The organism is Lysobacter sp. CA196, from assembly GCF_052078695.1.
In the GTDB taxonomy this organism is placed as follows: domain Bacteria; phylum Pseudomonadota; class Gammaproteobacteria; order Xanthomonadales; family Xanthomonadaceae; genus Lysobacter.
In genome coordinates, this window is sequence record NZ_JBQJIN010000012.1 from 56,228 (window position 1) to 112,605 (window position 56,378).

At 65.7% G+C, this 56,378-nt stretch carries 54 protein-coding genes (2 of these 54 running past the window's edge); 27 read left to right on the plus strand and 27 right to left on the minus strand.

The window, feature by feature from the left end; all coding sequences use genetic code 11:
• The 4 genes from ACTOWK_RS12675 to ACTOWK_RS12690 form a co-directional block, all read right to left on the minus strand.
• Positions 1–5, minus strand: partial view of a DUF4189 domain-containing protein gene (locus ACTOWK_RS12675; protein ID WP_441330514.1) — the beginning only. Its footprint begins 478 nt before the window's first position; 5 of the gene's 483 nt are visible here — the first part of the coding sequence; its start codon is at positions 3–5; its stop codon lies beyond the left edge, outside the window.
• A gap of 70 nt (positions 6–75) precedes the next feature.
• Positions 76–564 (minus strand): DUF4189 domain-containing protein, encoded by a 489-nt coding sequence (locus ACTOWK_RS12680; RefSeq protein ID WP_441330515.1) that lies wholly within the window; start codon positions 562–564, stop codon positions 76–78.
• A 2-nt stretch (positions 565–566) separates the two neighbouring features.
• Complete coding sequence (locus ACTOWK_RS12685; RefSeq protein ID WP_441330516.1) at positions 567–1,715, minus strand: type IV secretion system protein; 1,149 nt, start codon at positions 1,713–1,715, stop codon at positions 567–569.
• A gap of 58 nt (positions 1,716–1,773) precedes the next feature.
• The gene (locus ACTOWK_RS12690; protein WP_441330592.1) at positions 1,774–2,394 is read right to left on the minus strand and encodes a hypothetical protein; all 621 of its coding nucleotides are present in this window, start codon (positions 2,392–2,394) and stop codon (positions 1,774–1,776) included.
• Between the two features lie 642 nt (positions 2,395–3,036).
• Between ACTOWK_RS12690 and ACTOWK_RS12695 the strand changes: the two genes are divergently transcribed.
• Positions 3,037–3,660 carry a response regulator gene (locus tag ACTOWK_RS12695; RefSeq protein WP_441330517.1) on the plus strand — a complete coding sequence of 208 codons (624 nt, stop codon included), beginning with the start codon at positions 3,037–3,039 and terminating at the stop codon, positions 3,658–3,660.
• A 611-nt stretch (positions 3,661–4,271) separates the two neighbouring features.
• The gene (locus ACTOWK_RS12700) at positions 4,272–5,324 is read left to right on the plus strand and encodes an ATP-dependent DNA ligase (protein ID WP_441330518.1); all 1,053 of its coding nucleotides are present in this window, start codon (positions 4,272–4,274) and stop codon (positions 5,322–5,324) included.
• A 102-nt stretch (positions 5,325–5,426) separates the two neighbouring features.
• Here the strand turns inward: ACTOWK_RS12700 and ACTOWK_RS12705 are convergent, their stop codons facing one another.
• Positions 5,427–5,870, minus strand: a complete 444-nt coding sequence (locus ACTOWK_RS12705; protein ID WP_441330519.1) for a helix-turn-helix domain-containing protein — start codon at positions 5,868–5,870, stop codon at positions 5,427–5,429.
• A 270-nt stretch (positions 5,871–6,140) separates the two neighbouring features.
• Here ACTOWK_RS12705 and ACTOWK_RS12710 point away from each other — a divergent pair, with 270 nt between their 5' ends.
• From ACTOWK_RS12710 to ACTOWK_RS12720, 3 genes are all read left to right on the plus strand, one after another.
• On the plus strand, positions 6,141–6,548 hold the full coding sequence (locus tag ACTOWK_RS12710; protein ID WP_441330520.1) for a GNAT family N-acetyltransferase: 408 nt from the start codon (positions 6,141–6,143) through the stop codon (positions 6,546–6,548).
• A gap of 72 nt (positions 6,549–6,620) precedes the next feature.
• On the plus strand, positions 6,621–7,262 hold the full coding sequence (locus tag ACTOWK_RS12715) for a Vat family streptogramin A O-acetyltransferase (RefSeq protein WP_441330521.1): 642 nt from the start codon (positions 6,621–6,623) through the stop codon (positions 7,260–7,262).
• Between the two features lie 853 nt (positions 7,263–8,115).
• Positions 8,116–9,867 (plus strand): hypothetical protein, encoded by a 1,752-nt coding sequence (locus tag ACTOWK_RS12720; RefSeq protein WP_441330522.1) that lies wholly within the window; start codon positions 8,116–8,118, stop codon positions 9,865–9,867.
• Between the two features lie 113 nt (positions 9,868–9,980).
• Here ACTOWK_RS12720 and ACTOWK_RS12725 read toward each other — a convergent pair whose 3' ends face one another.
• Both ACTOWK_RS12725 and chrA read right to left on the minus strand, forming a co-directional pair.
• Positions 9,981–10,349: a hypothetical protein gene (locus ACTOWK_RS12725; RefSeq protein WP_441330523.1), complete on the minus strand. Its 369-nt coding sequence runs from the start codon at positions 10,347–10,349 to the stop codon at positions 9,981–9,983.
• A gap of 76 nt (positions 10,350–10,425) precedes the next feature.
• Positions 10,426–11,655 (minus strand): chromate efflux transporter, encoded by a 1,230-nt coding sequence (gene chrA, locus ACTOWK_RS12730; protein ID WP_441330524.1) that lies wholly within the window; start codon positions 11,653–11,655, stop codon positions 10,426–10,428.
• Positions 11,656–12,165: 510 nt separating this feature from the next.
• Here chrA and ACTOWK_RS12735 point away from each other — a divergent pair.
• The gene (locus tag ACTOWK_RS12735; RefSeq protein WP_441330525.1) at positions 12,166–15,054 is read left to right on the plus strand and encodes a LysM peptidoglycan-binding domain-containing protein; all 2,889 of its coding nucleotides are present in this window, start codon (positions 12,166–12,168) and stop codon (positions 15,052–15,054) included.
• A 110-nt stretch (positions 15,055–15,164) separates the two neighbouring features.
• Here ACTOWK_RS12735 and ACTOWK_RS12740 read toward each other — a convergent pair whose 3' ends face one another.
• Positions 15,165–15,806, minus strand: a complete 642-nt coding sequence (locus ACTOWK_RS12740) for a Pr6Pr family membrane protein (protein ID WP_441330526.1) — start codon at positions 15,804–15,806, stop codon at positions 15,165–15,167.
• A gap of 86 nt (positions 15,807–15,892) precedes the next feature.
• Here ACTOWK_RS12740 and ACTOWK_RS12745 point away from each other — a divergent pair, with 86 nt between their 5' ends.
• The gene (locus ACTOWK_RS12745) at positions 15,893–16,222 is read left to right on the plus strand and encodes a DUF1330 domain-containing protein (protein WP_441330527.1); all 330 of its coding nucleotides are present in this window, start codon (positions 15,893–15,895) and stop codon (positions 16,220–16,222) included.
• An 86-nt stretch (positions 16,223–16,308) separates the two neighbouring features.
• Here ACTOWK_RS12745 and ACTOWK_RS12750 read toward each other — a convergent pair whose 3' ends face one another.
• The gene (locus ACTOWK_RS12750) at positions 16,309–16,707 is read right to left on the minus strand and encodes a hypothetical protein (RefSeq protein WP_441330528.1); all 399 of its coding nucleotides are present in this window, start codon (positions 16,705–16,707) and stop codon (positions 16,309–16,311) included.
• A gap of 212 nt (positions 16,708–16,919) precedes the next feature.
• Between ACTOWK_RS12750 and ACTOWK_RS12755 the strand changes: the two genes are divergently transcribed.
• Complete coding sequence (locus tag ACTOWK_RS12755) at positions 16,920–17,594, plus strand: DUF6304 family protein (protein WP_441330529.1); 675 nt, start codon at positions 16,920–16,922, stop codon at positions 17,592–17,594.
• A 27-nt stretch (positions 17,595–17,621) separates the two neighbouring features.
• Here ACTOWK_RS12755 and ACTOWK_RS12760 read toward each other — a convergent pair whose 3' ends face one another.
• Complete coding sequence (locus ACTOWK_RS12760) at positions 17,622–19,151, minus strand: aldehyde dehydrogenase family protein (protein ID WP_441330530.1); 1,530 nt, start codon at positions 19,149–19,151, stop codon at positions 17,622–17,624.
• Between the two features lie 107 nt (positions 19,152–19,258).
• Complete coding sequence (locus ACTOWK_RS12765; protein WP_441330531.1) at positions 19,259–19,702, minus strand: MarR family winged helix-turn-helix transcriptional regulator; 444 nt, start codon at positions 19,700–19,702, stop codon at positions 19,259–19,261.
• Positions 19,703–20,503: 801 nt separating this feature from the next.
• Between ACTOWK_RS12765 and ACTOWK_RS12770 the strand changes: the two genes are divergently transcribed.
• Positions 20,504–21,880: a galactose oxidase-like domain-containing protein gene (locus tag ACTOWK_RS12770; protein WP_441330532.1), complete on the plus strand. Its 1,377-nt coding sequence runs from the start codon at positions 20,504–20,506 to the stop codon at positions 21,878–21,880.
• 138 nt (positions 21,881–22,018) lie between these two features.
• Here ACTOWK_RS12770 and ACTOWK_RS12775 read toward each other — a convergent pair whose 3' ends face one another.
• Positions 22,019–23,830: a diguanylate cyclase domain-containing protein gene (locus ACTOWK_RS12775; protein ID WP_441330533.1), complete on the minus strand. Its 1,812-nt coding sequence runs from the start codon at positions 23,828–23,830 to the stop codon at positions 22,019–22,021.
• Positions 23,831–24,755: 925 nt separating this feature from the next.
• Between ACTOWK_RS12775 and ACTOWK_RS12780 the strand changes: the two genes are divergently transcribed.
• The 3 genes from ACTOWK_RS12780 to ACTOWK_RS12790 are packed head-to-tail and all read left to right on the plus strand — an operon-like array spanning position 24,756 to position 27,365.
• Positions 24,756–26,870 (plus strand): hypothetical protein, encoded by a 2,115-nt coding sequence (locus tag ACTOWK_RS12780; protein ID WP_441330534.1) that lies wholly within the window; start codon positions 24,756–24,758, stop codon positions 26,868–26,870.
• Between the two features lie 12 nt (positions 26,871–26,882).
• A complete protein-coding gene (locus tag ACTOWK_RS12785) occupies positions 26,883–27,095 on the plus strand; it encodes a hypothetical protein (RefSeq protein ID WP_441330535.1) in 213 nt (70 codons plus the stop codon).
• Positions 27,096–27,365 (plus strand): hypothetical protein, encoded by a 270-nt coding sequence (locus tag ACTOWK_RS12790; RefSeq protein ID WP_441330536.1) that lies wholly within the window; start codon positions 27,096–27,098, stop codon positions 27,363–27,365. It begins immediately after the preceding gene.
• 55 nt (positions 27,366–27,420) lie between these two features.
• Here ACTOWK_RS12790 and ACTOWK_RS12795 read toward each other — a convergent pair whose 3' ends face one another.
• Both ACTOWK_RS12795 and ACTOWK_RS12800 read right to left on the minus strand, forming a co-directional pair.
• A complete protein-coding gene (locus ACTOWK_RS12795; protein WP_441330537.1) occupies positions 27,421–27,939 on the minus strand; it encodes a DUF2938 domain-containing protein in 519 nt (172 codons plus the stop codon).
• Positions 27,932–28,810, minus strand: coding sequence for a class I SAM-dependent methyltransferase (locus ACTOWK_RS12800; RefSeq protein ID WP_441330538.1), 879 nt, complete (start codon positions 28,808–28,810; stop codon positions 27,932–27,934). Before ACTOWK_RS12800 ends, ACTOWK_RS12795 begins: the two co-directional genes overlap by 8 nt.
• A gap of 72 nt (positions 28,811–28,882) precedes the next feature.
• Here ACTOWK_RS12800 and ACTOWK_RS12805 point away from each other — a divergent pair, with 72 nt between their 5' ends.
• On the plus strand, positions 28,883–29,320 hold the full coding sequence (locus tag ACTOWK_RS12805) for a helix-turn-helix domain-containing protein (RefSeq protein WP_441330539.1): 438 nt from the start codon (positions 28,883–28,885) through the stop codon (positions 29,318–29,320).
• A 35-nt stretch (positions 29,321–29,355) separates the two neighbouring features.
• Here ACTOWK_RS12805 and ACTOWK_RS12810 read toward each other — a convergent pair whose 3' ends face one another.
• Positions 29,356–30,261, minus strand: a complete 906-nt coding sequence (locus tag ACTOWK_RS12810) for a LysR family transcriptional regulator (protein ID WP_441330540.1) — start codon at positions 30,259–30,261, stop codon at positions 29,356–29,358.
• Positions 30,262–30,391: 130 nt separating this feature from the next.
• Between ACTOWK_RS12810 and ACTOWK_RS12815 the strand changes: the two genes are divergently transcribed.
• The 3 genes from ACTOWK_RS12815 (at position 30,392) to ACTOWK_RS12825 (ending at position 33,119) form a co-directional block, all read left to right on the plus strand.
• A complete protein-coding gene (locus ACTOWK_RS12815; RefSeq protein WP_441330541.1) occupies positions 30,392–31,258 on the plus strand; it encodes a pirin family protein in 867 nt (288 codons plus the stop codon).
• A 114-nt stretch (positions 31,259–31,372) separates the two neighbouring features.
• Entirely contained in the window at positions 31,373–32,062 is a 690-nt protein-coding gene (locus ACTOWK_RS12820) for an isochorismatase family protein (protein ID WP_441330542.1), read from the plus strand.
• 178 nt (positions 32,063–32,240) lie between these two features.
• Positions 32,241–33,119, plus strand: a complete 879-nt coding sequence (locus tag ACTOWK_RS12825) for a sensor histidine kinase (RefSeq protein WP_441330543.1) — start codon at positions 32,241–32,243, stop codon at positions 33,117–33,119.
• Between the two features lie 91 nt (positions 33,120–33,210).
• Here the strand turns inward: ACTOWK_RS12825 and ACTOWK_RS12830 are convergent, their stop codons facing one another.
• From ACTOWK_RS12830 to ACTOWK_RS12845, 4 genes are all read right to left on the minus strand, one after another.
• On the minus strand, positions 33,211–33,411 hold the full coding sequence (locus tag ACTOWK_RS12830; protein ID WP_441330544.1) for a hypothetical protein: 201 nt from the start codon (positions 33,409–33,411) through the stop codon (positions 33,211–33,213).
• 377 nt (positions 33,412–33,788) lie between these two features.
• Positions 33,789–34,361, minus strand: a complete 573-nt coding sequence (locus tag ACTOWK_RS12835) for a hypothetical protein (protein ID WP_441330545.1) — start codon at positions 34,359–34,361, stop codon at positions 33,789–33,791.
• 219 nt (positions 34,362–34,580) lie between these two features.
• The gene (locus ACTOWK_RS12840; RefSeq protein WP_441330546.1) at positions 34,581–34,949 is read right to left on the minus strand and encodes a hypothetical protein; all 369 of its coding nucleotides are present in this window, start codon (positions 34,947–34,949) and stop codon (positions 34,581–34,583) included.
• A 118-nt stretch (positions 34,950–35,067) separates the two neighbouring features.
• Entirely contained in the window at positions 35,068–36,069 is a 1,002-nt protein-coding gene (locus ACTOWK_RS12845) for a M23 family metallopeptidase (protein WP_441330547.1), read from the minus strand.
• Between the two features lie 369 nt (positions 36,070–36,438).
• Here ACTOWK_RS12845 and ACTOWK_RS12850 point away from each other — a divergent pair, with 369 nt between their 5' ends.
• The 3 genes from ACTOWK_RS12850 to ACTOWK_RS12860 all read left to right on the plus strand — a co-directional run bounded on the left by ACTOWK_RS12850 (position 36,439) and on the right by ACTOWK_RS12860 (position 38,883).
• Positions 36,439–37,092, plus strand: a complete 654-nt coding sequence (locus ACTOWK_RS12850; protein WP_441330548.1) for an energy transducer TonB — start codon at positions 36,439–36,441, stop codon at positions 37,090–37,092.
• 49 nt (positions 37,093–37,141) lie between these two features.
• Complete coding sequence (locus tag ACTOWK_RS12855) at positions 37,142–37,825, plus strand: TonB family protein (RefSeq protein WP_441330549.1); 684 nt, start codon at positions 37,142–37,144, stop codon at positions 37,823–37,825.
• Positions 37,826–37,974: 149 nt separating this feature from the next.
• Positions 37,975–38,883, plus strand: a complete 909-nt coding sequence (locus ACTOWK_RS12860; protein ID WP_441330550.1) for a sterol desaturase family protein — start codon at positions 37,975–37,977, stop codon at positions 38,881–38,883.
• On the opposite strand, the gene ACTOWK_RS12865 is transcribed toward ACTOWK_RS12860, so the two are convergent.
• The gene (locus ACTOWK_RS12865) at positions 38,871–39,578 is read right to left on the minus strand and encodes a helix-turn-helix transcriptional regulator (protein ID WP_441330551.1); all 708 of its coding nucleotides are present in this window, start codon (positions 39,576–39,578) and stop codon (positions 38,871–38,873) included. The two genes, ACTOWK_RS12860 and ACTOWK_RS12865, sit on opposite strands and share 13 nt — an antisense overlap.
• Before the next feature lie 566 nt (positions 39,579–40,144).
• Between ACTOWK_RS12865 and ACTOWK_RS12870 the strand changes: the two genes are divergently transcribed.
• The 4 genes from ACTOWK_RS12870 to ACTOWK_RS12885 all read left to right on the plus strand — a co-directional run bounded on the left by ACTOWK_RS12870 (position 40,145) and on the right by ACTOWK_RS12885 (position 47,272).
• The gene (locus ACTOWK_RS12870) at positions 40,145–43,180 is read left to right on the plus strand and encodes a TonB-dependent receptor plug domain-containing protein (protein WP_441330552.1); all 3,036 of its coding nucleotides are present in this window, start codon (positions 40,145–40,147) and stop codon (positions 43,178–43,180) included.
• Positions 43,181–43,330: 150 nt separating this feature from the next.
• Complete coding sequence (locus tag ACTOWK_RS12875) at positions 43,331–44,425, plus strand: ricin-type beta-trefoil lectin domain protein (protein ID WP_441330553.1); 1,095 nt, start codon at positions 43,331–43,333, stop codon at positions 44,423–44,425.
• Between the two features lie 172 nt (positions 44,426–44,597).
• Entirely contained in the window at positions 44,598–46,874 is a 2,277-nt protein-coding gene (locus ACTOWK_RS12880; protein WP_441330554.1) for a beta-glucosidase, read from the plus strand.
• Between the two features lie 20 nt (positions 46,875–46,894).
• Entirely contained in the window at positions 46,895–47,272 is a 378-nt protein-coding gene (locus ACTOWK_RS12885; RefSeq protein WP_441330555.1) for a helix-turn-helix domain-containing protein, read from the plus strand.
• Positions 47,273–47,433: 161 nt separating this feature from the next.
• On the opposite strand, the gene ACTOWK_RS12890 is transcribed toward ACTOWK_RS12885, so the two are convergent.
• Complete coding sequence (locus tag ACTOWK_RS12890; protein WP_441330556.1) at positions 47,434–47,880, minus strand: DUF6194 family protein; 447 nt, start codon at positions 47,878–47,880, stop codon at positions 47,434–47,436.
• 295 nt (positions 47,881–48,175) lie between these two features.
• Between ACTOWK_RS12890 and ACTOWK_RS12895 the strand changes: the two genes are divergently transcribed.
• Positions 48,176–48,481 carry a cupin domain-containing protein gene (locus ACTOWK_RS12895; protein WP_441330557.1) on the plus strand — a complete coding sequence of 102 codons (306 nt, stop codon included), beginning with the start codon at positions 48,176–48,178 and terminating at the stop codon, positions 48,479–48,481.
• An 84-nt stretch (positions 48,482–48,565) separates the two neighbouring features.
• On the opposite strand, the gene gcvA is transcribed toward ACTOWK_RS12895, so the two are convergent.
• Positions 48,566–49,492: a transcriptional regulator GcvA gene (gene gcvA, locus ACTOWK_RS12900; protein ID WP_441330558.1), complete on the minus strand. Its 927-nt coding sequence runs from the start codon at positions 49,490–49,492 to the stop codon at positions 48,566–48,568.
• 134 nt (positions 49,493–49,626) lie between these two features.
• Between gcvA and ACTOWK_RS12905 the strand changes: the two genes are divergently transcribed.
• The 3 genes from ACTOWK_RS12905 (at position 49,627) to ACTOWK_RS12915 (ending at position 52,091) form a co-directional block, all read left to right on the plus strand.
• Complete coding sequence (locus ACTOWK_RS12905; protein WP_441330559.1) at positions 49,627–50,451, plus strand: MBL fold metallo-hydrolase; 825 nt, start codon at positions 49,627–49,629, stop codon at positions 50,449–50,451.
• Positions 50,448–51,323: an MBL fold metallo-hydrolase gene (locus ACTOWK_RS12910; protein WP_441330560.1), complete on the plus strand. Its 876-nt coding sequence runs from the start codon at positions 50,448–50,450 to the stop codon at positions 51,321–51,323. Before ACTOWK_RS12905 ends, ACTOWK_RS12910 begins: the two co-directional genes overlap by 4 nt.
• Positions 51,324–51,563: 240 nt before the next feature.
• The gene (locus ACTOWK_RS12915; protein WP_441330561.1) at positions 51,564–52,091 is read left to right on the plus strand and encodes a hypothetical protein; all 528 of its coding nucleotides are present in this window, start codon (positions 51,564–51,566) and stop codon (positions 52,089–52,091) included.
• Between the two features lie 389 nt (positions 52,092–52,480).
• On the opposite strand, the gene ACTOWK_RS12920 is transcribed toward ACTOWK_RS12915, so the two are convergent.
• From ACTOWK_RS12920 to ACTOWK_RS12940, 5 genes are all read right to left on the minus strand, one after another.
• Entirely contained in the window at positions 52,481–52,711 is a 231-nt protein-coding gene (locus tag ACTOWK_RS12920) for a DUF6289 family protein (protein WP_441330562.1), read from the minus strand.
• A gap of 98 nt (positions 52,712–52,809) precedes the next feature.
• Positions 52,810–53,127 carry a hypothetical protein gene (locus ACTOWK_RS12925; RefSeq protein ID WP_441330563.1) on the minus strand — a complete coding sequence of 106 codons (318 nt, stop codon included), beginning with the start codon at positions 53,125–53,127 and terminating at the stop codon, positions 52,810–52,812.
• 524 nt (positions 53,128–53,651) lie between these two features.
• Positions 53,652–54,755 carry a terpene synthase family protein gene (locus ACTOWK_RS12930; protein WP_441330564.1) on the minus strand — a complete coding sequence of 368 codons (1,104 nt, stop codon included), beginning with the start codon at positions 54,753–54,755 and terminating at the stop codon, positions 53,652–53,654.
• 71 nt (positions 54,756–54,826) lie between these two features.
• A complete protein-coding gene (locus ACTOWK_RS12935; RefSeq protein WP_441330565.1) occupies positions 54,827–55,765 on the minus strand; it encodes an SAM-dependent methyltransferase in 939 nt (312 codons plus the stop codon).
• Between the two features lie 355 nt (positions 55,766–56,120).
• Positions 56,121–56,378, minus strand: partial view of a class I SAM-dependent methyltransferase gene (locus ACTOWK_RS12940; RefSeq protein WP_441330566.1) — the 3' portion only. 513 nt of this gene lie beyond the right edge of the window; 258 of the gene's 771 nt are visible here — the last part of the coding sequence; its start codon lies beyond the right edge, outside the window — the gene reads right to left on this strand; its stop codon occupies positions 56,121–56,123.

Genomic DNA, 56,378 nt, shown 5'->3' on the forward strand with positions numbered 1-56,378 from the left:
GTCATAGTCGGTTTCTAAGTCGATGCCCAAGCTGCCGGGTACGAGTGCTTTTGCTTGAAGGTTTCCTCTCCATTCTCAACGAACTCGCACGGGTAGGCTGCAACCCGCGTAGTAGAGCCGGCACTCGCCATCCTTCTTCTTTTCGCAGGACTTCATGCCCATTTCAGCCGCGATTTCAGCGCTTTCGGCATGGACCGCAGCGTAGCGGGTGGTGCTAGCGACGATGACGACGCATTGGTTGACGTAGGCGACGGTCAATGTGCAATCGACGCCACCACGGCTGCGACAATTGTCGATGGCGGCCTGCTTCGCCTCTCGTTTGCTCGGCAGGTCGGTCACCGCGCCGATCACGCCCCTGGCATCGTCGCCCGCCACCGCACCCCAGCGATTCTTCCATTTGGCAGTTGGTAGCCAAGAGCCGCTTGGACCCGAGGGTATCGGGCCGCATGAAGAGGTCGACGTGCCCGAGTAGGGAATCATGCCGGCGGGGCAACCGCCTTCTGCGGCCGCGTGGTCATGCATGCCAAATAGGACGATGCTAAGAACGATAAGGGAAGTCTTCATGGTCAGCCTCGTTTGATCTGATCCTGAATGCCGGTCGGACCGTCGTGGGACACGGTTGCAGCGCCCGAAACGCGAGTGCCGACGCTATTAAAAGAGCTTGTCAGGGAGGAGGCTCTTTCATCTTCGCCTCTTGGTTTGGCTATAGGCGCAGCTTGCGCAGCCCCAGCCCCAGCCCCAGCTCCAGCCATGCCAGCTTGCCCCGAAGCCCCACTCCCGAACGCCGAAAACTGCATGAAACCCCCCAGGGTGCCCTGGAAGAAGTTGGCCGCGAACGGGGGTACGGTAATGATGACCACGGTCATGATCAGGCCGAGCCCGCCCTGCTGCATGGCCTGGTTGCTGATGCCCTCGGCATCGACGCCCCAGATCGCGCCGATCTTCGCTACCCACAGGGCCGCCGACACGCGCGCCATCAGCTCCAGCAACATGCCGGTCACCACGCTCAGCATCGCCATCGAGAACAGGGTGCCGATGCCGTACATCAGCCAGCGGCGGAACAGGTCCTTGGTCTGCTCGAAGATCAGGCAGAGGATGAACAACGGCCCCAGGCCGATGAACAGCGCGATGGCGAACTTGAACATCAGCAGCATCGCGCCGGCCGACATCGCCGGGCTCGCCGCCCCGACTCCGGCAAACAACACCGCACGCGCCTTGCGGTCGTGCAGCTCGGGATCGCCGGGGACGATCTGGACCGCGTCGATCGCGCTCATCGCGAGCTGGGTGTAGGCGAGGTTTTCGTCGATGCTCTGCGCGGTGGTCTTGCCGCTGCGGCCGGAGAACAGGCCGTGGATTTCCCGGTCGAGGTCGTAGGTCAGGTAGCGGTGCAGATCGCTGCCGCCGAACGACATCGTCGTTGCCACGCCGACGATCAGGGCGATGCGCGTCGCGTTGGCGACCAGCGCCATCATCGGTTCGCGCAGCTGCCCGGTGACGATGCGATAACCCATCAGCAGGATCCACAAGGTGACCAGGACCAGGGCGATGCTACTGGCCCAGGTCATGGTCCTGCCCATCAGCTCCAGGCCGAACTCGTCGATGCGCTCGGTCAGGTAGTCGTTGACCAGCTGGAACAAGACGAAATCGCCGATGCCCGACTGGCAATGAGGGTCGATCCAATCGACCAGTCCGTTCAATCCGTTGAACCCGTGCATCGCCTTCCCCTGGAGTCGCTGCGGCCGGGTCGCGTGATCGCGAGCCGGCTTGCTAGGTTTACTTCGAGAGTGCCGCCTTGAGCGCTGCGGCCTGCACTACCTGACCGAGCAGCGAACCGCGATTGCCTTGTAGCGCGCGCTTGGCCAGGCGCGACTGGTCCCATTTCAACGATTCGATGTAGTCGTTATAGGCTTTCATGCGCGCCTGCCAGTAATCCAGGTCCATCGAGGTGCGCACCAGGAAGCGTTGCGCCTCGTTGTCGTTGGCGGCCAGGGCGCCCTGGCTGGAGCTCGCGCCGTCGCGCTGCGCTTCGATCTGCTGGAACTGTTGGTTGCGCTGGATCAACGTCTTCAACATCCGCACCGATTCGTTGTACTTGGCGTTCTCGGCCAGGACCATGCGCTGGCAGATCGCCTTCTGTTCTTCGACGATGTTGCCCTCCAGCTTCGGCGCGATCTGCCGCAGCAGGCCGGTCATACGCTCGCGCACGCCGCCTTCGCTTCCGGCCGGGCACATGTCCTGCATGCCGTAGTCGTCGGGACGCAGCGGAAACGTGTCGCTCATCTGCGGAGAACTGAAGTTCAGGCGCTGCAGTTTGATCAGCTGTTGCTGATAGTGGCTGTAGGTGTCGTTCCAGCGCTTGGCCTCCTTGCCGAACTCGACCGCGTCCTTGGCGATCTGCTGCATCTGCGCGGTGAGGTTGATCGGATCGTTGACGACCAATTGGGCGCTGGCGTCGGCGGCCGCCAAGCTGCCGACGATCAGTAACGCCACGGACCAGGGGCGCGCCCTGGCGATGCTTCCTGTGCTTGCGAACTTCATTGCGATTCCCTTCCTGCCCGATCGACTGCAAAACCTTGCCGGCGGCGCCATGCGAAACATTGTGCATCGAGTATTTGCGGCCTGCCTCCGGTCGCGTCAGCGACGCCCGATGCGGTCGCGCGGAACATTCGCATCGGCACCGCCCCAATACGCAGCCACTATCGCATACGGATGCGCGACCCAGAATGCGTTATCGATAAATCGTTGTGGACGCTAGTCCACATTTGTAGACGAACGAAGAGGTTTTGTAGCCACCGAGTCGGTTTCGAAACATATTGCGAAACCTGTGGTTGCGATCGCTGCATCGCCATCGATATCGCTGCGCTGTAATGTGTGGGATAGAACATTTTGCTTCTTGCATTCTCGTCATCCACACTTCGAGGGCTTCGGATTGAAGGACCTGTGTTGCCTATCGATGCGCAGAGCGCATCGGTCGTTCCGCAAGATCAGCACTGGAGTATCGGCGGCCCCGATCTATGGATTTGCTAGAGGATCGGAATGATTCGGATCTATGTCGTCGACGACCATCCGGTGCTCAGGACAGGCTTGCACTCGATCATCGAGCGGGAAACCGACATTCATGTCGTCGGCGAATCCGGTAACGGCGCCGAAGCGCTGGCGGCGATTCCGCAGCTCGCCGTGGATGTGGTGCTGTGCGATTTCGTCCTGCCCGATACCGACGGTCTGCGCCTGACCCGCAAGCTGCTGCACGAGAACGCCGAGCGCAAAGTCCTGATCGTGTCCGGGCTCGACGACAGTTCGATTCCGCGGCTGCTGTTCGATGCCGGCGCGCGCGGCTATCTGACCAAGGCCAGCAGCGCGCACAAACTGGTGTACGCGATCCGCCAGGTCGCGGCCGGGCACGAGTTCGTCGACGATGCCTTGCCGCGCAACGTCCTGCTCGGCCTGTCGCCGTTCCGGCGCCTGAGCGCGCGCGAGAAGGAAGTCGCCGCGCTCACCGTGCAGGAGTACACGACCCGGCAGATCGCCGAAGTGCTGCGGGTCGACGAGACCACCGTGCGCACCATCCGCTCGCGCGTCTACAAGAAGCTCGGCCTGCGCGGCGCGATTTCCTTGAGCAAGCTCGCGGCCCGGCACGGTTTCACCGACCAGAGCGTGTAGGCGGGCGCGTCCATCGCGGCGGGCCGCGGCGAACGCGATGGCAAGGGAACGTCGACTGGCCACCCGTGTCAAGAACGAGTGACGACCGCTTGTGAGCCGCACGTCGAAGTGAATGCGCTCATTAGTTTGACGCACGTCGATGTTTGCGAAGCCGTCCGCGTCGGTAGTGGTCGCGTTTCCCGGGTAAGCGTATAAGCGTAATCAGAGGCAGTGGTCGTCGATGCGGCCGATCCGAGACCCGGGCTTGCGAGGGGATCTCATGGCGACGCGATTGCAACGCAGGAGTGCGGCGACGCGTCGCCATCGGTGCGACCGACGCAGTCGCGGATCGTTCGAGTGTCGCCGCGGTGGCGACTTGCGGCGCGGTTCATTGCGGCCTCGCCGCGCCGGCTTCGCCGCCATCGTGCGGATAGCCGACATCCACGACGCGGTAACCGCGCCGACCGCAGGGAGCGAGCGCATTGGGCACTAACGAGCACGCACCTTCCCGGCCCGGCAACGATCGGGACCGCGTTCGGTCGGAATCGCATCCCGCGGAGCCGCGCTCGCTCCATAGCGGACGTTCCTCCAACCGCGGGTCGGTTACCGAAGTGCGGCGCGATCCGCGGCCGATGGCGCCGGCCATCATCGATATTTCCGGACGGATCGAGCCGGTCGTCGAGGTCGAGCGGAGCAGGATCGATTGGGCCGGCCTGGCCAGTCTGCTGCTCGGTGCGAGGCCGGCCGAATGGCCCGCCGAAGCCTTCGAGCCGCAACGCGCCGTGGCCGGGCCGTCGCCGCCGAACGACGGCAAGTGGCTGCACGAACTGCAATGGCACGGCGATCGCTTGCTCGCGGTGATCGCCGATGGTCGTGCGCGGCTATGGTCGGGCGATGGCGCGGAGTGGACCGAACGGGTTCCCGACATCGTCGACGCACTGGAGCGCCTTGGCCTGCACTCGGCCGCCTTCGACGGCGAGCTGATAGTCGGCGCCGGAGCCGAGGTCGATTACGCCGCGTTGCAGGCGGTGTTGTCGGGAGAGCGCTCCGAGCCGTTGACCTACATGCTGTTCGATCTGTTGCATATCGACGGGATCGGCATCGAACGCGCTCCCCTGGTCGATCGCAAGGCGGTGCTCGAACATCTGCTGCGGCAGGCGCCGCGGGCGTTGGGCTATAGCAGCCACATTCTCGGCAATGGCGACATCGCGCGGGCGGTAACCGTCAACCAATGCTTCGACGGCCTGATTTCCAAGCGTGCCTTCGCGTCCTATATGCGCGGATGCAGTCCGGATTGGCGCAAGACCCGTCTGCTGCAGTCGGGCCAGTTCGCCGTGGTCGGTTACACCTTGCCCGGTCTGCGCCATGCGCATCGCGGTTTCGATTCGCTGTTGCTCGCGCAACCGAAAGGCAAGGCGGCCTGGCATTACGCCGGCCAGGCGCGCGGCGATTTCGCCAGCGCGCTGGCGACGGACGTGGCGTCGCGCCTGAAAGGCGGCACAAGCAAGCCGACGGTCACAGTGAGCCCGGACGTCAAGGAGATACCCGGCGCGCTGTGGTTCAAGCCGCGCTTCGTGGTCGACGTCGACAGCCACGGCTTCGATGCCTCGGGCCTGTTGCGGCACGGCTTGCTGCGGCTGGTCAGCCATAACCGCTCGGTCGCGAGTCTCAGGCCGGGCAAATAAGCCCGTCGCGGTTCGCCGGCGCGAGCGTCGGCGTCGCGAGGGCGAGATACGCTTGATCGGAGCATCGGGGAGGATGCCCTGCATCGATCTCCCCGAACGTGCTCAGGCGGCTTCGAGCAACTTCTGCGCCTGCCGCTTGCCGACGCCGCGCAGGGCCGCGATCTGCTGGAGCAGGGCCTGGCGCGGGCGCGCTTTTTCCTGTTCCCAGTTATAGACCGACTGGCCGCTGGCGCCGATCAGCTTGCCGAATTCTTCCGCGGACACGCCCAGTTTCTTGCGCAGGGTGCGCAGGCCGGCGGCGGAGAAACGATGACGGCCTTCGCTTTCGGCTTGCGGCTTGGCCGCGACGGCCTTGTTGCCGGACTTGCCGAGTGCCTTGCTGAGCGCTGCGACCTCACGCTTGAGACTGTCGCGTTCGCGCTTGAGCGAGGCGATGTCCTGGCGCTGGGTGGCGACCTGCTTCTTCAGCGGGTCGACGAGGCGGCGGCATTCCTTGCGTGAGATACGTGCGATTTCGTCTTTGAGGATCGAAGCGAGGTTTGGCATATCGGTTCCGGGGGTGGCTGGGGCAAGAGTACCGAACGCCGGCGATTACGCCAAATACCGGAAAATCCTTGCGTCTTGGGCTCATCCGACGGTCGATTCGTGATTTTTGCGCGAAGTGGCGCGTAGGCCGGGCGCTATTTCGGTGCGCGGCGATAGCATTGGCGCCCGCGGATATCGCAACCGGATGCGTTCGCGCCGGGGCCGCCATCGAATTGCGATGCCGAGCGCGAGTCCGGTGTGCTGCGCCATTCACCCATTGTCGAGAGCCCGATGACCGTCTATACCGCGATCCACGAAACTCCGTCCGTCGAGGTGTACCGCATGCTCCGCGTCGGCTCCGGCCTGAGCGCGAAAAGCGAACTCGCTGCGGTACGCGGCCTGGCCAATAGTCTGTTCGCCGTGCAGATTCTCGGCGACGGCGCGCCGATCGGCATGGGCCGGGTGATCGGCGACGGCGGTTGTTTCTATCAGGTCGTGGATATCGCGGTGTTGCCGAGCCATCAGGGCCGGGGCCTGGGCAAGCGGATCATGCAGGACATCTCCGCCTATTTGCGCGAGCATGCGCCGGAAACCGCCTACGTCAGTTTGATCGCCGATGGCGAGGCGCGGCATCTGTACGCGCAGTACGGCTTCGAGCTCACTGCGCCGGCGTCGGTCGGTATGGCGTTCGAGCGCTGACGTCCGGCTTGCCATCGCCCAGCATGTCCGCGCGCATAGGCGCGGTGTCCAACGATCGCCAAGGAGTTCGTCTTGCAAGGTCCCAGTCCGGAACAGGCTCATCCGATGGATGGGTTTGCGCAGGTGTGTTTCATCAAGAACACCATCAAGAATCCGAACATCGTCGTCGGCGACTACACCTACTACGACGATCCGGAAGACTCGGAAAACTTCGAGCGCAACGTGCTGTACCACTTTCCGTTCATCGGCGACAAGCTGATCATCGGCAAGTTCTGCGCCATCGCGCGCGGCGTCAAGTTCATCATGAACGGCGCCAACCACAAGCTTTCGGGCATATCGACCTATCCGTTCCAGATCTTCGGACACGGTTGGGAACGCGTCATGCCCCAAGCCGACGAACTGCCGTACAAGGGCGATACCGTAATCGGCCACGACGTCTGGATCGGCTTCGAGGCCTTGATCATGCCCGGCGTCAGGATCGGCAACGGTGCGATCGTGTCGTCGCGCTCGGTCGTCGTCGCCGACGTTCCGGCCTACACCATCGTCGGCGGAAATCCGGCCAAGCCGATCCGGCAGCGTTTCGCGCCCGAGGAGATCGCCGCCCTGGAGTCGCTGGCCTGGTGGGATTGGCCGGTCGAGAAGATCACCCGGCACCTGCAGCGCATCGTCGACGGCGATATCGAAGCCTTGCGCCGTTGCGCAAGCGAGATCTGACCGCCGCCTTCTGAAGACCCGATCCAATCCAATCCAATCCGCTCCGGCTGGCGCGAAGCCCGCCGGTGGCTGACCGTCGTCGCGCGATCGCGGGTCGGACGGCGGTACCGCGCCGGCCCGACGGACCCTGCCTCGAATACTCATAGCGACGAACTCGGCGGCGCCTCGATGCGACCGGCGGCGTGCGCAGGCGGCCGGTCGGTGCCGATCGCCCTGCCGGTGCTTCATCGGCCAAGAAAGTCATGAATCTGAACGACTTACGCCTTCGAGAGCGAGGTCAGAACGTGACTTTTTTTGGATGGATTTGACGTTTTAGGGCGCTCCTCGGCCGGCGGAGTGTTCGCGATGGTTCATTCTAAAAAATGTGACTGATGGCACAAATTTTGCAAACGGTCAGTAACCCCTCGACCACGAGCCTCTCGAAAAGCACAGTCATAAAAATGAACGGGTTAGCCATCTTTGAGGGCTGCCGAGTGCTTCAGCCGGTGCCGGCTGACAGCGCCAAGCCGCCGCCGAAGCGCAGCGATTCCCGACCCTGACGTCTGCGCCGGCAAGCAGCGCGAAGCCTCAGGCGCGCGCGGCTGTGGACGGCGGCAGACCCGGCGCCAACGAACACCGATTCCGATTCGAAACAGGGCGATGGCTCGCGACCGCCATCGATCGCATGGATACCCCGGCTCGAGACTCGCGACCCGTAGAGCGGATCGCCGAGACGAAAGGCGAATGCGGCTTCGCTCGCGGGATGCCTCAAGCCATGAGCCAGGGGCCCCGCACCAGGACCACGAGTGCACGGCCCGGCGCCTGGGCGTCCGGCCCGAGCCGGCTCTCGCAAGCAATCGCAGGAGAAGCAGTAATGCCGCAAATCGAGCAGTTGGACCTCAGGCGCTATGCAGTCGCGGCAGGATTATTCCTGCTGGGAAGCTTCGGCGGCGCGCAAGCCGCTGCGGTGTCCTGTACGCCGCAGGCCGGTTACACCCATTGTCTGCGCTACACCTATTCGGGCGCTTCGCAGTCGTTTGCCGTACCCACCGGCGTCACTCAGGTCCGAACGACGATGTGGGGCGCCGGCGGCGGCGGTTCGATGGCCGCGAGCGGCAATGCCGCGGGCGGCGGTTCCGGCGGCTATGCCGACGGCACCGTTACGGTCACGCCTGGCGGTACGTTGACGGTGACCGTGGGCCAGGGCGGTGTCGCCACCGGCACCGCGCGTACCTACGGCGGCGGCGGCGCCGGTGCGCCCGGCCGCAACCACGATCCGGCCGCCAACCCGGGCAGTAACGGTTCCTCCGGCGGCGGCATGAGCGGCCTGTGGAGCGGCAGCGAATTCGTCTTGCTCAACGCCTTGATCATCGCCGGCGGCGGTGGCGGCTCGGCGTTCTGGACCGACCAACCGGCCGCGCCGAACCGGCCCCTGGCCGGCGCCGGCGGCGGCAGCAGCGGCAGCGATGGCACCTCGATCTACGGCGGCAAGGGCGGCACCCAACTCGCAGGCGGCGCGGCCGGGCCCTTGGCCTCCTGTCTCAACCCGAACGCTTCGGTGATCAGCGCCGGTCTGCAGTTCCGCGGCGGCGACGGCTGTTGGCCGGTGATCGCGAACGGTACGCCCTTCGAATACGAAGGCGGTGGCGGCGGTGGCGGCGGTGGCGGCGGCTGGTTCGGCGGCGGCGGCGGCGGCGCGCAGAACGAGAACAATCCGGTGGCGCCGACCTCGGGTTACGACGGCCCGGGCGGCGGTGGCTCCGGCTTTCTGAGCGGATCGGTCGCTGGCGGCACGCTGACCGTCGGCAGTGCGCCTACCTACACCGCGGCCTCGACCGCGGCGCCGCCGCAAACCGCGCATGCGCTGTACAGCGCCGGCATCGGTCGCGGCGGTGCGGCCGCGGCCGCTCAGGGCGCGGTCGCCGGCAACGGCGAAGTGATCATCCAGTGGGTGCAGCCGATCATTCGCCTGCAGAAGGCGCTGCCGAACGGCCGCGTCCTGGCGACCAACCAGTTCAACTTGAGCATCGCAGGTGCGGGCGGCCCGATCTCGGTCGCGACGACCGGCACCGGCAACACTGCGACCGGCACCGCGACCTTGACGGCCGGCACCGCCGGCAGCGTGTACACCTTGTCGGAAACCGCCGCCGGCACCACCGTGCTCAGCGATTACTCCACGACTTACAGCTGCACGAATGCGCGAGTGGGTGGGCAGACGCCGAGCGGATCGGCAACGAGTTTCACCCTGACGCCGGTCGCCGCCGACGACCTCACCTGCACCTTCAGCAATACCCGGTTGCCGCGTGCGGACCTGACCATCACCAAGACCAACACGCCGGGCGTCAACGGAAACGTCGACCAGAGCGGCGACACTCTGGCATCGGGGGCGACCACCCTCTACACGATCGTGGTGAGCAACGCCGGCCCGGATGCGGTGACCGGCGCGATCGTCCGCGACCCGATCGCCGGGCGCAGCCGGCTGACCTGCACTGCGCCTGCGGTGTGCACCGGCAGCGCCTGTCCTGCCGGCCCGCTGACCATGGCCGCACTGGACACCGGTATCGCCCTGGGCGCGCTGGCCAATGCCGCCACGGTGACGATCACCCTGAGCTGCACGGTCAACTGAGCAGGCGGCAAGCCGTCGCAAGCGGACGCCCGTCGCGTCGCCACGGGTGTCCGTTGTATCTGCGTCGCGCGCTGGCCGTGATCCGGCGGGGTCGAGCGCGATTCAGGTCGTGATCACTCGGCCGTCGGGTCCGGCAACGGCAGGCACTCCATGACCTCGACCGAGTCGCCGGGGAAGATCGTGAAGTGCGGATGCCGCTCGAACAGGCTCGCCGCCGCTTCATGCGACTCGGCTTCGATCACGGTATAGGCGGTGAGCCGGTTGCTGATGTCGGAAATGCCGTGGGCGTCGATGCGCTTGGTCTTGCCGAGCGGCGTGCCGAGGTCGACGATGCTGGCCCGATGCGCACCGACCCACGCACCCCAGGCGTTCATGCCGGCCTGTTCGAGTTGTTTGCGTCGGGCGTGGTCGGGTGCCTTGCTCCATTCGGAGCGCTCGCAGGCTTCCGCCGAACCCAGGTAGACGGCCAGGAACTGCTTCATCGCGCACTCCGGTCGAGGCTTGGAAGACCGGTCAGTTTCGCGCCTGCGGCATCGCCGGGCCAGAACCGCCCCTTGCTCAAGCCAGGGGGCCGATCGGCAACGACCCGGCCACTGCCGCGCCGACGCACCAGGCCAGCGCCCACACGGCGGACAGCCGCAGTCGCCATACCAGGAGCCAGCCGACCGCGACGATTACGGCGTCGGCCAGCCCGGTCACGCCTTCGCGCCAGACCGGGTCGTACAGCGCGGCCGCGAGCAGGCCGACCACGGCGGCATTGATGCCGGCCACGCTTCGCGCCGCCCAGGGGCGGCTGACCAGCGCGCTCCAGGCCGGCAAGGCCGCGGTCAGCAACAGAAACCCGGGCAGGAAAATGCTCGCCAAGGCGACGCCGGCGCCCAGCCACGGCGGCAGGCCGAGGTCGACGCTGGCGCCGAGATAGGCCGCCAGGGTGAACATCGGGCCGGGCATCGCCTGCGCCGCACCGTATCCGGCGAGAAACGCATCCGTGCCGATCCAGCCGGCGACCACGACTTCGTCCTTGAGCAAAGGCAACACCACGTGGCCCCCGCCGAACACGAAGCTGCCGGCGCGATAGAAGGCGCCGGCCAATCCGCGCAGCGAGGGTGCGGCGCCCGAGGGAATCAACGAGCAGGCCAGCGCCGACAGGAACACGACGAAGCAGACGCCGGCGAGGCGGCGTCCGTAACGCAAGGGCAGCGTCGCTGCCCGGTCGAATGCCGCGGGGCGGCACAGCAGCGCACCGACGAGGCCGCCGCCGAGAATGGCGACGAACTGCCACCCTGCGTCGCCGCCGAGCAGCACCAGCGCACTGGCGCCCACGGCGATCGCCACGCGCAGCAGGTCCGGGGTCAACGATCGCGCCATGCCGAGCAGACCGTGCGACACCACCACCACCGCGACCAGCTTCAGGCCGTGAATCACGGCGGTGCCCATCGGGCCGTGCAGGAACTGCGGCGCATACAGGGCGAAGCCGAACATCAGCAGCGCCGAGGGCAGGGTGAAGGCCAGGAACGCCGCCAGCGCGCCGCGCCAGCCCGCGCGCAGCAAGCCGATCGCGAAGCCCAGCTGGCTGCTCGCCGGGCCGGGCAGGAACTGGCAGATCGACAACAGGTGGGCGAAGGCCGCATCGTCGAGCCAACCGCGCCGGCGCACGAACTCTTCGCGGAAATAGCCGAGGTGAGCGATCGGCCCGCCGAACGAGCTCAGGCCGAGACGCAGGAACACCCGGAACACTTCCGCCGCATCGCCTGCGTTCGCGCGAGATGGGACGTCTGGTGCGGACAAGCGGCCTCTCCGGTTCGGCGTCGTGCCTGCCTATTCTAGGCACGCTCGAGCAAGCGGACGCCGGCATCGCAGCCCCCGAATGCGAGAGCAGGTCCAAGCGCCGTCGTGAACCTGCTCTCGTCTCCGACAGCCGCGTCGGCGGCATGGCATCCGTGACGTCCCACCGGGCGGCCGCGCGCGGCGTTCTGTGATTAGCGGCTGCGATGCACCCTGGCGAGGGTCGCACCATGGTCGGCTCGGCGACACGAAAACGCCGGGCCCGCCATCGAGTTCGAATTCGTGCCTCGAGCCGCGCATGGGGCGGGTCGTGCGTGAGATTCGCGATCAATGCGAACATCGTTTGTCCGTGACCCAGGCCGCGAACGCGAGATCGCGCACAAACAAGCACAGGCAAAAACATAGCGGACACATGTCAATGCGATGACAGTGCATATCCGTGCTCGCCCTAGCTAGGCGAGACGACGATCGGTTGATCTAATTCCGCGATCTCTCATCGCAGGCGTTCGATCCATGGGTATCCCGAGCATCGATGGCGTTCCCTACCATCTGCAATACCTGCAAGCACCCGCGCAGGCCGTGGTTCCGCCGCCGCAGCCGCAGGAGGAATACCACCAGGTCGAGGCCGGCGACACTCTGGAGTCGATCGCCCAGCAATACAGCACTCCGGAAGCGCCGGTCACCGCGCAACAGATCGCCGAGCGCAACCAGATCGACAACGGCCCGATCGATCCCGGCAAGGACTTGATCGTGCCGACGATCAAGCAGCACGCCGCACCCAAGGCCGATCCGAATCCGTCGCCCGAGCAGGCCAAGAGCGACGAGGCGATGAAGAAATACCTCACCGCCGAAGACAATCTCGCCGCCTTCGACAGCGGCTACACCCGCCAGCACAACGATCCGGACTACCAGCCGATCCGCTCCGGCTACGCGAGCCTGAGCGCGACCGCGCGCGACGACCTGCAGAAAAGCATCGCCGCCGAGATAAAGGCCGACTTCGACGCCGGCGCGAACGGCGGCGTGTTCGACGCCAAGGCGATCCAGCAGTACGGCGCCGAAGTGGTCAAACGCTTCGACAACGACCCGGCCGGCAAGGCCGCGGCCGAAGCGGCGGTCAAGGAAGTCGGGATCCAGCACGAGGTCGACAGCACGCTCAAGGCGGCCGGGGCGGCGCCGGACGCCAAGGGCGCGGTCGAGACGTTGAGCCGCGAACTGCCGAAGCTGTCGCCCGAGGCGCAGACTCGGCTGCTGTCCAGCGACGGCTTCGACACGCTGATCGAGCAGAAGATCGGTCCGGAGTTCACCGCTCCGCTGAAGGGCGAGCCGTGGAAGGACGCGCGCAGCGGACCGGCGTCCAAGCCGATGGAGAGTATGCAGAGGTTGGAGAAGCTGATCGAAGGCGCCGAACCGCGCCTCGCCGGCGCACTCGCCGACCACGGCGTCGATGCCTTGAAGGACTTCCTCGGGCGCGCCGAGAACGATGGCTACAGCATCCGCCTCGGCATCGACGGTACCCGTTCGCTGGTCCACATCGCCAGCCGGGTCGGCGGCACCTCCGAGGGCGATGCCGCGATCCGGAGCATGACCGATCTGCCGCTGGACGGTTCGCAGATCCATCTGGGCGTGTCCGAAGGCGCGCGTCCGAATCTGTCGATCGCGATGGCGCAGGCCTACGGCGGGCCGCAGTCGGTCGACGCGGCGATCATGGGCGTGCAGATGTACGCCGGCAGCGTCAACGGCGATGTCGACAAGCTCGCCAAGCACACCGACGAGTTGAGCTGGCTGATCAACAACCACGGCGCCGCGATGACGCCGGAGCAGCTCAACCAGGCGATCAAGGACTACACCAGCGGCGCCGGCTCGAACTGGGCGAAGACCGCCGAAGAACTGCAGAACAAGGTCGCCGACGAGGGCAAGACCCTGCTCGATCAGATCGACAGCCTCAGCAACGCGCCGGCCGACCAGCAGGACAAGACCAGGAAAGCCATCGAAGGCATTCTCGGCGACAGCAAGTCCTCGTATGCGATCAGCCTGGCGCTGAAGCAGCACCCCGACTACATCGATTCGCTCGCCGGCAAGCGCCTGATGCAGAACCTGGCCTACACCGGCAAGTTCGGCGAGCAGGGCATCAAGCTCGGCAAGGAAATCGCCAACGCCTACGTCCGCAACGACGTGCTCTCGGCCGCGCACAACTACGACCCGCGCAACCCGGCCAGCATCCAGCAGGCCGAGCAGGCGATCGAAAAGCTCAAGAACCCGGCTCTGATCAAGTTGCTGGGCATGGACGTCGAAAGCGGCAAGTACCAGAGCTACGTCAAGCTGGTCGACGAGCTCAAGAAGAGCCTGCCGGCGGCCGGCGACGGCACCGAGCAGATCATCGCCAAGCTCAAGACGCACGCCGAGGCGATGAACAACGCCGACAGCCGCTTCACCGCCGAGTCGAGCCGGCCGGTGTTCGAAAAGAACCAGCCGGCCGGCCAGCTGTTGCGCACGGTCGGCCTGGGCTTCGCGACCATGGGTTTCATGAACTCGGCGAGCAAGGCCAACGACGGACAATTCAGCCTGACCAACAAGAACGACCTCAAGGCGATCGTCGACGCCGCGGCGCTGGGCCAGAAGGGCACCGAGCTCGCGGTCGGCCTGGGCATGGTCGTCGAGGACTCGACCCTGGGCCGCTTCGGCGCCGGCAACAAGCTCGATGGCGTCAGCATCGACCCGGGCCGCCTGACCCGCGCCGACCGCGTGTTCGGCTATCTGTCGGCAGGCTTCGATTACTGGAATGCGGTCGAGGCGCACGGCAAGGGCGACGATGTCCGCGCCGGCCTGTACCTGACCGCCGGCGTCGGCGGCACCATGGCGGCCTTGTCGGGCACCACCTTCGCCTCCGCGCTCGGCGCCGGCAGCTGGCTCGGCCCGGTCGGCATCGGCCTGGTGGTGGTCGCGACCGCAGGCCTGACCATGAAGGACCGCATCGAGCACTCCAATGCGCACATGAACGAAGCCTCGGCGAAGTTCCTCGAGCATGCGCAGTTCAATCCGCAGGTCTCGCAGGCCTTGGTCGACCAGAGCGGCGAAGGCTGGAGCCCGGTGACGTTGTTGGCGCGCTACGCCGAGGCCAAGGGCTACAAGCTGGACGAGCCCGGCCATCGCGACCGGTTCGTTGCCTGGGTCAACGCCATGCCCACCGACAAACTGGAGCGGCTGCGCACCGAACTGCATCAAGGCCTGGACGAATTCGACGGCGATGTGTCCAAGCTCGGCGCCGACACCACCGTGGTTCGTCCTCAGACTTACATCGCCACCCGCGGCGGCGCGGCGAAGGTCGACGGCATCGTCAGCACGGTCGGCCATATCGATGCGGTGGTGCGCGACTTCGGCATTGCGCAGCTGCCGCAGCCCTGAGGAGCCGCCGCCCATTTCCTTCGGTCGATGCAAGCGGGCGCAGCGGGCGCTGTCGCTTCGAGCGCTTTCGGGCCCCTCTTCCGTTCACGGGAGAGGCGTCGGGGTGAGGGCTATCGCCTGCGCCAACCTGCCAGGCCGATGACCGCGCTGCCGACGACGAGGAAGCCGAGCAGCAGCCACAGCGTATTGACCAGGACCTGGGCATAGCCCAGGGCGGCGACATCGATGAAGTGGTAGGGATAGGCGCCGAGCAGTTCGCCGCGAACCAGCGCATAGAGCAGATACGCCATCGGATAGGCGCACCAGACCAGCACCGAGCGCGGCGCGGGAGCGCGGGCGGGAGGAAACGCGATCCAATGCCCCAGCGCCATCAGCGGCGTCGCGTAATGCAGGCTGAGGTCGGCGACCCATTGCCAGCCTTCCGGCGTCCAGACGTTGCGTAGCAGGAAGTGATAGGCGAAGCCGACCATGACGATGGCGGTCGTCGCGCAGCCTCGCAGCTGCTCGCTGCCGAGCCAGCGGCCCGGCCGGGTATGGCCGAACACGAAAGACTGCGAGAACACCAGTGCGACGAAGCCATTGGTCAGCACGGTGAAGTAACCGAGAAAGGCGATCAGGCCGTCGAGCGCCGACTTGCCGTTATGCTGGGCCAGCCGCATCGACAGCCACAGCTGCAGCAGCACGCCGAACCAGGCCAGCGTCGCCACCGCGGCCGTTGCGCGGCGGCCGCGCGGGTCGTTGCGAGTCTCCACAGCACTCCTCGCGCCGGTCCCGGCGCATCCCAGTACACCCACGATCGCCGGGCCAGCGTCGCCTATCGATCTCTCAAGGACCCACCATGCCAGCTTATGCCGTCGCGCATCTGCGCGAAGTCTCGTTCAACCCCGCCATCGTCGAATACCTGCAGCGCATCGATGCGACCCTGGAACCGTTCGGCGGCCGCTTCCTCGTGCACGGTGCGCAACCGGACGTGGTCGAGGGTGCGTTTCCCGGGCACCTGATCCTGATCGGCTTCGCCGATATGGCCAAGGCGAAGGCCTGGTACTACTCGCCGGCCTATCAGGCCATCCTGCCGTTGCGCACCGACAACTCGGTCGGCGAGGTCATCCTGGTCGACGGAACCGACGAGCGCCATCGCGCGACCGATATCCTGGCGGTCGCGGGTTAGTCCCGGACGGGAGCGTCGCCGCGATCGCCATCGATCCGGCGCCGCCGCGGCCGCAAGCAAGCGCTCGTTTTCGCACGCTCATCGGTTCAGTCGAGTTTGCACAGCTCGTCGTTGCGGCGTTTGATCACGTCCTGAAGGCCCAGCAGAAGGGCGTCACGGCTGGCCGTGGACTTTTCCGCCTCGAGCAACAGAATGCTGATCTCGTGCCGGGACCGCCGATTCGCGCGTGCATTGGTTTCGAAGTCCAGCGCGGCGATCAGCGTAGTGACCACCGCCGCCGACGCGGCGGCGATGGCCGCGACATCGCCAGGATGGCCGAACTGCCAGATCTGCAGCTTCCCGGCGATGGCGGCGAAAGAGCTCAACAATGCCGACGCCACCAGCAGCACGCGGTAACCGATCCTCCAGCGCCGCGCCGAACGACGATATCGGTCCTCATGGGCCCGCAAGATGGATCGAGTGTCTGTCTGCGCGTTCTCGTTCATGGCTCGACGTCTTTCGCCCCTGGGTGACTCGAACTTTTCTACATAACGCGGATCCGGCCGTGGAAAGGACAGTGGGCAACCGCCGGAGCTTCGCCGTCGGGCGCCGGCATTTATCGACGGGTAGAACACTGCGGACGAGTCCGCGCTCGCCCGGCGGCCGTCGCGGCAGGCCATGGATATACTTTCATGCAGGCCAAGCGCAAGGGACATCGATGAGCGTGGCGATCTACCCGGGAACTTACCGCGACCGGTACGGCGATGAGTCCCTGCAGTTCGGCAACGACGGCCGCAAGCTGAGCACGACGATCCGCGGCGTCGATTTCGCCGGCGAGGACTTCGACATGCTCTCCGCCGCGGCCGCTACGCCGGAGGACCGGCTCGCCTCGTTCTCGTTGAATCAGGGCGACCTGAGCGAATGCGTGTTCACGGTGGACATTCCGCTGCCGGTCGTGGCGGCGGCGCTGGATGGCTCGGAGACGATCGCGATGGGCGTGGTGCGCGCGACGATCGAACTCGGTGTTGGCCGGAGTAATGGTGGCCTGGACAGCCAACGCCTGACTTTGTCGCTGACGTTCGCGGATTGCCGCGTCGCCTCATCCGGGACGGGCGATTTCTTCGAGACCGAACTGCTCGACCTGCAGCGGCAACTGCCCGACGGCGTCTACCTCAAGGCCTGCATCAACTGCCTCTATTCCGACTACAGCCCCTACGGACAAGGCTCGTTCGGCAGCATGTTGTGTTTCCGTAACATAAAGGACGAGTACCTCCAGGTTACGTCGAAAGAAGCATTCCGGGCGGTGCACGGGCGACATGATCGCCTCGTGCAGGAGACCTATCTGTGCGAGCAGTTCGCCCGCCGCGTGCCGGGCACCGGTTACCGCGGGTAAGCCGCGCGCATTCGCTCGCCCGCCGCCTCAATAACCGAGCCGCACCGCCTTGATCTCGGTGAACGCCGACAAGCCGATGTGGCCGTTCTCGCGGCCGTAGCCGGATTGCTTGACCCCACCGAACGGCAGGGTGGCTTCGCCGCCACCGCCGTTGACGATGACCTGGCCGGTTTCGAGCCGGCCGATCAGGCCGTGCACGGTGCCCAGGTCGCGCGCCCACAGTTTCGCCGACAGGCCATAGCGGGAATCGTTGGCGAGCGCGGCGACGGCGGCGGGCGAGGCGTCGTCGGCGAACGGGGTCGCCACGATCGCGGGCGCGAAGATTTCCTCTTGCGAGATCCGCATGTCGGCGCTGGCTTCGGTCAACAAGGTCGGTTCGAAGAAATAGCCCGGTCCCGGCCGCGCGCGGCCGCCGCGCAGCGCTGTCGCGCCAGCGGCGAGGCTGTGCTGGATGATGCCCTCGGCGCGCCGGCGCTGCCGGTCCGAGATCATCGGCCCCATGTCGGTCGCTTCGTCGTAGCCGGCGCCGATGCGCAGGCGGTCCATCGCCGCATGCATTCGCTCGAGCAGGGCGGCGTGGATCGAATGCTGGACGAACACGCGCGACCCCGCCGCGCAGTACTGCCCGCTCTTGAACGCGATCTCGGCGACGATCGCCTGCGCGGCCTTGTCGAGGTCGGCGTCGGCGAACACCAGCACCGGAGATTTCCCGCCGAGTTCGAGTACGACCCGCTTCAGGTTGCTGCGCGCGGCCGCGACCATGATCGAGCGGCCGACTTCGGTCGAGCCGGTGAAGCTGATCAGGTTGACGTCGGGGTGGTCGGCCAGCGCCTGTCCGGCGCTCACGCCCTCGCCGGTGACGAGGTTGACCACGCCATCGGGGAGGCCGACCTGGCGGCAGAGTTCGCCGATGCGCAGCGCCGACAGCGGCGCCAGTTCGGCCGGCTTGATCACCGTCGTGCAACCGGCGGCGAGGGCGGCGGCGAGCTTCTGCAGCACCATCAGGAACGGCGCGTTCCAGGGCGTGACGATGGCGACGACGCCGATCGGTTCGCGCAGGAAATAGTCCATGCCGGGTTGGTCGGCCGAACGCATCGGCACTTCCCCGGCGATCTTCGTGGCCCAGCCGGCGTAGTCGCGCAGGGAGCGCAGGCCCAGTGGCAGGTCGCCTGTGCGGATCGAGGCCAGGCTGTGGCCGGCGTCGAGCGATTCCAGCAACGCGAATTCCTGTTGCCGGGCTTCGATGGCGTCGGCCAGGGCGAACAGCAGCGCGGCGCGTTTCGATGCGGGCAAGCGCGGCCAGGGGCCGTCGCGAAAGGCGCGCCGCGCCGCGGCCACGGCCAGGTCGATGTCGCGGCTGTCGCCTGCGGCGATCGTGGCGATGCGCTTGCCGGTGGCGGGGTCGTCGACGTCGAGCGTCATGCCCGATGCGCAAGCACGCCAGGCGCCGTCGATCAGCACGGCCGGCGGCTGTTGCGACAACGCATGGCGCAGCGCGTCGAGCGCCTGGTCGACAGGCGCGGACGCGCTTGTGGTTTCGTTCGCAGCCTGGGTCATGCCGGTGACTCCCGTAGAGCTAAGCGACGTCCGCACGATGCCGCGCCGACACTGAGTTGATATTGTCAACTATCCGGCTACGAGTTGATAAAGTCAACTTTAGGCGGTCAGCCCGGGTCGGAGGTGGGACCGTGCGACATGCGCCGCAGCAGGCTTTCGAGCTGTTTGCGTTCGGTCTGGTTGAGATCGTGCAACAGATCCTTAGCCACCACGGCCCGCAAGGCTTCGGCCTCGGCGTGGGTCTCGGCGCCGCTGGCCGTCAGGCACAGGCGCTGGCGCTTCTCGCCGGCTTCGTTGTCGATCCGCTCGACGTGGCCGCGCTCCAGCAGGGTCTTGATGATCCGCGCGATCTGGGCCTTGTCGCGCCCGCTCTCGCGGACGATGTCGTTCTGGGTGCAGCCGCGATGGCGTGCGACGAAGCGCAGGGTGCGCGCTTCCATCGCCGCCAGGCCGAGCCCGGCTTCGCGCAGCGAGCGCTGCATGCGTGCGGTGGCCTGATGCATGATCGTGTTGACGAGGTTGAGTATCTCGATGTCGCGGCTGGCCGGCATGGGCGTTCCACCCTGGATGACCGGCGGATTGTCCGGGCGCCGAGATGACAATGTCAACTTCTGCGGCGCGGGTACCGCGCGAGGCATGCACGCTCCGGGTGGAGCTTGGCATCCTGCGTCGTTGCGATGAAGGGGTGATCGCGAGAACGCGCCGAGTGCGCACGCCGCACGCTGCGGCGGCCTTGCGCAACGCGACGAAGATCGCTGCGTGGCCGCGGATGCAACGGCGCGATCGATATGAATCTTTTGAATGTGTTTTGAAGCACGTTACCAGGATCGCGTTGCCTCGACCGCATCGATCCGCAGTAACCAACGTGCGCGCAAGCGCGATCGGACTTCGCTTTGCCCAAGCTCGTCGCCGCGGCTGAGCGATCGAATGCAGATGCGTCGACGAAGGCGCTCGCGAAGATGGTTCATCGAGTTAACAAAAGCTGCGGTGACAGGTCGGGCGTTCTGTGATTGAACTGGTAAGTGGTGCGGCAGAACACAGGGGGATGCAGCGCTGCGTTTTCTCATGGATGCATCTAAGGAGTTGTAATGGAAAGACCGAACAGGCTGCCCTTGATCGTTGGATTGGCTGCATCGTGTGCAGCATTGGCCGCCACGACGATAACCGGCACCCCCGTCCCGGCGTCATCGAACAACGCAGCATCGAACCACCCAACACCGGCATCGGCACAGACCGCCAAGCCGCCCGCGGCCCCCACCGAGGCCCCCAGACCGGACACCGCGAACGCGCCTACGCCATCGGTCTCGATTCCCGAGTACGGCGACCCGGTCAAAGGAAATTACTCTGCGGTCATGAAGTGGCCATTGATCGGCATCCACGCCGTGCTGACGCCGGACGGGCGGGTGCTGTCCTATGGCAGCGACCGCAACGGCATCCAGACCGGAAAATTCGTCTACGACATCTGGGACCCCTTGCTCGGCACCGGCCTGGCCTCGCACAACACCCTGCCCAACCGGACCAGCGTCGATGTCTTCTGCGGCGCGCAGTTGATCGTGCCCGGCACCGGCAACGTCCAGTTGTTCGGCGGCGACATCACCAGTGCGGCGGGGCAGAGCACCAACAATCCGAATGCCGACACCACCCTCTACCGCTCGCTCGACGACAGCCTGAGCAAGACCGGGTCGATGCATCGCAAGCGTTGGTATGCGACCGCGACCGCGTTGGCCAACGGCGAGATCTACGTGCAGGGCGGTGCCGGCGGCAAGGATCTGCCGGAAGTGCGCCAGCGCAACGGTACCTATCGTCTGTTGACCGCGGCGAACACCAGCGGCGTCTTCGAGTATTACCCGCGCAACTTCCTCGCCCCCGACGGTCAGATCTTCGGTTTCAATAACCAGGTCATGTACCGGATCAAGACCGCAGGCGCCGGCGCGTTCCAACGCGTCGGTACCTTTCCGGGGCCCAACATCGGTTGGACTTCCTCGGCGGTGATGATCGCGCCGACCAAGATCCTGCAGATGGGCGGCGGCAACCTGCAGGCGGCGTCGAGCCAGGCGCATGTGATCGACATCGCGGCGACCGTGCCGAAAGTCGAGCAGGTGGCTTCGATGACGTACCCGCGCCACTGGCACAACGCCACCGTGCTGGCCGATGGCCGGGTGCTGGTGTCCGGCGGCAGCCAAGTCGCGAACAAGGCCGTCAATGTCGGCTATACCAGCGAGCTCTACAGTCCCGAGCTCAAGCGTTGGACCTTGGCGGCGAAGGCGCAGCGAATGCGTCTTTATCATTCGACCGCGCTGCTGTTGCCCGATGCGACGGTGCTGACCATGGCCGGCGGCGCCGCAGGGTCGGCGCCGGTCAATAATCTCGATGCCGAGATCTATTACCCGCCGTATCTGTTCCTGCCGAGCGGCAAGCGCGCTCCCAGGCCGGTCATCGTCTCGGCGCCGCTCAACGTGCAGGCCGGGGCGACGATCTCGATCGGTAGCCCGAACGCCGGCAGCATCAAGCGCGTCGCCTTGGTCAAGACCGGTTCGGTTACGCACTCTTTCGACATGGATCAGCGCTATATCGAACTACCGTTCACCGCGGTCGGGCAAACGCTGACGGCGGTGCTGCCGCAGAACAAGGCGCATACGCCGCCGGGGTCGTACCTGTTGTTCGTGATCGACAGCCTCGGCACGCCTTCGCAGGCCGACATCCTGAGGATCAACCCACCGCCGGTCTGAGGGTTCGCGCCGAAAGCGCGAGGCGGGGTTGGGTAACGCCGAAGCCGAATGTTCTCGCAGTCGTCGCGCGGCCGGGCTTTGTTCGGCCGCGCGACGTCAAGGAAGGTGGCGAGGGGCTGCGGCAAAACATGGCGCTGGTCAAGCGAACCCGTTCTCGACGTTGTCGGGCGGCGGCGCGGTCACCGATTCGATGTGGAAGGCGTTGCGTTCGCGCTTGGCGTGATACAGCGCGGCATCGGCGACCGACATGAAGGTCGCCGCATCGGTCGGCACATGGGTGTAGGCGATGCCGATGCTGGTGGTGACCCGGATCGTCGTGCCGTCGACGACGACGTCCTGGTTCATGGTCTTGATCAACTTGCGCGCGACTGCCTCGGCCGCTTGCGGTACGGCCGCATCCTCGATCAGCACCACGAACTCGTCGCCGCCCAGGCGCGCGGCCAGGTCGCTGTTGCGCACGCAGTTCAACAGGCGATGGGCGAATATGCGCAGGATCTCGTCGCCGGCGGCATGACCGTAGCTGTCGTTGATGCGTTTGAAGTGATCGATATCGAGATACATCAGCGAGGTCGGCGTGCCGTGCCGTTGCAGGCGCGCGAGCGCGAGCGCCATGCGTTCGTCGAACTGGCGCCGGTTCGCCAGCCCGGTCAGGGTATCGACCAGGGCCAGGCGTCGCAGCTCCAGGCGATTCGCTTCCAGGGCTTGTTCGGCGATGACCCGGCGGGTGACGTCGCGGCCGGCATAGATCAGGTCGAAGCCCTCGCCTTCGGTGGAGGGGATGGTGCGGGTGACCGCCTCGATCCAGACGTAATGGCCTTCCTTGTGGCGCACGCGGTAGGTCGAGGTGACCGGTTCGTGCGTAGCGACGACGTCGGCGATGATCTGGGTCTGCCGTTGCAGGTCCTCGGGATGGATCAGGCTGGTGCGCGTGCCGAGCATTTCGGCCGGGGTCCAGCCCAGCATGTCCTGGGCCGACGGCGAGACGTAGATGCGCTCGCCGTCCACGCGCATGCGCACGATCACGTCGTGCGAATAGTCCGCCAGCAGCCGATAGCGGTGCTCGCTCTCGCGCAGCCCGGCCACGAGCCGCTTGCGTTCGGCCATCGCCAACGCCACCGGGATGGTCATCAGGCAACCGCCGGCGATGTAGAGCTGCAGCAGCGCGACCCGTCCGGCGGTGCCGAAGCCGTCGACCAGCCACAACGGCCCGTAGCCGAGCGCCGTGGCCGTACTGCCGATCAGGGTGAGCAGGATCACCCCGACCGCGACGCCGGCGAAGCGGTGGCGGAACGCGCCCAGCAGCAGCACCGGGTAGGCCATGAACAGGATCGGATAGCGCGACAGGAAGATCGCCAGGCTGATGACGGCGAGCAACAACATGGTCAGGACGAACGACCAGCGCCGCCCGGGCGCGGCGATCAACCCCTTGCCCTCGCGATGCACCACCAGGGTCGAGGTCGCGAAGATCACCATGCCGACCACGTGCGCAGCGAACCAGGTGACGAAGTCGATGATGAACGAGGTTGGGTGCAGGGCAGTGATGATCGATGCGGCGATCAAGCCGGAGGTCACGCACGCCACCAAGGTGATGGAGGTGGCGATGCCACCGAGGCTGATCCAGCGCTTCGGGTCGCCCACGTTCGGTATGAAACGCCGGACCACACCGGCGACGATCAGTACTTCCACCACATTGGTCGCCGAGATCGGCGCGGCCTGGGCGACGGGTTCCGCGGTCGCCAGCCGTGCCGCCAACTCGACCGCGAAGGCCAGGACGATATACCCCGGCCAATGGGCGGTGGCGCGCGACAGCAGCCAGCCGACCAGGATGCCGTTGCCGATCCAGACCGCGGCGAGTTCGCCCGGGCCGCGCGATAGCGTCAGCGAAGCCCAGGCCGAGGTTCCGATCAGCAGCGCCATCAGCGCGTAGTCCGTCCAGGGACGCTTGGGCATTGCGGGTGCGTCTCTCACACTCCCTCCTGCACAAGGTGGTCGGCTACTAGAGTGCGCCTCGGCTTTGCCCGTTTATCGTGACGCCCTTCGCTGCACGTGCCTTGGTTATCCAGCTCCGGAGGCTAGGGCGGCAGGTGTAAAGAAGGGGTGACCACGCGGGCGTGCACTTGCGCGTGACAGCAATCACAGCCGCTCGGCGCTGTCGCGCGCAGCGTGATCGCCGCTCGTTGGTACCGCGATGGATCTGCCGATTGCGATAACCCGATCGCGTCATGGTTTCAATCGCCGAGGGCCGGACCGGCCTGCATCGCAAGCGTGTCGACCTTCTTATACGAGAGTTCCGTTCGGCAACGGTCATGCCGCCGTGCTCGGTCCGGGAGGTCACGGATGACAGCGGCCGATGCAGCGGCCGCGCGGATCGTCTCGCGTCGGTGCGTGCAGGACCGGCGAGCGGTGCATCGAGCCGCTCGCGAATGCGCCGAGGCAGGTCGACGACCGTCGGCGCCGGGCATCCGAACAGCCAGCGGCCCTCCCCGGGCATCCATGTCGTTGTAGGGCTCGTATGTGCTTTGACAGAGAGGGGCAGAAACTGCCGCATTCCGCATCCTGCCCGAGGGGGCTTCGGCCGAGCGGGCCGGCCCAGTAGGCGGTACCCACGGTATATCCGAGTAGTATCGGAACTTGGCATGGTTTTTGTGACTTTCATCACTAAATATTAACGGTAACCGGTTCGCGGGCTCCGACCGTACGGCTGGCGGCCAAGTGGAACACTCACATGAATAAGCCATGCCGGAAGGCGCTGCGAACCCCGACCGTCCTCGTAGGGTCAATGTGCCTCGGGCAGGGTCGGCTGTTTCCGGCGAACCCGCCTGCCGTCCACGCCGCTTCATTGCCGCCGCCGTCGACCACCTCTGGGGAACCGAACATGTTCAAGACAGAACGTTCGCCGCAGACGACGCGTTCGATCTGTAGCCGGTCTTCGGCCCTGCTGTTGGTATCGCTGCTGTTGGCGCTGCCGGCCGGCTCGGTGTTCGCACAGCAGGGCATCGGTATCGGAGGAACCATCTCCATCGACGGCTTGGTCGGAGCCAACACAGTCAACATCGAAGATCGCGACTGTGCCGCGAACAAGGCCGTGATCGGCGGCCGTCATACCGATCGCGCTATCGGCCCGGCTAACAGCGCCGACGGCATGACCGTCGACTATGACCTACGCTGCGCCGCGATCAGTACCGACGGGGTGACCGTAACCGTCACTCAGGACGCGACCTTTACCGATTTCAACAGTTTCGACCAGCGGGATGTGGTGATCCAGAACACCTGCGCTGCCGGCCAAGTCGTAGGCCGCGGCGGTGGCTACGACCGCAACTACCTCAACACAGGCACCTGGGCCAGCTCGGTTCAGCACGTCTGCTATGCCTTGGTGCTCAACGCCAATGACTGGGTCAAGCGGTCGTCGACCGCCTCGTCGACCCAGGACATCGGCAACAACGAGAGTTATGCCACGCATACGCTGCGTGGACCGGCCTGTCCCGACACCATCGACACGGTCAAGGTCGGATACCGGTATCACGGCGGCGGCGAGGGCATCGACGGTTTTCGCCAACGCTGTGGTCAGTTTCTCCAAGCCCGCTTTTCCGCCGCGCTCAACTTCACCGATTTCGCCTGGAGCACCACACTCGGCGCCGGCGGTTGGACCGCTCAACTCACCCATACCAGCGGCAACATGGCCGTGCGCACCCCACGCCCGACCGGCGTCAACGACCTCACCCAGTTCGAGAGTGCGAACGAGCTGTACGTACTGCCCGGCGCCGGCTACTCGGCCACGCCGATCGCACCGGCCGGCATCGCCGCCAACACCTATGTCGTGACGACCACTTGCATCAACCAGACCCGCACCGACGAGCAGGATCTGGCCTGCCCGCTGGTGGTCAACGGCCTGCCGGATATCGCAGTGAGCCTGTCCACACCGGCCCCGGTCTACAGCAACTATGGCCAACTGCAGAACATCGTGCTGACCGCGACCAACCGCGGCCCCGGCGCCACCGACGGCAACGACGGCTACACCGTGGTCGCGACCCTGCCGGCCGGCTGGACCGCCGGCACCCTGCCGGCCAACTGCACCGCCAATGGCGCGAACACCATCGTCACCTGTGCGCTCAACCCGACGCCGTTGGCCGGCTCTGCATCGCCGGGCGGCAACGGCGGCACGGTCAGTTTCACCATTCCGGTCACGGTCAATTCGCCGACGCTCAGCGGCAGCTACACCGCCAACGCCGCGCTCGGCCGCGCCGTGCCCGACGGCGACGGCGATGCCACCAACAACGATTTCAACACTGCCAACGACACTGCCAGTGGCCCGTTGGTGTTCCAGAAGCAGCCGATCCTGCGCCTGCGCAAGGCGCTGCCGCTGGGCCGCTTCGTCGGGGATGATCAATTCGCACTCAACATCGCCGGCACCGGCGGCCCTGCCACGGCGACGACCACCGGTACCGGCAGCACCGCGACCGGCGAGGCCGTGTTGAACGGTGCGGTCGCGGCGAGCTACAGCTTCACCGAGGCCGGTGCGGTTGGCGCCAATCTGGCCAACTACACCACCACCTATGCCTGCACCAACGCACTCGCCGGCGGACAAACCCCGAGCGGCAGCGGCGCCAGTTTCAATGTCACCGCGGTGGCCGGCGACGATCTGACCTGCACCTTCTCCAACACCCGCACGCCGCTGGCCAACCTGGTCATCAGCAAGACCAACACGCCGGGTGCCGGCCCCGACGATCAGGCGAGCGACACGCTGACCCGTGGCGCCGCGACGACTTACTCGATCGTGGTCAGCAACAACGGACCCGACACCGTCACCGGCGCGATCCTGCGCGACCAGGCGGCCGGCCGCATCGGGCTGACTTGCAGCGGAACGCCGACCTGCACCGGCAGTGCCTGCCCGGGCGGATTGACGATGGCGGCGCTCGAGGCCGGCGTCGCCCTCGGGGCCTTGGCGAACGGAGCGAGCATCACCGTCAGTCTGCCGTGCACGGTCGACTGAGTTCGGCAGACGTTGCGTGCGGCGTGCGGGTCCGAGACCTCGGCGTTACCTTCGATCGGTGTTACCCGCCCATCGAAGGCCGACGCTGACGACTTCGGCAAGTGCGCCAAAGGCGGGTTCGATGCCGGCGACATCGGCATCGAAGAATTCATCGCCCAGGTCTCCGAAGAACTGCGCCTGCGCGGCCAGGCCTCGGTGCTGTACAGCAAGGCCATCGACGACTAGGTGCTGACCGATGCGCAACTGGCGCAGGCCGAGCTCGATCAGGCCATCGCCGAGGCGCGCGCCAGGATCGCGACGATCAAGCAGGTGCGCAAGGCGATCGAAATCTTCGCCGGCGTGGCGGTGCTGGCCGCCTCGATCGTCGCGCGCGACGCCAACGGCACGGTCAAGGCGACCAAGGCCCTGGCCAAGCTGGCGAAAGGCGACCAAGACAAGCCGGCCGCGAAGGCCGCCGCCAGGAAGGCGAAGAAAGGCCCGAAGACGGTGGCCTGAGCACCGTCGCCGACGGTCCGGCGGCTCGGTGATGATGTCGAGCCGCCGGATCGGCTCAGGCCATGTGCGCCTGAAATACGTCCAGTAAATTTGCCGCGACCGCCGCCAGATACAGCCCGACGCCGAACACGGCGTGGGTGAGCAGACTCTGCATTCGCGCGAACCCGGGGCGCGGTGTGCGGCGCGCGGCGAAGCCGGCACCCATGCCCGGCTGCATCAGCAGGAACGGCGCGGCGACGCTGCCGATGCCGACGACCAGGGCCGGCGCGAGAGTGGGGCGGCGCGCCCAATCGAGCCCCCATACCGCGAGCAGCACCGCGGCGAAGGCGATGCCGATCAGATAGTGGGCGCTCCAGCCGATCGCGCGTTCGCCGCGTACCGGCGGCGTCGCGGCGATCGGGTCGTGGCGGAAGCGTCCGCGCGGCAGATAGGCGAGCCAGCGGCCGACCAGGCCGTAATCGGCTGCCGCGATGTGCAGCAAGCGGGTCCGGACCAGCCCCCAGATGTCCATCACTGCCGTCGCGCCGATGCCGATGACGGCGGCACGCACCAGCGCTTCGACGAGCTCAGGCACGGTCTGCACCGCTCGACGGCAACGAAGACGACGTCGCACGCGCGCCGATCATCCAGCAGGCGGCGCGGTAGCGGACCTCATCGCCATGCACATAGGGCTCGAACGCGGCGCGGACCGGATCGACGACTTGGGCGCGCGTGCTTGCGTCGGCTTCCTGCAGGAACAGGCCCAGCGGCCCGAGCCGGCTCAGGTAGCGCACCAGTTCGCTCTCCGGAAAGCTGCAGGCCACGTCGATCGGTTGGATATCGATCTCGCTCCAGCCGCTGTCGTCGAGGATGCGATGCACGCGCTGTGCATCGGCGAAAGCGAACTGGCCCGGCCCATCCGCGCGCCGTGCGGGCAATTGGGGCAGCAGCGGAGCCGCGGCGCGTTCGGCCGTGGTCATGAACGGATTTTCGGCGGCGCTGCGCCAGGCGATGGCGTGCAGCGCGGCGCCGTCGGTTGCGGCGCGGCGAAGATTCGCGAAGGCGGCGACCGGGTCGGCGAAGAACATCACGCCCAAGCGCGAGACGATCGCGTCGAAACGGGCCGGTTCGAAGTCGCAGGCCTGGGCATCGGCGCAGACGAATCCGGCCGGCGTGCCCTCGGCTTCGGCCCGCGTCCGCGCCAAGGCGATCATCGGCGCGGAAATGTCGATGCCGACGCAGTGTCCGCCGCGTCCCAGTCGGCGTGCCAGCGCGAGCGTCACCGCGCCGGTGCCGCAACCGATGTCGAGCACCTCGCGCGCCGAAGCGGCGAGCGCTTCGACCAGCCGGTCCTGGAGGGGTTGGAACATGCCGTCGAGCAGCGCCTGGGTATCGACCCAGGCCTGTCCGGCCAGGCCGTTCCAGAGTTGCGCCTGCTCGTTGCCGGCGTCGTATGCGGTGTTCATGCGCGTGTCCCGATTGCCATCCAGCGGCGGAGACGGCACTGTGCCAATTCAAGTGGACTTGAGGTCAAGAGGGTGAAGGAACTCGACATCGCCGAGGTGGCGCAGCGCTCCGGGGTGCCGGCTTCGACCCTGCGCTACTACGAAGAAAAAGGCCTGATCGCCTCGATCGGCCGGCATGGCCTGCGCCGGGTGTTCGCCGCCGGCGTGCTCGAACGCTTGGCGCTGATCGCGTTGGGGCGCGCGGCCGGTTACCGCCTCGACGAGATTGCGCTGATGTTCGCGCCGGACGGCGAGCCGCGCATCGACCGCGACCGGTTGCGCGCCAAGGCCGACGAACTCGACCAGACCATCCGCCAGCTCAGTGCGATGCGCGACGGCCTGCGCCACGCCGCGGCCTGCAAGGCGCCGAGCCACATGGAATGCCCCACCTTCCGCCGCATCCTCCAGGCCGCCGCTACCGGGGCCATCGGCGCGCGCGGCGACAAGCGCAGGTCGCCGCCCCCGAACTAGCCCGCGCATCGCCGCCGCTCGGGCGCACAGCCGCGTCATTCCTCGTCGATGCGCTTGAAGCGCTCGGCGAGGAAATCGATCAGCGCGCGCACCGACGGCAGCAGCCCGCGACGCGAGGCGAACACGGCATGGACGATTTCGCGGCGCGGCGCCCAGTGCGGCAGCACGCGCACCAGTTCGCCGTGGGCGAGGTGCTCGCGGATCATCATGGTCGGCAATTGCACCAGGCCCACGCCCGCCAGCGCGGCCGAGCGCAAGGTCAGCATGCCGCGCGTCACCAGCCGCGGTCGATGATGGATCGCGGCATGCGCGCCGTCCGGGCCGTACAGATTCCAGATGTGCTCGTTCTGCGGCACGCCCAGGTCCATGCTCGGCAGCCCGGCCAGATCGGCCGGCATCGCCGGCAGCCCGAGCTGTTCGATCAAGTGCGGACTGGCGACCAGGCATTGGCTGCGTTCGGACAGCACGCGCATCACCAGGTCGGTGTCCTGCAGTGGCGGCGGGCGCACCCGGATGGCCACGTCGATGCCTTCGCCGACCACGTCGACGCGGCGGTTGGTCGCGTCCAGATGCAGCTGCACGCGCGGATGCTCGCGCAGGAACTCGGCGATCATCTCGCCGACCAGCGCATCGAGCAGGGTCACCGGACACGACACGCGCACGATGCCGCGCGGTTCCGAACGGGTGACTTCGATAGCCTCTTGCGCGGCTTCGGCTTCGACCAGCATCGCCTTGCAATGGGCGTGGAAGCTGCGGCCGACCTCGGTCACCGAAAAATGCCGGGTCGAGCGCTGGATCAGGCGCACGCCCAGGCGGTCTTCGAGCAGGGCGATGCGCCGGCTCAGTTTCGACTTGGGCAGCCCCAGCGCACGTCCGGCCGGGGCGAATCCGCCGTGGTCGACCACCTGGGCGAAGTAGTAAAGGTCGTTGAGGTCCTGCATGGGCCGGCCCACCAGTGTTCGTGAAATAGGACTCTGAGGCTGAATATCGGCGTCTACCGCGGCTATCGTCCCAAGAATACCGTGTTTCCAACGGAAGCCGCCCGCCCCGGGCCGCTCCAAGGAGATCACGATGAAGAACGTCCTCGGCGTCTACAGCGCCCCCAAGCCGCACTGGGTCGGCGACGGTTTTCCGGCCCGTTCGCTGTTTTCCTACAACAGCCACGGCCGCCACCTGAGCCCCTTCCTGTTGCTCGATTACGCCGGCCCGATGAAGTTCGAGCCGGCCGCCCATCCGCGCGGTGTCGGCCAGCACCCGCACCGCGGTTTCGAGACCGTCACCATCGTCTACGAAGGCGAGGTCGACCACCGCGATTCCACCGGCGCCGGCGGCCACATCGGTCCGGGCGACGTGCAGTGGATGACCGCGGGCTCGGGCATCCTGCACGAGGAATTCCATTCGCAGGCCTTCACTCGCAACGGCGGCACCCTGGAAATGGTGCAGCTGTGGGTCAACCTGCCGGCGAAGGACAAGATGTCGGCGCCGGGCTATCAGACCTTGCTCGACCGCGACATTCCGTCGGTCGATTTGGCCGACGGTGCCGGCCGCGTCCGCGTGATCGCCGGCGACTTCCGCGGACATCGCGGCCCCGCCCGTACCTTCACCGCGATGGATGTCTGGGACCTGCGTTTGAGCCAGGGCCACAGCGTCGAACTGCCGGTGGCGGCCGGCCGTACCCTGGCGCTGATCGTGCTGCGCGGTTCGGTGCGGGTGAACGGCGGCCAGATCGTGCACGACGCGCAGATGGCGACGTTCGACCGCGCCGGCAGCGATGTCGTCGTCGAGGCCAGCAGCGACGCTACCGTGTTGTTGCTGAGCGGCGAACCGATCGACGAGCCGATCGTCGGCTACGGCCCGTTCGTGATGAACAGCCAGGAAGAAATCAGCCAGGCGATCGGCGATTTCAACAGCGGAAAGTTCGGCCGCATGGCGGTCTGAACTCCCCGCTTCGAGCAGGACGCTTCGAGCATCGAGCATGACGCTCCCACCGACCCGGCTGCATCCGAGCGGATGCAGCCGCGCTTCCCTTCGCACCCCAACTTCGAGGTTCCCATGACCACGCATGCCCAAGCCGCCAATTTCGCCGGCGCCCGCCCGGTAATCGATCCCGCCGATGCGGTGATGCTGTTGATCGATCACCAGAGCGGCCTGTTCCAGACCGTCGCCGACATGCCGATGACCACCTTGCGGCGCCATGCCACCGCGCTGGCCAAGATGGCCACGCTGGCGGGCCTGCCGGTGATCACCACCGCCTCGGTGCCGCAGGGCCCGAACGGCCCGCTGATCCCCGAGATCCATCAATACGCGCCGCATGCGACCTACGTGGCGCGCAAGGGCGAGATCAACGCCTGGGACAATCCCGACTTCGTCGCCGCGGTCGAGGCGACCGGACGCAAGACCCTGATCGTCGCCGGCACCATCACCAGCGTGTGCATGGCATTCCCGAGCATCAGCGCGGTGCAGGACGGCTACAAGGTGTTCGCGGTGGTCGACGCCTCCGGCACCTACTCGAAGATGGCGCAGGAGATCACCCTGGCGCGCGTGGTTCAGGCCGGCGTCGTGCCGGTGGACACCGCCGCGGTCGCTTCCGAATTGCAGCGGACCTGGCACCGCGACGACGCGGCGCAGTGGGCCGAGGTCTACGCCCATATCTTCCCGGAGTACCAACTGCTGATCGAGAGTTACGCCAAGGCGCAGGACGTTGCGACCCGGCACGAGCCGCTGGATTCGCAGCGCGCCTGAGGCCCGCGGTCGCGGCAACGGCGGTCGTCGCACCGCCGTTGCCACGATGCCGGCTCGATGAATGCTTTCGCTATCGCCGCGCCGAAGTTCGTGCGCGTCGTCGCTGAAACGACGATGCGTTCACCACCCGCTAACGGGATCGGCGTTTAGTCGGGTCAGCGCTCACGAGAGATCCGCCGTGAACGCCATCCCCGCTCCAATCGTTGCCCCATCCGAATCGCAACGACAACGCGCGCTCGACCAGACCCGTATCCTCGACAGCCTGCCGGAGCCGGTGTACCAGGATCTGGTGCGGCTGGCCGCTGCGGCCGAGCGGCTCGACCCGGCGCGCGTCTCGGCGCCGCTGAGCGAGTCCGGGCCGGTCGAAGTGGCCAAAGCCGCGGCCGCCTTCAACGCCTCGCAGGCGCGCATCAGCCACTACCTGGCCGAGCGCCTGCAGATACTCGCGGCGATCTCGCACGACCTGCAGACCCCGATCACGCGCATGAAGCTGCGTGTCGAAGGCATGGACGCCAGCCCGCAACGTACGCGCCTGGGCGAGGACCTGTCGCGGTTGGAGCAACCGGTGCGCGAAGGCATCGCTTATGCGCGCAGCACTCACGGCGCCACCACGCCGCCGGTGCAGCTCAACCTGCACGCGCTGCTCGACAGCATCGTCTGCGACTACCAGGACGCGGGCAAGCCGGTGCATCTGGCCGGCCACACCGATCTCTCGCTGACCACCCGCCCCCAAGCGCTGCGCCGCGTGCTCGAAAACCTGATCGACAATGCGATCAAATACGGCGGCAACGCCGGGCTCAGCGTTCGCGCGATCGCGCGGGACCGGCTCGCGATCGACGTGGACGATGCCGGCCCCGGCATTCCCGAGGAGCACATGCAGGCGGTGTTGGAGCCGTTTCATCGCCTGGAGAGCTCGCGCAATCGCGACACCGACGGCACCGGATTGGGATTGGCGATCGCCGAGCAACTCGCGGCCCACCTGGGCGGTGAACTGCGGCTCGCCAACCGCAGCGAAGGCGGGCTGCGGGCGACCCTGGTGCTGCCCGTCGTTCACTGAAGCGAATCGGGATTCCGCTTACGAAGGCCCGAGCTGAACGAGTCAGCTTCAACGCCGGTCGCTGCGCAGCGGCGGCGCAACATCGCTGCCGTCAACCGCCGCTCGGGCCAGTCGCGTCGCCGAACCAGCACAAGGCATCCAGTTCCGCCGGCGACAGGTAACGGACGATGATCTCAGCCTCGTCCGGCGGATGGATCAGGCGCACCGCGGTGGTCGCCTGATGCTCCTGGTAATGGGTCTTGGCGGCATGGCAGGCGCCGGCGATCGCGTCGGCGCGCGACGAGTACGCCATCGGCGGCGCGTCCGACGCATCCGCGCGCACGCACCAGGCACCAGGCTGTTCTTCGATGACGTCGTAAAACTGCACTGTGCTGGCGACTCGACCGTCGCGCCCCCCTTGTTGCTCCTGCCGTGGAGAATAGCTTGCCGGAGCGGGGAAGACGCAAGCTGGTGCGCCAAATATCACGGTCGCGAGGTTCGCGCCAAGCGGAAGGGCCACGCCAGACAGCAGCTCTCGGGTCGGGCGATCCGACTCCCGGTGGGCGCATGCCCCAGGCCGAGGTTGGCGACGAGTGAAGCGCCAAGTTCGCAGGCGTTGGGCTGCGAACTTGGGGCGACGGACGACGAGCGCGACTCGGTCGTCGTCGCAGCGAGGCCAGGCCTCGGCGATCAGCCTTCGTACTTCCGGTCGCCTTTGTACCAGTCGCCGTCGGGACGGCGATACCAATCGGGCGACTGCGCCGGGCCCAACGCGCCGGGTCCGCTGCGGCTCTCGTCGATGTAGGTGATCTTGTCGATCGGCACCCAGACATCGTGGTTATAAGTCGTGCTGTGCAGAGTCAGGCAGCGATTGGGAAAGTCGACGTTCTTCAGCTTGCCCTGTTTCGCCGTTTGCGATATCGCCCCGGGGAACTGGCCCCAGATCATCAGATACTCGCCGAGCGCGATCCGCTTGATCTGATCGTCGATGGTCTCCGGAGCGCTCTCTTCATTGTCCACCGCCAAACCGTGAACTTCGGCGAGCGACAACTCCAGAGATTCTCCCGATTCGATGGCGACCAGGTAAACCTTGTCGGCATCCACGTCGATGTTCTCGATAAAAGCCTCGAAAGTGCGGCCGTCGTTCAACCAGATCGTTGCGTAGTCGCCCGATCGGATCGCTTCCGATACCCGTTGTCCGTCCATCTGCATCTCCTGATGCGGTTGTGGGATCGCATTGCGAATATCGTAGCGTCGAGGCATCGAAAACCGTTGCGAACATCGGCACGCAGGTTTCGAGCGCAAGTCACGAATATCGAAATCCGGAGTGCGATGAACGACTCCGTTGTCGCCGGAAGAGCGATCTCGAAATCGTGCAGACAGCTTCCGATGCGCGGTCGGCGCTCGCCGCCACGGTGTCGAGTACGGACCGGAAACTCGCGCTTCCTGTCGGAGTCGGAGACCTTTTTTGCGTCGACTCGACTATGCAGCGGCTTGCGCCGCGACCAGATAACCGATCATCGAGACGATCAGCCAGATGCAGGCGAAGGTAATGGGCGCGGCCAACAGTACCCGCCACTTCCATCCGCCGCCGGCGACTTTCGAGGGCTTCTGCAGTCCCGCCACGATGTAGACGGACCGATTGCCGATGTAGATCGAAAGAAGCACCGCCAGCGCATAGGACGCATAGGCCAGCAGGTCGCTGCCGAACTTCGCGCCGACATAGCCTACGGCGGCGACGAGCGTAGTCCACTCGACCACGCGGAAAACCTCTTCCGATAGCCTTCTGAGTTTGTACTCGAAGCCGATTTCCTTATACAGCCCCGCCCAATCCGTGGTTTCGTGGTTCATGGAGGTTCCTGCTTCGGTCGTGGACTGATGAGCACAACGCGGACGGCGCCCTATGCCGGCCATGGCCCGGCGACCATCCGCGTTCGGCGGCTGCGCCGTGCGGTAAGCGAAGCGAGCGTTACTGGGACGATGGGCGGATGCGTTGCCCCTTCGTAGGCTCGCCTCGTCTCACCGGCGTGCCGTCGGCGAGGTAGTCGGTGAACTGCGCGGGCAGTGCGGCCGCGCTGTTGAACTTCGGGCCGTCCTGCAACTGATAGTGCAGGTGCGCTTCCGAGGAATGGCCGCTGTTGCCGCACTCGGCGAGACGGTCGCCGGCATCCACGCGGTCGCCCCGTTTCACTCGCAGCGAACCCTTGCGAAGGTGAGCGAGCATCGAGAACTCGCCATTGCCGTGGTCGATGATCACTCGGTTACCGGTCAGGTCCCTGGCATTCAATCTGCCGGGCGGATTGTCGGCGACGTAGTCCACCACCTCGACGACTTCGCCTGCGGCCGGCGCCAGGATCGGCTTGCCGAAACAGTAGTAGTCTTCATTGCGAAGTCCATCGCCGGCATGAGTGGCGCTGCCGTGGACGACGGCCAGGTCGGCGGCGAAGCGCTGGCCGCCGAACTCGGCATGGTAGTTCTGCTCGAGCGTGCGGCCGCCCCAGAACACCATGAACTCCTCGTCGAACGGCAACTGCAGCGCGGTCTTGGTCCGATAATCGAGATGCTTGCTCGGCGCGGCCTGTTTCGGAACCTTCGGCTCCGGGAGGATAGAGAAAGCGTTGATTTTGCCGTTGCCCGCGAACGACCACATCACCGTGTAGACGTCGGGGGATTTCTCGAAGCGAATTCGCCGCCTGTACACGCTCGCGAGAGGCTTCGTGCTGACCGACTCCTCAAGAACGGTCTGCTCGGTGCCAAGTTCAGTGCCTACCTTATCGCGAAAGATCGCGAGACCTTCCCTGGACTTGAATAGACCTTGCATGCCGGCATCGAAGCTATCCCATACGGTATCGATGCGTTTCGCATAGAACGCGGCGGTCAGATCGGCGCCGGCTTTGCGCGCATCCAGTGTATGCGCGGTCGTTGCATGAAGAAACACGGACAACAAGACGAGCAAGAGATAGCGCTTCATGTCGCAGCTCCTGTGTCGCATCGGCATTCCCGATGCCGTAGATCGCGATGTAGCGCGATCGAAAGTCCGCGACAGCGCCGTCTGTCTCAGTTTAAACACGTACCTCGATCCGATGGAAAGATCCATCGGTCGACGCTCGACCTCCGGTGCGAGAAACGGATAACGCAAAGCGTCGCGCGCAGCGGACGCGCATCCACCGACTTCTGTCATGGCTTCAGTGCTCGGCGGAGGCACCGCAGCAGCACCTTCGTGGCGTCCGGAAGGAGCGGTTTGTTATCGGCATGTTAGTCTTCGTGAGCAAAGTGAACGCCGAACGTCCGCGCAGGACACACGAAAAGGAATGGGCTCATGAGACAGACAGGGAAGTGGATGGTGGTCGGCGCGCTTCTGGCTTTCGCTGCGGCCGATGTGCCGGCCCAGGAAGCCACGGACATCCTCGCCAGCATCGACATATCGTCGTACCGGCTGAACCCGCCCGCCTATCCGCCCGAAGCCATCGACGCCTGCGTCGGCGGCACGGTGGTCCTGCTGATCGACATCGACAAGGATGGCCAACGCAGCAAGGCCGTGGTCGAACGCTCCAGCGGCTACGCCTATTTCGATCAGGCCGCCGTCGAAGCGAGCAAGCGCTGGAAATACAACCCGGGGACGGAAAACGGCCAGCGCGTAGCCGGCAAGTTGCGCATGCCGGTGGACTTCGCCGAGTACGACGGCTGCTGGAGCGGCGATGTGGATATCGAAGCCCGCGCCGACGAGGCCACGATGAAGGCCTATCCCGTCAAGTGGCCCGCGATCGTCAAAGACAAGCGTCTGGACGGCTTGGTCGTGCTGCTGATCCAGGTCGACCGGGACGGATCCAAGAAGGACATCAAGGTCGGCGTGTCCAGCGGCAATGAGGACATCGACCAAGCGGCCATGCTCGCGGCGCTCGAATGGACGTTCCAGCCGGCAACGTTGAAAGGCAAGCCGGTGCGGTCCTTGCTGCAGTTGCCTTTGCCGTATGGCAAACGAGCGAGCCGCTGACGCTTCCTTCCGAATGCTCCATCCATCCGTCAATCCGTGGATCGAACCGATGAAGTCTGTGCCCACGATCGCGCTGGTCGGCGCGCTGTTTTTGATCGCGAACGATGCGAATGCTCAAGGCGTCCCCAGCATCGACGCGACCCTGGATAAAGCCTCGAAATTTCGTCATCGCCCGGTCTATCCGGAGCAGGCGATCCCCACCTGCGCCTCCGGCACGACGGTCATCATCATCGACGTCGATGATGATGGTCGCTTCGTCGATGCCGTTGTCGAGAAGTCCAGCCGCAATGCCCATCTCGACCGCGCCGCGCTGGAAGCCTCGCGCCAGTGGACCTACAGCCCCGCAAGCGACGAGCAAGGCAACAAAGTCGCGGACAAGATACGGATTCCGGTGGATTTCGAAGAACACGAAAGCTGCTGGACCCAGCTGATACCCGACACCCTGGCCCGGCCCGAGCCGTCCACGGTGGAGCGCTCCCCGCCGCGATGGCCCGCCATCGTCGACGAGAAAGGGCTCAGCGGCGAGGTCGTGGTGCTGGTATTGCTCGAAGAAGACGGCTGGAAGCATGAGGTCCGGGTCGGAACCAGCAGCGGCGATCCCGCCATCGACTCTGCTGCCGTGCAGGCGGCGGAGAACTGGAGATATGAGCCGGCGGTGCTCGACGGAAAGCCAGTGCGTACGGTTTTGCGGTGGTCCATGCATTACGGCAAAGGCGCGCCTGATTCGCGCTGACGCATCGGTGTCGCATCACGATCGATAATCCAGCTCCTCCAGTCACTCAAGCCGCAAGCGGAAGGCGGCAACCAACATGCGCGGTTTATTCAAGCCGCCAGCCCGGCGCGGGGGTCAGCATGCTGGCCTCGTCGATGCCTGGATTGAAGATGAAAGACTGGCTGTTGCGCTGGTATGCGCCCGTGTTCCTGTTTGGTTTCGTCGGTACGGCCACGTGGTGGGTCGGCTATTGCGAAGGCAGTGCGTTATGGCTGTTGCCGTTGCTATGCCTGGCGGCGGGAGTGTCCTTCCTGGCCGAACATCGCTGGCCGTACGACCCGGATTTCAACGAGAGTCAAGGCGACCGCGGCCGCGATGTCCTGCATGCGCTGGTCAACGAGGCGCTGAACCTGGCGTCGATCGCGCTGGTGCCGTTGTTGGCGGCCTGGGTGCCTTGGCGGCTGTGGCCTGGCGAGTGGCCGTTCGCGTTGCAATTGGTGTTGGCGATCGCCGGTGCCGATCTCGGCGTGACTCTGATGCATTACGCCAGCCATCGCGTGGCTTGGTTGTGGCGCCTGCATGCCGTGCACCACAGCGTGACCCGCATGTACGGTTTCAACGGGTTGATGAAGCATCCGCTGCATCAGGCGATCGAAGCGGTGGGCGGGGTATTGCCGCTGTTATTGCTCGGCCTGCCGTATCCGGTGGCGGCGGTGCTGGCGTTCGCCATTGCCATCCAACTGCTGCTGCAGCATTCCAATGTCGACATGAGTCCGGGTCTGCTCGGCCGCTGGATGGCCTGGGCGCCGCTGCATCGCTTCCATCATCTGCGCTACGGCGCCGCCGGCGACGTCAACTTCGGCTTGTTCTTCACCGTCTGGGACCGGCTGCTCGGGACCGCTTTCGATGCCCCCGGTTATCGTCTGAGCAGTCGCGACCTGGGCATCGGCACTCAGCCGGATTACCCACGCGACTATGCCGGTCAGTTGTTGGCGCCGTTCCGCGTGTTGCCGCAGGGCGATGCGCCGGCCTTGCCGCAAGGTCTGCAACAGACGCGCGCCCAGGTCTACTCGGAATAGGCCTGCAATCGCAGCCCCTGCAGTTGCGCCGCGCCGATGCCGAACATGCGCCGCAAGCTGCGCGACAGATGCGGCAAGTCGGCGAAGCCCGCCGCGTGCGCGCTGACGGTCAGACTGTCGCCGGCGAGATGGCGGGCCAAGGCCTGGTGCAGGCGCCGCCACAACACCCAGCCACGCAGGGTGATCGCCAGATCGGACTGGAAGCGGCGGTGCAATTGGCTCGGCGAAAGGTGTGCGGCTTCGGCGATCTCGGCGGCGGAGACGCCCTCCGGCAGACGCGCACCGATCTCGGCGATGGCGGTTCGCAGGCGCCGGTCGAGAGGCTGCGCCCGGGAAAGACTGGACAAGAGCGGTTGCAACGCCAGCAAGCGGGCCGGCAACTGCGGCAGTTGCCGCAAGATCGCTTCCACATCGGCGTGGGCGGGTTCGAGATACACGGTGCAGCCCTCACTCGGCGCCGCGAGCACCGCATGCGGCTGGAACGAAGGCAGCCACAGGCGATGGCCGGTCTGTGGTTGGCCGTCGATCTCGACCTGCCACGGCGCACCGTCGCTGAGCAGCAGTTGATGCGCGTAATGGGCGTGTCGGCCGCTGCCGCCGGCGCGGCCCTGCAGCACCGCGACGTGCTCACCGAGCAGCAGGGCGCCGGTCCAGATGCTATCGGCGGGGGAGGCGGTGATGCGGGCGTCGGGCACGGTCGGTGGCGTCGATGTGGCTTGCGAAAGCGGAGGCCGGCATCAGGCCGGAAGGCATCGACAGTCTAGCCTTCGCGACTCGCAGCCCGTCCGGCGTCCATCCGGGAACGGGGAAGGCCTCGCCGGCGCCGAATCGTTCGCGAGCGCCGCTGCGCAAGCCAGTTTCGCTGGTCGCTGCCGCCGCGCCGACGGTGAACCAGGGCGCGGGATTTTCTGTTGCGGCGCAAAACAGAACCGGCCCGGAGGCGGCCTGCTAGCTCTTGTCGCAAGCGTCTTGTAAATTTACAGACATTGTTTGTGTCCTATATTTGACAGCGTTGTCAGAGGGTTTTAGAGGGATAAATTTGATGAAAGTAAAAAACACATAACAAATTATTCTAGGCGGCGACAAGAATTGTCGGCTAGGTTCTGGCTGCCGAAACACCTGCACGGCCTCCGGCCCAAAGCGCCCGGACCCGTCTTCGATCGGCGCAGAACGTCGCCTCATGGATGCCTAGAGGCGGCACTTGGGGCGTGCGCGGCTAATGGGAAACGCTGCGGTCGCTTCGTTCCTCCGAGAGCGATGTATGAAGATTCCGCCGTACCAGTTCGGGCACCACCCTTCTCCACGTTTGGCCCATGCCCTCTCGCATGTTCTTGTCACGCTGAAGTTCACCGGTGCGCTGGCCGGGGCGTTCTACGTCCAGTCGGCGGCGGCGCAGGCGCCGGCTCCTGGCGGATCGAATGAAGCGCAGCCCGAGCGAAGCGTTCCGCAGGGGCGGGCGGTGGCGATGGACCGGGTGGTCGTGACCGGATCGAACATCAGAAGCGTCGATGTCGCCGCCGCGCAACCGGTAATCACCCTCACCGCCGAAGACATCCAGCGGCAGGGGTTCGCCACGGTGGGCCAACTGCTGCAGAACCTGTCGTCGTCGGCGCCGCCGGACCTGGGCAAGCTCGATGTCGGCAGCACCGGGCCGAACCAGGGCGGCGCCTTTTTCAATCTGCGCGGCCTGGGCGCACAGAGAACGTTGGTGCTGATCGATGGCCAGCGCATCGGCGCGATCCACGGCGGTTACACCAACGTCGACGTCGTCCCCACCGCGATCGTGGAGCGCATCGACATCCTGGCCAACGGTGCGTCCGCGGTATACGGGTCCGATGCCTTGGCCGGTGTGGTCAACATCGTCACCAAGAAGAACTTCGATAGAGGCCAGCTCGACGTCTACCGCGGCGTTTATGCGCCGGGAGGAGACGGCGAACAGGGCCAGTACGGGCTGACGTTCGGCAAAAGCGGCGACAAAGGCAGCGTGGTCGCCAGTGTTTCGTACCAACAGACCCGGCCGGTCTACCAGAAGGATCGCCCGGTCGCCCGCTATCCCTACAGCGAGCGCCATCCGTATTTTCAGCTGAGCGAACGAGGCCCATACGGGATCATCCTGAATCCGCCGGCCGGCATGTCGAGCACGGGCCAGTTGGTGCTGAACACCGATGGCGATTCGAGAAACATCGGCGACTACCATCCCCTGGTCCGACCGAGGTTCGGTGCGGATGGCGACGTCCACAGCCTGGCCGACGCGGGCGACTTCCACTACAACTACACCGGCTACGGCCGGATGATGTGGCAGGGCATCACCACGACGAAGAATTTCTATCTCGACGGCCGATACGATCTGACGCCGCGCCTGAGCGCGCATTTCAACACCGGCTACAACAAGGTCGTCGCCGCCGGCGACAGTAGCGTGGTGTCCGTGCGCAGCGGTTTGGGCGGCAAGGCCGCCTATCCCTTGCTGCTCGATGGGGCCAGCTACTACAACCCCGTGCCCGGGCGGGCCCTGCGGTTCGTCCGGCGCATGGACGACGTCTACTTCCGGCACACCAACAAATCCACCAACAAGCGCTATGCGCTAGGGCTGGACGGCGTCTTCGACATCGGCGAGCGCCAGTTCGACTGGAGTGTCGGCTACAACCAGAGCGGCATCGAAGGGCGGGATTACCGCTACGGTTTCTTCGATCTGCCGAAGCTTACCCAGGCCTTGGGCCCATCGTTCCGCGATGCCGCGGGCGTCGTTCGCTGTGGCACGCCGGGCGCCATCGTGCCCGATTGCGTACCCTTCAACCCCCTCGCCGGCAAGGGCCGGATGACGCCGGAGATGGTCGGCGGCGTGATGATTCGCAGCGTCTGGGGCTTCGAAAGCGAAGAGAGCGCCTACACCGCCGACCTGAGCGGCGCGCTGGCGACGCTGCAGGGCGGCGACCTCACCTTCGCGACCGGCGCCGTCCACAGGAAAGTCTCGGCCTTCAGCACCCCGGATGCCTACGCTGCCCGCGGGTTGTCGACCGACATCGGCTTTCCGCCGTTCGGCGGCCGCTACAGCCTCGACGAGCTATATCTCGAATTCAACGCGCCGTTGTTGAAGGATCTGCCCGGGGCCAAGTTGCTGGCGATCGATGCCGCGCGCAGGTGGTCGCGTTACAGCAACTTCGGCAGCACCCAGAACAGTTCGTTCAAGCTGACCTGGAAACCGGTCGACGATCTGATGGTGAGGGCGAGCTACGGCACCGGCTTCCGGGCGCCGACGGTGACCGACCTCTATCACGCCCGCTACGGCACCGGCGGCTTCACCGATCCCTGCGACAGCGTATACGGCCCGGCCGCGTATTCCTTCAACCCCGCCGTCGCCCAACGCTGCGCCAACGGTTACGAAGGACTGGCCGCGGTGGCGCCCGGCTTCCGCCAGGTCGACGACACCGGAAATCCGATCGCCGGTCCGGGCGGCAGCGGTGCGGTGCCCTCGTCGAACCTTACCGGCGGCAATCCCGACCTGCAGCCGGAACGCTCCTACAACAGCCAACTCGGATTCGTGTACAGCCCGTCGTGGATCGCCGGGTTCGACATGAGCGTGGATTGGTGGAGCTACAACATCCGCGATCTGATCGCCGGCATCGGCAATAACCAACTGCTCGCCAATTGCTATCAGTTCAGCATCAAATCGGCGTGCCGCCAGTTCGAACGACGGGCCGACGGACAGATCGTGAATCTGCTCAACCTGGTGACCAATACCGGCTGGCAGAAAGTGCGGGGTTACGATTTCGCCTTCAACTATCGTCTGCCGGAAACCAGGCTCGGACAGTTCGACCTCGGCTTGCAGGGTACCTATACCGATGCCTCCGATGCGTTGTCGGCACCGGGGTCCGCGGTCGAGCATCGCGCGGGTATCGCGGCGGTATGGCGAGTGCGCAGCAACGTCAACCTCGGCTGGAGCTGGAGGCGCTTCGGCGCGAACTGGACCGTGCGCCATTTCTCGTCCTACAAGGCGGCGTGCGCCTTCCCGCCGCCGGACGGGAAAAGCGCTTTCCCCTGCACCGACCCCGAGTACTACGCGGCCGACGTCGGCATCAGCCCGAAGACGCGTGTGGCCTCGGTGGCCTTCCACGATCTCCAACTGCATTGGAACGCGCCCTGGGACGCGACCGTGTCGGTGGGTGCCAACAACCTCTTCAACCGGGTCGGGCCTTACGTCTACGGGGCCTTCAATTCCGGCACCGACACCTATGCGTCCTACAACGCCTCGTACGACATCGGGCGCTATCTGTATCTGCAATACCAACAGAAATTCTGACCGTGCACGACTTGCCGGCGCCCGGGGCGCGATCGCTCCGGTGCCGCAGGCGGCGACGGCGTGTTGCCGTCGCCGAGGACAACGGCAAGGGACTGCATCCATCCGCCGCGCTGCATCCTGCCGCGCGGCGGCCACGAATAGGGGCCAATGATGAAAATCGTCAGTGTGTTCAAGGGCTGGGGCTTGTTGTGTCTGTTGGCGGCGCTACCGTTACAGGTCGTCGCCGGCAATACGCCCGGCAGCTACGTCAACTATCAGTTCGACCCGAGTGTCACCGGGCTGGATTCGGTCGACTTCGGCATCACCGTCGAAACCGATCCCGGCGCCCGCGCCAACGTGTACTGGTCCAATCAGTTCAATCTGGTCGGCGCCAGCGGCGCGGCATACACCGGGATGCAGCGGGTCGGCGGCCAGGGCGGGTTGTTCCTGTTCTCGGTCTGGAACGGCACCGAGGCGAAAGTCGGCAGTTCGGGCAGCTATTGCATCACCTTCCAGGAGGACGGCACCGGCAAGAGTTGCCGCATGAAGTTCGACTGGAAGCCGGGCCACACCTATCAGTTCCATGTCGCCCATGAAGGCGACCGCTGGTTCGGCGTGACCGTGAACGACCTGACCGCGGCCACCTCGTTCAAGCTCGGCAGTATCCGCACGGCGTCGACCCAAGTATCGGCCTCGGGCATGGTCAACTGGGTCGAGTACTTCGAATGGGGTTCGGGCGATTCCAACTGCTTCAACCAGCCCTACACCAAGAGCGAGTTCCTGCTGCCGGTCGGAAATGGGGGGGCGAGGGTCGCCAGCGTCTCATCGACCAAGGTCTCGCCCATCTGCAGCAGCCGGGTCGATAAGATCGCCGCGGGCAGCGTGCACATCAACGGCATCGGCAACTCCTTGCGTGGCGTGATCAAGCAGACCCGCGATCTCTGCCTGGACGCGCATACCTACAAGAACGGCGATCCGGCGACCGGCTACTACTGCCACGGCCTGGATAACCAGGCCTGGGTCCACGGCGCGGACAAGACCATCCGCACGCAGTCGAACCTGTGCCTCGACGCTTACGGCTACGGCACCACGCCCGGGACCAAGGTCAACGTCTATCAATGCCATGCCGGCGCCAATCAACAATGGGTGCAAGTGCATGGCGAATTGCGCGGCGTGCAATCGGGGCTGTGCCTCACCGCGACCGTGGCGGGTGAGCAGTTGACGTTGCAGAAGTGCGACCGCGACTGGCAGGTTCCCATGCCTTAGTCATCGGTCATGCCTTGGCCGTATGCAGGTCCAGGGCATGAGGCGATGCCAGGCCCGATTGCCGAGCGGCAATCGGGCCGATCCCGATTCTGGTTCCGATCCTGGCCGGTTGCTCGTCGGAATTCCACGCCGTTACAGGTGATTCATGGATGCTTTGCTTCGAAATCGATACTTGGCAGGCGCGATCGTGCTGCTCGCGGCACTCGCGGTGGAGCCTGCGAGTGCGGGTTCGCCCGCGCGGCCCTGGCAGGATCGCAGCCTCTGCGCGGACGCGCGCGCCGATTTGCTTCTCGCCGAGATGACGCTTCGGGAGAAGCTGCGGCTGGTCCACAGCGACGGCGCCTGGGCCGGCGCCCACGGCAAGCCGCCTGCGGGAGCCATCGGCGGCGCGGGCTTCATTCCGGCGAACCCACGCCTGGGCCTGCCCGCGATCCAGGAAACGGATGCGGGGCTGGGCATCGCCAACCCGAAGAACGTCCGGCCCGGCGATGGCGCGACGGCGCTACCGTCGCAGCAGGCGATCGCCGCCACCTGGGATCCGCGGATCGCCGAAGCTGCCGGCGCGATGATCGGCGACGAAGCCCACCGCAAGGGCTATAACGTGCTCCTGGCGGGCGGGGTGAACCTGCAGCGAGAGCCGCGCAACGGGCGCAATTTCGAGTACCCCGGCGAAGACCCGTTGCTGGCCGGGCGTATCGTCGGAGCCACGGTGCGCGGCATCCAGGCCCAGCATGTCCTGGCAACGGTGAAGCATTACGCCCTCAACGCCCAGGAGACCGGGCGCCTGAGCTTGAATGCCCGGATCGGCGAAACCGCTCTACGCGGGTCCGACCTGCTGGCGTTCGAGCTGGCCATCGAGTACGGCCATCCGGGCGCGGTCATGTGCGCGTACAACCGTGTCAATGGAAGTTTCGCCTGCGAAAGCGCCACGCTGATCGAGCGGATACTCAAGGGCGACTGGAAGTATCCCGGTTTCGTGATGTCGGACTGGGGCGCGATCGCCGACGGCGCCAAGGCCATCGCAGCCGGTCTCGATCAGGAGTCGGGAGAAGACACCCATTTTGGCGCGGCCCTGGACCAGCGCATCGCAGCCGGCGGCGTTGCGCCCGATCGCATCGACGCGATGGTCCGGCGAATCCTGCGCAGTATGTTCGCCGCGGGCTTATTCGATGTCCCTGCATCGGTGCGTCCGATCGACGTGGCAGGGCATCTGCAGGTATCGCGACGTGTCGCCGAAGCCGGTGCGGTGCTGCTGCGCAACTCGAACCGCTTGCTGCCGTTGTCCGCGCGCGTGTCGTCGATCGCGGTCGTCGGCGCGCATTCCGATATCGGCGTCATCGGCGGCGGCGGTGCGGCGACGGTGGTCCCGTGGGGAGGCCGCGCAGCCATCGCGTTGCCGGCTCCGCCGCCTCATGCGCGTTGGGGCCCGGTCATGTACTACGCCTCCTCGCCGTTGCGGGCGATCAGGGCGAAGGCATCGGCGGCCCGGGTGGACTACGCCTCCGGCTCCGATATCGCAGCTGCCGTGGCGCTGGCCGAGCGTTCCGAAGTCGCCGTCGTGTTCGTGCAGCAATGGGCATCGGAAGGTTTCGATCTGCCGGACCTGGAATGGAGCGCGCATCAGAATGCACTGGTGACGGCGGTCGCTGCGGCGAATCCGAACACGGTGGTGGTGTTGCAGAACAGCGCGCCGCTCAACCTGCCGTGGTTGGACCAGGTCGGCGCGGTGCTGGAAGTCTGGTACCCGGGCGCAAGCGGTGGCGAGGCCATCGCCAATCTGCTGTTCGGCGCGGTCGATCCGTCCGGGCGCCTGCCGTTCACCTGGCAGAGGAACGAGCGCCAACTGCCGCGTCCGTTGCTGCCCTACGCCGGCGAGCCGCAAGGGTCGGCGGCGATTCCCGCGATGCAGACGATCGATTACGACATCGAGGGAGCGGACGTCGGATACCGCTGGTTCGACAGGAATCGTTCGGCCCCGCTGTTCCCGTTCGGATTCGGCCTGTCCTACACCGCATTCGACTACGGCGCGGCGAGCGTTTCCGTCGCCGAGGGAGCGGTGGCGACCACCGTCGACATCGTCAATACCGGCTCACGGCCGGGGAGCGAGGTGGTGCAAGTCTATGTCCGCGTGCCCGGCGCGAAGGCGAGACGGCTCGCAGGATTCCAGAAAGTGCATGTGCCGGCAGGCGGGCAGGTGCGGGCGAAGGTGATCGTCGAGCCGAGACTGTTGGCCGAATTCGACGCGCTCGAACGTCGATGGGTGCTGGCCGGTGGCGAATACGAGTTCCAGGTCGGCCGTTCCGCCGAAGACCTGCAGCCGGCGATCGCCGTCGAACTGCCGCCTGGGCCGGTATGTACGGACCCTGCGCCGTCGGCCGCGCCGGGATGTTACGCGAGCCCTCCTCGCGACCGTGCCGTTCGCGATCATTCGCCAGCCATGCCCTTGTGATGCCGTTCGGGAAACCCCCTATGCGCGCCGAAGATCTTGCCTTGATGACTCGCATTTCCAGCCAGGCGACCAAGGACGTGCGACGACAGTTGGCGAACCTGCGCGCTCAATTGGCCAGTCAGCGACGCGAAATACTGGAACTTCGGGCGGTGGTGGCGAAGTTCGCCGCCACATCGGGTGCCGAGCGAGCCGCGTGCGCGCAGCGCGGCAGCGACGCAGGCCATCCTCCCGTCGACGGAGAAGCCTTGCGGCGGCTGAGGCTGAGCAGGAAGCTGACGAAGAAAGAGTTCGCGACCTTGATCGGCGTGTCCGCCGCTTCCGTGCACAACTGGGAACGCACCGGCGCCACCCCGAGTTTGCGCCTGGCGCGCAGGATCGAAGCACTCGGTCTGGGCTGAGGGTTTCTTAAGGCCGGCCGGCGGGGCGAACACGCTCAAGTCGCGCGCCGGACCTCGCCCGCAGGCACCGGCGAAACGGTACGAGGGCGGAGGCAAGGGTCGCCGAGAGAGCAAACGCGGCTCGGAGTGCGAAAGTCTTCGCCCTGGACTGTCGTGCGAATTCAGCTCGTCGCGCGGCGTATCGCGAAGTCGAACAGATCTCTCAGCAAGTGGTTCGAACGCTCGGCCGGGTCGATGATCGATACCCAGCCGTTCGCGCCATAGGCAGGATGTGGAATCAGCGTGTCGACCGCGGCGAAGTCGAAGTCGTCGCGATGGCCGGCCAGATCCCTTGGTGAAAAACCGAACAGCTCCTCGAACTTCACCTTGCCCACATCGAGGTTGACCCGGTACAGGCCGCGGTCGAGTCTGGATTCCTCGTCGAAACCGGGATAGTCCTTGGTCACGATGGTGACGAACGGCATCTTCTTCGGTTGCCCGTCCGCGCCCAAGGCAAAGCAGAAGGTATCGCCCCAGGCCATCTCCGGGCTGCCGTCTTCGGGCGCCGCCACCTGGATCCGGACCGAGCCGGTCGCGGCGAGGTACTGCCGAATATCGTCCTGGGTCATCGGTCTGTCTCCTCGTTCATGGGGGCGGATTCTAGCAACGCCGATGCCGCCGAGCATTTCGTCGCTTCGCGGCGAGCGTCCTGCTGAGCGGTACAGCGATGCGCTGGCCGGGAATTGGGGCCGAGCGATTCGCGGCCGACGGCAGCGGGTCGGCCGTCGGCCCGTTCAACGAAACGTGCAAGCACGCTCCCGATCTCGGTTCGCCGGGCCAGCCTGTTCGATAATCCGTTCGAACCGAAGCCGGGTTGCGGTACGGCCGCGCTCAGGCGTCCGGCGCCTTACCGAGATCACCGTCATGCGAATCGAAAACCTGTTTGCGAATGCCGTCGTACCAGCGCAGGGCGAGCGCTTCGAGGCATTGCTCACTCACAAGAACCTGGTGATCGAGCGCATCGTGAGTTCCGCCGCGATCACCCCGACCGAATACGTGCAGACCCAGGACGAGTGGGTGGCGATGCTGCAGGGGGAAGCCGCGCTCGAGGTCGCCGGCGAAACGGTCGAGCTGCGCTCCGGCGATTACCTGTTCCTGCCCGCCGGTACGCCTCATACCGTGCAGCGAGTGTCCGAAGGCGCGGTGTGGCTGGCGATCCATCTGCATTGATTGCGGGCGCGGCTGCTTCTGCATGCGTTTCGAGCTAGCCGTGGCTGTGGTGTAGTGCGGCGGCGGCCGCTTTACCGGTAAACCTTAGCCGCGCGAAGCAACCGCGCTCGCCGATACTTCCGTCCACAGCCACCGGCAGAACGCATCGACGGCCGGTGCGGTGTCGGCGCCCTGTCGACGGACGATCCAGAACGCGTAGGCGTTGTCGAGGGAATCGTCGAAAGGCCGGATCAGGCGACCGCGCTGCAGGTCTTCCTCGACCAGGGGACCGACCCCCAAAGCGACGCCGTGCCCGGCGACGGCGGCTTCCTGGGCCAGGTACATGCTGGCGAACATCGGGCCTCGGGTGGCATCCACGCCGATCGCGCCGGTGGTTTCCAGCCAGGCTGCCCAATCCGGCACGCCGGCGCGTCCGGTGGAGCCTTCGTCATGCAGCAAGGTGTGCTGGCGCAAGCCGTCCGGCGAGGTCAGCGGCCGGCGCCCATCGTTCGCCAGGCTAGGCGCACAAACCGGAAACACCGGCGCATCCATCAAGCGCTCGGTATGGACGCCGGTGTAAGCGCCGGGCCCATAACGAATCGCGACGTCGATGCTGTCGCGCACGAAATCGACGCGTTCGTTGCCGGTCTCGATGCGCAGTTGGATATCGGGATGCTGGTGATGGAACCGGTGCAGCCTGGGCGCCAGCCATTTCGCCGCGAAGGACTCCACGGTGCTGACCCGCAGCTGCACCGCCGTCGGCGCGGCGACCCGGTCCAGGACCCGATCGAGCTGGCCGAACAATTCGCTCAGCGACGCCGCCAGCGCTGCCCCTTCGGCGGTCAGTTCGACCGAGCGATGGCCGCGTTGGAACAACTTCACTCCCAGGTAGTCTTCCAGGCGCTTCACCTGATGGCTGACCGCGGCCGGAGTGACGAACAGCTGCCCCGCAGCCTCCTGAAAACTCAGGCATCGCGCGGCCGTTTCGAAGGCCCGCAGGGCGTTGAGCGGGGCAGGGGGGCGGGATTTCAAGAGGGCCTCGGGTTCGCGGACCGAAGGGCGCATCCTATCAAGTTACTTTTTCTAATGCGGGACGCAAAACATCTCGTTTGTCGGCGCCGTGGGCGCTGGCAATGATGCCTCGGTCATAACCAGCGGCGTTCGCCATGAGATTCGAGACTTTGGGTTCCGAGGTGCTGATGTTCGTCGGCGACGACCACGAGTCGGTCGCCACCGCCTTCTTCGACGGCGACGATGCGCTGCTCGTCGATTCGCTGGGCAGCGCGGAAGACGCGAACTGGATGCGCAGCGTGCTGTGCGCAGACCTGGGCAAGACGGTGCGCGTCGTCGCCGCGACCCATTACATGAGCGACCATCTCGCCGGGATGACGCTGTTCCCGGACGCGCTGACCCTCGCCCATCGGCACCATCGCCATACCTTTCTGTCGCAGAACCGGTGCGCCGACGAGTTCTATCGCGAACCGAAGCTGGTGTTCGACAGCGCGATGACGCTACGTTGGGGGCGGCATGAACTGCGCTTCGTGCATAACCCCGGCAAGACCATGGACCACGTCAGCGTGGACGTGCCCACCGCCGACCTGGTCTGCGCGGGCGACAATATCGTCGGCAACATCGTGTATCTGTCCAAGGCGGACCCGGCGCTGATCCGTGCCGCGATCGGCCGCATACATCAGTTCGGCCGGCGCACGGTGGTCGGCGGGCACATGGGCCGGTTTCCTGCGGTCGTGCTCGACAACGCGATCCACTACCTGGACCGCCTGCGCGACTGCGTCATCCGCATTCGCAGCGAAACCGCAGGGCTGGAGATCGAGCGACGCATCGCCGCGATCGCCATCGAGACTTGCCTGGCGCCGCAGGTCGAACCGACATCGTTCGAACGCGACTGGCACCAGCGCAACCTGGAGGTCATCGTCGCGCAGTCGGTGTTCGCGCTCGACACGGCGATGGCTGCATCGGAGCGTCGCGCATGAGCCGCGACGACGAAATGTTCGGACGCTGCTTGCGCCGCAGAGAGTTCCTGCTCGGCTGCGCTGGCCTGGCAGGAGCGGCGCTGATTCCGGGCGGCGCCGCCTTCGCGGCGGGCAACGCCGAGGGCTTACGCATCCAACGACTGGCTTGGGCCGGCATTCGTCTGCAGTTGCCGCAGGCCACGTTGTTCATCGATCCGCTGGTCAATCCGGAGGAGTGGGGCGCCGCACTCAAGGACTCGCTGATCCCGGTCGGCGACAGCGTAGGCGATGCCTCGGTGCTCATCACGCACACCCACGGCGATCATTTCGACGCGAAGGCCGTTGCCGATGCCTTGGCCAACGGCGGGGTATTGGCGCACCCGATCGGAACCAGCCCGCTGCCGGTTCCGGCCAAGGCGCGAGTGCGGCCGAGCGCGCTGTGGGAGCCGCAACTGCTCGGCGACTTCACCGCCACCGCGGTGCCCGCGTCGGACGGGTACGGCGACCCGCAAGTGTCCTGGGTGGTGTCGGCCGGCGGCCGCCGCATCTTCCATGGCGGGGACACGCTCTGGCACGGCCATTGGTGGCGCATCGGCCGCCAGTTCGGCCCGTTCGACGCGGCGTTCCTGCCGGTCAACGGCGCGCGTTTCGGCTGGCGCAAACCGGTCAGCGGCCAGCCCGGCGTGCTGACCCCGGAGCAGGCCGTCGCCGCCGCGACCATCCTGGGGGCGAAACGCCTGGTCCCGATCCACTATGGCGTATCCGGCATGGCCGAGTACGTGGAGGTCGAGAGCCCGATCGATCGACTCGGAAAAGCTGCACGCGGCAAGTCCGTCGACATACAGCCGCTGGATCCGGGAGCCTGGGTCGATTGGGGCAATGAGGCCCGCTAAAAGATCGGCCGGCATCAGACGACCGGTCGAACGAACGGCGACTGTCCACTCAAGGGCGCCCACCGGACGACTGCATCGCCGCAGCTTCTTTCTACGGTCAGGAGAGGCATGGGGCGGTTGTATCTGTCGCACGCCGATAGCGGTATCCCGATCGGCGCTCGCTTGTCCTGTCCAAGTTCGCGAATCGGCGCGTGATAGGCTGAAATCCGGACAAGGAGAGTGTCAGCGGTGCGAAAAATAGTGCCTATCGCTGTTTTGATGATGGCCTGCGCGGATCTGGTTTTCGCTGCCATGCCTTCGAAAAACCCCTTCGTTATCAAGCTGGTGCCGCCCGAGCTGGCGACCTGGCCGAGAATGAAGGCGACCGACTTCGGCTGCATGCTCGAAAAGCGCTTCGGCATACGCGACCAGCGATACGGGTGCGCGGCCGATTTCGACCGCATGGACTGGGGTGATGCCTGTCTCGGTGCTACAACCAATTACAATGTCGGGCCGGAACTTCCGCTCAGTGTTTCCAAGTCCCTGCCTTCGCCGATCAGTGCGGTCGACCTCGAGTGGGAGCACGGAGAGCTGCAATACCTATCGGTGAAATTCGATCGAAAGGTCAGCCAGCGCGAGATCGAAGCCATGTTCGGCCTGCGCATCGATGGCCAGAAGCCGGAGAACCTCATGTCCGCAGATCTTCAAGATTGCGCGCTGGGAAAATCCTGTCTCATGTTGCAAGGGTTCGAGCACATGGGCGCGGCGGATCTCGAATGCGGCACCTGAGTCGCACCGGAACGGCCGACCGTTCGATCCAGGCCTAGGCCGATCAGCGCGGAGGTCGGGAGCCTCTCAGCTTCTCGATGTTGCCAAAGCCGAATCGGCAGGCCGAGCGTCGCGTGCGGCGATGCATGGCTTCTTCCAAACATCCATAGAAAAACGACGTGACGATTGGAAAATGGCCGAGTTCGGTGTTGTGGTATCCGGCCAGAGCCAAACGCCCCTCGCGAGAGACCACCAGCGCGGTGGTTCCCGGAGGGGCGTATGGAGGTACGAAGCCTTCTCAGCCAGCTGCACCACCGCGCCCGATCCCTGGCGCTGCGTGGCGAATTAGGCTTGGCGAACTTCGGCTTCGGCCGCACCAACGGCGGATGCGTTGGTGCATGCGCAACGCGTTAGAAGCAGGGGCCTTGCTCGACTTCTACACGGCCCTGAAACACGCCGAACGTCGAGACGACGCCGGTGCAGTCGATCAGCCTTGCTCCCACCAGGTTGTTGGTGCTGTCGTAGTACTTGTACTCGATCCAGCCCGAGCCGGTCGGCGGCGGGCGCGCGACCGAAGCGCCGAAAGCCAGTGCGGAAAGCGATGCTGCGATCAACAGAATGTTGCGGACGGGTCTTTTCATGAATCCTCCGAGGAATGGGGTGTGGCTGCGGTTAGATAACGCAAGGACGATTCCACTGCGGCGAGACGCCGGTTTCCAACGTCTCTCGCCGCCTGCGGTCAGGCCGACTGCGGTCGTGCCGACCCGGCTTGATTCGGATCGAACGACGGACAGGGATCGAGGCAGGGCTTCCCGGGCACGCAAGGCGGCGGCACACACTCTCCGCCCGATCCCGGCCCGCCCGGTCCGGTTCCCGGATCGTTCGGGTTGATGCAGTAGGGCGGGTAATCGACCGCGATCTCGCCTTCGGCACAGAACGAATAGTCCGGCTTGATCGGGCCGCTGCCTGTCTGCGCCTTGGCCTGGCCGACGCCCGCCGACCACGCCGCGGCCTGCAGCACAGTGCCCAGCACCAATACTTTCAAAAGCATCTTCATCTTGTTCCCTCGTAGGTTGAGACCGATGAGTACCTGCCGACGCGCCATATACGCGCTCGCAGCAAGGGCGAGGACGTCGCTGCACGAGTTCCTGCGGAGCGGGGACCTGTCCGCGAGTTCGAGGCAGGCAGGATCCGCTCCATGCGAACCGCCATGCGCCTCCAATGCGCCGGATCGATACTAGATAGTCCGCCCCATCACTCAAGGCCGAAACCGGGTCATACCGGGAAGGATCCGGGTCGCCGGGCCATGCGTTCGTTCGCCGACAGCCCCTGGACAGGTCTTTACCCGGAACCTCGTAACCACGCGTCTTGCCTGAATATTTCGCCGATTTATTCCCGGCGGCACCCGCGACGGGATAGGAGTCGATGCGATGCGCCTTGCGCGCCGAGTCCCGTCTTCATGCAAGGTGCGAAGGACGGCAGGTCCATTCAAGTCAATGAACCATCGCGACCTGTGCGATCGACGAGGATCGGTCGCCGTGCGCCGGTTCGCACGGCGGTCCCGGGCACGGCCTCGGCCGGTCAATCGGACTTGCCAGTCTGCGCGAGGTCCGCGGCTGCGATCTCATCGGTAGATGGCAGTGGCTTGATGATGACCTCCCCGGAGATGAATCGTTTTCCCTTGAAGTCCTGGCCGTGGTAACGCGTGCTGATGGCATGAAACTCGGCATTGCCCGAGGCCAGGTGCTCCAACTCCGTGAGGTACTCGCGCACATCGCTCCGTTCTCCGAGCGGCCCCGCCAGCACCCTGTCGCCCGCGGCGATCAGCTGGCGCTCGTTGTCGGCGACGAGCGCCGCCAGTTTGTCCAGCGCCCCCTGAAGCGTGAGCCCTTCTCGCATCAACAGCCAAACGGAATTCACCGAGTCGGCGATGTGTATTTCCTTGCGGAACGAATAGGGGTCGTTCACCAAGGTGATCGAGTCGATGGCCGCGGTCCTGACGGCGACCAGAGACGCATCGGCGGCCAAGGGGGCGGTCATGTCTACGTCGAGAGCGTACTCGGTCATCATGGCGGCCCACTCGCCATAGTTGTCGACGCGCCGCAACTCGAGGTAGCGATCGAAGCTCAAGGTGTCCATCTGCAACGCCAGCGAATCGGTCTGCCTGACGATCATGGTAAGCAACGACTCCTCGAGGCGTTTCCAGACGCGCGGCTTCGACGCCATCTGTTCCTTGATCGGTGTCAATCCTTCATACAACAACTGAGCGATGGGCGCCGACGCGGGAGGCCGGATGCCGGCTATCGCGTCGAAATAATGCCGGCGCAGCTCGGATTGCCGTCGTTTGTCGCCGAGTATCTCCGGGTTGGTGGTGGTGTCGTCTATCAACGTGGTGATGCTCATCATCCGTTCCAGGTTGTAGATTCGGTCTCTCTTGGTATGCGGGTAAGCGAGCCCGCCATAGGAAGGCATGCTCATGGACAGATAGTGGTCGACCGCCTTCTGGCTTCCATAGTGAGCCAGGATGTAGCGGCTATCGCTCAGCGCGACCTGCCTTTCGGCTTCCTCGTGATCCGGGTGCCAAAGCGGTTTCAAGGTCAGGTGAAAGTCGGGGTGGTGGATCTTCTCCCCCAACGCAGGCAGACCGGCCAGGTTCCGGACGAAGTTGGGCGCCTTGATCATCATCGAGCCTCTCGCAAGAAATATTCGAGCCGCCGCCACTCGGCCGGCGGCCGATCGCGCGCCCGGAAAGCTCGTCAATGCGGCTTCAGGATGGCGCTGTAGATCGAAACCTGGTTCTTCACTATCGCCACCGCCAGGCTCTCGGTCATCACATGCAATTCCTCCAGCGCCCCGTCGGCGCCCAAGGGGAAATGCTTCTCGATATTCGCCCTGATATCGAGCAACCAACGGATTGCGTCCGCATTGCTGGGAAGCACGCGCATGTCCCGGATGCCGAACCCGCTTCGTTCCAGGATTTCGGAAAAATACCTCGGAGTCTTCCGGTACTTGCAGGCCAGCCGGTCGACGATGTCGGCAGTATCGGACCGGTATTTTTCCAGGTCGATGTTGTAGAGGTTGTCCGAAACGATCACGGTGCTGTCCGGATGCACCCGCCGTCGCAATTTCGCCATCACGGTCTCGTAAAGATCGTTGGGGAAGTGAGAGATCACCCCGCGCATGACGACCAGGTCGTAAGGGCGGTCCGCGTCGGGCAGAAGATCGATATCCTTCGCGTTGCATTGGTACAGGCCGATTCGGCCTGAGAGACCCAGTTCGGCGTGGGTTTGCGCGCCGTGTTCCAACTGGCGACGGCTGACGTTGATGCCGTCCAGACACCGACACTCGGGAAAGCGACCAGCCAGATGGGTCAGGATGGAACCCCAGCCACAGCCGATATCGAGAATGCGTTCGACCGGCGTGCGGCCCTGATCGTAGCCGGCCAACTGCAACTGCCGGTCGAAATAGCGAATGCCCGATTCATCCAGCGAAGCAGGTTGCGGCAAGCCCGGATCGTCGTAGACACCGAACTGGAACAGAAGGCCGTTGCCGATGACCTTGCGCCAATCCTGCGGATCGTCCTGGTAGGTGTACTCGACCTTGGCCTGGTAGTCGCTGATGGAGGCGCCGCGGATCGCCGTGATCGGCCACTGTCCGGCGCCGGCCTCATCAGTCTGGAGGGCGATGCGATTCATGACGTTCCCCTGATCGTACGAGCGCAACATTCGGCCGAGCCATACTCCAGGCCGGATGACGATAAAGTGGCACGCGGCAGCGGACTTTCCTGTGATTCATCGCACGCTGCGGCGGTGAATGAGCGTGAGCTTCAAGGGGGGTGAGGCTGGTGCGCCAGGGCGCGCGCGGAGGCCGGATACGCAGACGCCGTCATCGGATCGGCGCAACCGGCTGCGTGTCGTCATGGAAGGGCTGTGCGATGAAGCGGCGCGCCGTGACTTCGGGTTATTGTCTGTCGCAGGTCGCTGGAGCCAATGCGCGCCCCGACGATGGTGGCGTCCGTTGCAATGACGTCGGCAGATCCGATCGGAGGGCTCAGCCCCGGCGCGCGGCCACGATCCAGGCGCGCGAATCGAGCCAGACGCCATCGGTACGCTGGTGCTCGGTCAACAGGCGGCGAAGGCGATCGAACGCCTGCGCGCGTTGGCGGCTATCCAGGCGTGCGACGTTGTCCTGCACGGTAGAGAACCCGCAGACGAATTCGAACGCGGCATCGACATCCATCCCGTAGAAGACCGGGGCATGCACTTCCTCGAACATCGGAGCCGCGAAGCCGGCGGCATCGAGAATGCG

Excerpts from the sequence above, each read along its gene's own strand:
- ACTOWK_RS12680 (WP_441330515.1), bottom strand. The coding sequence starts at position 564 with ATGAAGACTTCCCTTATCGTTCTTAGCATCGTCCTATTTGGCATGCAT.
- ACTOWK_RS12685 (WP_441330516.1), bottom strand. The coding sequence starts at position 1,715 with ATGCACGGGTTCAACGGATTGAACGGACTGGTCGATTGGATCGACCCT.
- ACTOWK_RS12695 (WP_441330517.1), top strand. The coding sequence starts at position 3,037 with ATGATTCGGATCTATGTCGTCGACGACCATCCGGTGCTCAGGACAGGC.
- ACTOWK_RS12700 (WP_441330518.1), top strand. The coding sequence starts at position 4,272 with ATGGCGCCGGCCATCATCGATATTTCCGGACGGATCGAGCCGGTCGTC.
- ACTOWK_RS12705 (WP_441330519.1), bottom strand. The coding sequence starts at position 5,870 with ATGCCAAACCTCGCTTCGATCCTCAAAGACGAAATCGCACGTATCTCA.
- ACTOWK_RS12710 (WP_441330520.1), top strand. The coding sequence starts at position 6,141 with ATGACCGTCTATACCGCGATCCACGAAACTCCGTCCGTCGAGGTGTAC.
- ACTOWK_RS12720 (WP_441330522.1), top strand. The coding sequence starts at position 8,116 with ATGCCGCAAATCGAGCAGTTGGACCTCAGGCGCTATGCAGTCGCGGCA.
- ACTOWK_RS12725 (WP_441330523.1), bottom strand. The coding sequence starts at position 10,349 with ATGAAGCAGTTCCTGGCCGTCTACCTGGGTTCGGCGGAAGCCTGCGAG.
- ACTOWK_RS12735 (WP_441330525.1), top strand. The coding sequence starts at position 12,166 with ATGGGTATCCCGAGCATCGATGGCGTTCCCTACCATCTGCAATACCTG.
- ACTOWK_RS12745 (WP_441330527.1), top strand. The coding sequence starts at position 15,893 with ATGCCAGCTTATGCCGTCGCGCATCTGCGCGAAGTCTCGTTCAACCCC.
- ACTOWK_RS12750 (WP_441330528.1), bottom strand. The coding sequence starts at position 16,707 with ATGAACGAGAACGCGCAGACAGACACTCGATCCATCTTGCGGGCCCAT.
- ACTOWK_RS12755 (WP_441330529.1), top strand. The coding sequence starts at position 16,920 with ATGAGCGTGGCGATCTACCCGGGAACTTACCGCGACCGGTACGGCGAT.
- ACTOWK_RS12760 (WP_441330530.1), bottom strand. The coding sequence starts at position 19,151 with ATGACCCAGGCTGCGAACGAAACCACAAGCGCGTCCGCGCCTGTCGAC.
- ACTOWK_RS12765 (WP_441330531.1), bottom strand. The coding sequence starts at position 19,702 with ATGCCGGCCAGCCGCGACATCGAGATACTCAACCTCGTCAACACGATC.
- ACTOWK_RS12770 (WP_441330532.1), top strand. The coding sequence starts at position 20,504 with ATGAAGTGGCCATTGATCGGCATCCACGCCGTGCTGACGCCGGACGGG.
- ACTOWK_RS12775 (WP_441330533.1), bottom strand. The coding sequence starts at position 23,830 with ATGCCCAAGCGTCCCTGGACGGACTACGCGCTGATGGCGCTGCTGATC.
- ACTOWK_RS12780 (WP_441330534.1), top strand. The coding sequence starts at position 24,756 with ATGTTCAAGACAGAACGTTCGCCGCAGACGACGCGTTCGATCTGTAGC.
- ACTOWK_RS12800 (WP_441330538.1), bottom strand. The coding sequence starts at position 28,810 with ATGAACACCGCATACGACGCCGGCAACGAGCAGGCGCAACTCTGGAAC.
- ACTOWK_RS12810 (WP_441330540.1), bottom strand. The coding sequence starts at position 30,261 with ATGCAGGACCTCAACGACCTTTACTACTTCGCCCAGGTGGTCGACCAC.
- ACTOWK_RS12815 (WP_441330541.1), top strand. The coding sequence starts at position 30,392 with ATGAAGAACGTCCTCGGCGTCTACAGCGCCCCCAAGCCGCACTGGGTC.
- ACTOWK_RS12820 (WP_441330542.1), top strand. The coding sequence starts at position 31,373 with ATGACCACGCATGCCCAAGCCGCCAATTTCGCCGGCGCCCGCCCGGTA.
- ACTOWK_RS12830 (WP_441330544.1), bottom strand. The coding sequence starts at position 33,411 with ATGGCGTACTCGTCGCGCGCCGACGCGATCGCCGGCGCCTGCCATGCC.
- ACTOWK_RS12835 (WP_441330545.1), bottom strand. The coding sequence starts at position 34,361 with ATGCCTCGACGCTACGATATTCGCAATGCGATCCCACAACCGCATCAG.
- ACTOWK_RS12840 (WP_441330546.1), bottom strand. The coding sequence starts at position 34,949 with ATGAACCACGAAACCACGGATTGGGCGGGGCTGTATAAGGAAATCGGC.
- ACTOWK_RS12845 (WP_441330547.1), bottom strand. The coding sequence starts at position 36,069 with ATGAAGCGCTATCTCTTGCTCGTCTTGTTGTCCGTGTTTCTTCATGCA.
- ACTOWK_RS12850 (WP_441330548.1), top strand. The coding sequence starts at position 36,439 with ATGGTGGTCGGCGCGCTTCTGGCTTTCGCTGCGGCCGATGTGCCGGCC.
- ACTOWK_RS12855 (WP_441330549.1), top strand. The coding sequence starts at position 37,142 with ATGAAGTCTGTGCCCACGATCGCGCTGGTCGGCGCGCTGTTTTTGATC.
- ACTOWK_RS12860 (WP_441330550.1), top strand. The coding sequence starts at position 37,975 with ATGAAAGACTGGCTGTTGCGCTGGTATGCGCCCGTGTTCCTGTTTGGT.
- ACTOWK_RS12870 (WP_441330552.1), top strand. The coding sequence starts at position 40,145 with ATGAAGATTCCGCCGTACCAGTTCGGGCACCACCCTTCTCCACGTTTG.
- ACTOWK_RS12875 (WP_441330553.1), top strand. The coding sequence starts at position 43,331 with ATGAAAATCGTCAGTGTGTTCAAGGGCTGGGGCTTGTTGTGTCTGTTG.
- ACTOWK_RS12885 (WP_441330555.1), top strand. The coding sequence starts at position 46,895 with ATGCGCGCCGAAGATCTTGCCTTGATGACTCGCATTTCCAGCCAGGCG.
- ACTOWK_RS12890 (WP_441330556.1), bottom strand. The coding sequence starts at position 47,880 with ATGACCCAGGACGATATTCGGCAGTACCTCGCCGCGACCGGCTCGGTC.
- ACTOWK_RS12895 (WP_441330557.1), top strand. The coding sequence starts at position 48,176 with ATGCGAATCGAAAACCTGTTTGCGAATGCCGTCGTACCAGCGCAGGGC.
- ACTOWK_RS12905 (WP_441330559.1), top strand. The coding sequence starts at position 49,627 with ATGAGATTCGAGACTTTGGGTTCCGAGGTGCTGATGTTCGTCGGCGAC.
- ACTOWK_RS12910 (WP_441330560.1), top strand. The coding sequence starts at position 50,448 with ATGAGCCGCGACGACGAAATGTTCGGACGCTGCTTGCGCCGCAGAGAG.
- ACTOWK_RS12920 (WP_441330562.1), bottom strand. The coding sequence starts at position 52,711 with ATGAAAAGACCCGTCCGCAACATTCTGTTGATCGCAGCATCGCTTTCC.
- ACTOWK_RS12925 (WP_441330563.1), bottom strand. The coding sequence starts at position 53,127 with ATGAAGATGCTTTTGAAAGTATTGGTGCTGGGCACTGTGCTGCAGGCC.
- ACTOWK_RS12930 (WP_441330564.1), bottom strand. The coding sequence starts at position 54,755 with ATGATGATCAAGGCGCCCAACTTCGTCCGGAACCTGGCCGGTCTGCCT.
- ACTOWK_RS12935 (WP_441330565.1), bottom strand. The coding sequence starts at position 55,765 with ATGAATCGCATCGCCCTCCAGACTGATGAGGCCGGCGCCGGACAGTGG.